The organism is Kitasatospora aureofaciens (genome assembly GCF_019192735.1).
Taxonomy (GTDB): domain Bacteria; phylum Actinomycetota; class Actinomycetes; order Streptomycetales; family Streptomycetaceae; genus Kitasatospora; species Kitasatospora aureofaciens_A.
Window position 1 is genome coordinate 114,037 of sequence record NZ_JAHTKP010000010.1, and the last position, 57,671, is coordinate 171,707.

At 72.4% G+C, this 57,671-nt stretch carries 38 protein-coding genes (2 of these 38 only partly in view); 11 read left to right on the forward strand and 27 right to left on the reverse strand.

Going from position 1 to position 57,671, the window contains the following annotated elements; all coding sequences use genetic code 11:
* Together KV557_RS13340 and KV557_RS13345 are read right to left on the reverse strand one after the other, a co-directional pair.
* On the reverse strand, nucleotides 1–9,901 hold the 5' portion of the coding sequence (locus KV557_RS13340; protein ID WP_308129883.1) for a non-ribosomal peptide synthetase. 1,820 nt of this gene lie to the left of the window's left edge; the window shows 9,901 of its 11,721 coding nt (coding positions 1–9,901); the start codon lies at nucleotides 9,899–9,901; its stop codon lies off the left edge, out of view.
* A 241-nt stretch (nucleotides 9,902–10,142) separates the two neighbouring features.
* The gene (locus KV557_RS13345) at nucleotides 10,143–21,128 is read right to left on the reverse strand and encodes a non-ribosomal peptide synthetase (protein ID WP_218200099.1); all 10,986 of its coding nucleotides are present in this window, start codon (nucleotides 21,126–21,128) and stop codon (nucleotides 10,143–10,145) included.
* Between the two features lie 285 nt (nucleotides 21,129–21,413).
* Between KV557_RS13345 and KV557_RS13350 the strand changes: the two genes are divergently transcribed.
* Together KV557_RS13350 and KV557_RS13355 are read left to right on the forward strand one after the other, a co-directional pair.
* A complete protein-coding gene (locus KV557_RS13350) occupies nucleotides 21,414–22,643 on the forward strand; it encodes a cytochrome P450 family protein (protein ID WP_218200100.1) in 1,230 nt (409 codons plus the stop codon).
* A gap of 155 nt (nucleotides 22,644–22,798) precedes the next feature.
* Complete coding sequence (locus KV557_RS13355) at nucleotides 22,799–23,869, forward strand: MupA/Atu3671 family FMN-dependent luciferase-like monooxygenase (protein WP_218200101.1); 1,071 nt, start codon at nucleotides 22,799–22,801, stop codon at nucleotides 23,867–23,869.
* Nucleotides 23,870–24,019: 150 nt separating this feature from the next.
* Here KV557_RS13355 and KV557_RS13360 read toward each other — a convergent pair whose 3' ends face one another.
* The 3 genes from KV557_RS13360 to KV557_RS13370 all read right to left on the reverse strand — a co-directional run bounded on the left by KV557_RS13360 (nucleotide 24,020) and on the right by KV557_RS13370 (nucleotide 27,115).
* On the reverse strand, nucleotides 24,020–24,817 hold the full coding sequence (locus tag KV557_RS13360; RefSeq protein WP_218200102.1) for an ABC transporter permease: 798 nt from the start codon (nucleotides 24,815–24,817) through the stop codon (nucleotides 24,020–24,022).
* Nucleotides 24,814–25,785 (reverse strand): ATP-binding cassette domain-containing protein, encoded by a 972-nt coding sequence (locus KV557_RS13365; RefSeq protein ID WP_218200103.1) that lies wholly within the window; start codon nucleotides 25,783–25,785, stop codon nucleotides 24,814–24,816. The genes KV557_RS13360 and KV557_RS13365 overlap by 4 nt, the downstream gene beginning before the upstream one ends.
* Before the next feature lie 103 nt (nucleotides 25,786–25,888).
* On the reverse strand, nucleotides 25,889–27,115 hold the full coding sequence (locus tag KV557_RS13370; RefSeq protein ID WP_218200104.1) for a cytochrome P450 family protein: 1,227 nt from the start codon (nucleotides 27,113–27,115) through the stop codon (nucleotides 25,889–25,891).
* Nucleotides 27,116–27,377: 262 nt separating this feature from the next.
* Between KV557_RS13370 and hppD the strand changes: the two genes are divergently transcribed.
* Nucleotides 27,378–28,424, forward strand: a complete 1,047-nt coding sequence (hppD, locus tag KV557_RS13375; protein WP_256177351.1) for a 4-hydroxyphenylpyruvate dioxygenase — start codon at nucleotides 27,378–27,380, stop codon at nucleotides 28,422–28,424.
* A gap of 68 nt (nucleotides 28,425–28,492) precedes the next feature.
* Here the strand turns inward: hppD and KV557_RS13380 are convergent, their stop codons facing one another.
* The 16 genes from KV557_RS13380 to KV557_RS13455 all read right to left on the reverse strand — a co-directional run bounded on the left by KV557_RS13380 (nucleotide 28,493) and on the right by KV557_RS13455 (nucleotide 42,560).
* Nucleotides 28,493–28,747 carry a LysR family transcriptional regulator gene (locus KV557_RS13380; protein WP_218200106.1) on the reverse strand — a complete coding sequence of 85 codons (255 nt, stop codon included), beginning with the start codon at nucleotides 28,745–28,747 and terminating at the stop codon, nucleotides 28,493–28,495.
* A gap of 154 nt (nucleotides 28,748–28,901) precedes the next feature.
* Nucleotides 28,902–30,938: an ABC1 kinase family protein gene (locus KV557_RS13385; protein WP_308129884.1), complete on the reverse strand. Its 2,037-nt coding sequence runs from the start codon at nucleotides 30,936–30,938 to the stop codon at nucleotides 28,902–28,904.
* Nucleotides 30,939–31,015: 77 nt separating this feature from the next.
* Complete coding sequence (locus KV557_RS13390; protein WP_218200108.1) at nucleotides 31,016–31,633, reverse strand: 2-hydroxychromene-2-carboxylate isomerase; 618 nt, start codon at nucleotides 31,631–31,633, stop codon at nucleotides 31,016–31,018.
* A 17-nt stretch (nucleotides 31,634–31,650) separates the two neighbouring features.
* On the reverse strand, nucleotides 31,651–32,397 hold the full coding sequence (fabG, locus tag KV557_RS13395) for a 3-oxoacyl-[acyl-carrier-protein] reductase (protein WP_218200109.1): 747 nt from the start codon (nucleotides 32,395–32,397) through the stop codon (nucleotides 31,651–31,653).
* A gap of 60 nt (nucleotides 32,398–32,457) precedes the next feature.
* Nucleotides 32,458–32,952 carry a 3-hydroxyacyl-ACP dehydratase FabZ family protein gene (locus KV557_RS13400; RefSeq protein WP_218200110.1) on the reverse strand — a complete coding sequence of 165 codons (495 nt, stop codon included), beginning with the start codon at nucleotides 32,950–32,952 and terminating at the stop codon, nucleotides 32,458–32,460.
* On the reverse strand, nucleotides 32,952–33,347 hold the full coding sequence (locus tag KV557_RS13405) for a 3-hydroxyacyl-ACP dehydratase FabZ family protein (protein WP_218200111.1): 396 nt from the start codon (nucleotides 33,345–33,347) through the stop codon (nucleotides 32,952–32,954). Before KV557_RS13405 ends, KV557_RS13400 begins: the two co-directional genes overlap by 1 nt.
* A complete protein-coding gene (locus tag KV557_RS13410) occupies nucleotides 33,344–33,613 on the reverse strand; it encodes an acyl carrier protein (protein ID WP_218200112.1) in 270 nt (89 codons plus the stop codon). The genes KV557_RS13405 and KV557_RS13410 overlap by 4 nt, the downstream gene beginning before the upstream one ends.
* 83 nt (nucleotides 33,614–33,696) lie before the next feature.
* Nucleotides 33,697–34,806, reverse strand: coding sequence for a beta-ketoacyl synthase N-terminal-like domain-containing protein (locus tag KV557_RS13415; protein WP_218200113.1), 1,110 nt, complete (start codon nucleotides 34,804–34,806; stop codon nucleotides 33,697–33,699).
* Between the two features lie 49 nt (nucleotides 34,807–34,855).
* Nucleotides 34,856–35,875 carry a hypothetical protein gene (locus tag KV557_RS13420; RefSeq protein ID WP_218200114.1) on the reverse strand — a complete coding sequence of 340 codons (1,020 nt, stop codon included), beginning with the start codon at nucleotides 35,873–35,875 and terminating at the stop codon, nucleotides 34,856–34,858.
* A 44-nt stretch (nucleotides 35,876–35,919) separates the two neighbouring features.
* Entirely contained in the window at nucleotides 35,920–36,768 is an 849-nt protein-coding gene (locus KV557_RS13425; RefSeq protein ID WP_218200115.1) for an alpha/beta fold hydrolase, read from the reverse strand.
* A complete protein-coding gene (locus tag KV557_RS13430; protein WP_218200116.1) occupies nucleotides 36,768–37,712 on the reverse strand; it encodes a beta-ketoacyl synthase N-terminal-like domain-containing protein in 945 nt (314 codons plus the stop codon). The genes KV557_RS13425 and KV557_RS13430 overlap by 1 nt, the downstream gene beginning before the upstream one ends.
* Nucleotides 37,709–38,848, reverse strand: a complete 1,140-nt coding sequence (locus KV557_RS13435) for a beta-ketoacyl-[acyl-carrier-protein] synthase family protein (RefSeq protein WP_218200117.1) — start codon at nucleotides 38,846–38,848, stop codon at nucleotides 37,709–37,711. Before KV557_RS13435 ends, KV557_RS13430 begins: the two co-directional genes overlap by 4 nt.
* A gap of 73 nt (nucleotides 38,849–38,921) precedes the next feature.
* A complete protein-coding gene (locus KV557_RS13440) occupies nucleotides 38,922–40,163 on the reverse strand; it encodes a beta-ketoacyl-[acyl-carrier-protein] synthase family protein (protein ID WP_374106620.1) in 1,242 nt (413 codons plus the stop codon).
* A 54-nt stretch (nucleotides 40,164–40,217) separates the two neighbouring features.
* The gene (locus tag KV557_RS13445; protein ID WP_218200118.1) at nucleotides 40,218–40,466 is read right to left on the reverse strand and encodes an acyl carrier protein; all 249 of its coding nucleotides are present in this window, start codon (nucleotides 40,464–40,466) and stop codon (nucleotides 40,218–40,220) included.
* A 154-nt stretch (nucleotides 40,467–40,620) separates the two neighbouring features.
* Nucleotides 40,621–41,889 carry an MFS transporter gene (locus tag KV557_RS13450; RefSeq protein ID WP_308129885.1) on the reverse strand — a complete coding sequence of 423 codons (1,269 nt, stop codon included), beginning with the start codon at nucleotides 41,887–41,889 and terminating at the stop codon, nucleotides 40,621–40,623.
* A gap of 86 nt (nucleotides 41,890–41,975) precedes the next feature.
* Nucleotides 41,976–42,560 carry a winged helix-turn-helix domain-containing protein gene (locus tag KV557_RS13455; RefSeq protein WP_218200119.1) on the reverse strand — a complete coding sequence of 195 codons (585 nt, stop codon included), beginning with the start codon at nucleotides 42,558–42,560 and terminating at the stop codon, nucleotides 41,976–41,978.
* A gap of 153 nt (nucleotides 42,561–42,713) precedes the next feature.
* Here KV557_RS13455 and KV557_RS13460 point away from each other — a divergent pair, with 153 nt between their 5' ends.
* Both KV557_RS13460 and KV557_RS13465 read left to right on the forward strand, forming a co-directional pair.
* A complete protein-coding gene (locus tag KV557_RS13460; RefSeq protein WP_374106621.1) occupies nucleotides 42,714–42,995 on the forward strand; it encodes a DUF6158 family protein in 282 nt (93 codons plus the stop codon).
* Nucleotides 42,996–43,168: 173 nt separating this feature from the next.
* Nucleotides 43,169–44,557, forward strand: a complete 1,389-nt coding sequence (locus KV557_RS13465; RefSeq protein ID WP_218200120.1) for an NADP-dependent succinic semialdehyde dehydrogenase — start codon at nucleotides 43,169–43,171, stop codon at nucleotides 44,555–44,557.
* Between the two features lie 40 nt (nucleotides 44,558–44,597).
* Here the strand turns inward: KV557_RS13465 and KV557_RS13470 are convergent, their stop codons facing one another.
* Together KV557_RS13470 and ku are read right to left on the reverse strand one after the other, a co-directional pair.
* Nucleotides 44,598–44,879: a hypothetical protein gene (locus tag KV557_RS13470; protein WP_218200121.1), complete on the reverse strand. Its 282-nt coding sequence runs from the start codon at nucleotides 44,877–44,879 to the stop codon at nucleotides 44,598–44,600.
* 71 nt (nucleotides 44,880–44,950) lie between these two features.
* Complete coding sequence (gene ku, locus KV557_RS13475) at nucleotides 44,951–45,886, reverse strand: non-homologous end joining protein Ku (RefSeq protein WP_218200122.1); 936 nt, start codon at nucleotides 45,884–45,886, stop codon at nucleotides 44,951–44,953.
* Between the two features lie 112 nt (nucleotides 45,887–45,998).
* Here ku and KV557_RS13480 point away from each other — a divergent pair, with 112 nt between their 5' ends.
* The 3 genes from KV557_RS13480 to KV557_RS13490 all read left to right on the forward strand — a co-directional run bounded on the left by KV557_RS13480 (nucleotide 45,999) and on the right by KV557_RS13490 (nucleotide 49,240).
* The gene (locus KV557_RS13480; protein WP_218200123.1) at nucleotides 45,999–46,220 is read left to right on the forward strand and encodes a hypothetical protein; all 222 of its coding nucleotides are present in this window, start codon (nucleotides 45,999–46,001) and stop codon (nucleotides 46,218–46,220) included.
* Nucleotides 46,221–46,458: 238 nt separating this feature from the next.
* A complete protein-coding gene (locus tag KV557_RS13485) occupies nucleotides 46,459–47,910 on the forward strand; it encodes an amino acid permease (protein ID WP_218200124.1) in 1,452 nt (483 codons plus the stop codon).
* A 184-nt stretch (nucleotides 47,911–48,094) separates the two neighbouring features.
* Nucleotides 48,095–49,240, forward strand: coding sequence for a helix-turn-helix domain-containing protein (locus KV557_RS13490; protein WP_218200125.1), 1,146 nt, complete (start codon nucleotides 48,095–48,097; stop codon nucleotides 49,238–49,240).
* A gap of 51 nt (nucleotides 49,241–49,291) precedes the next feature.
* On the opposite strand, the gene KV557_RS13495 is transcribed toward KV557_RS13490, so the two are convergent.
* Both KV557_RS13495 and KV557_RS13500 read right to left on the reverse strand, forming a co-directional pair.
* Nucleotides 49,292–50,110, reverse strand: a complete 819-nt coding sequence (locus KV557_RS13495; RefSeq protein ID WP_218200126.1) for a hypothetical protein — start codon at nucleotides 50,108–50,110, stop codon at nucleotides 49,292–49,294.
* A 219-nt stretch (nucleotides 50,111–50,329) separates the two neighbouring features.
* The gene (locus tag KV557_RS13500) at nucleotides 50,330–51,118 is read right to left on the reverse strand and encodes a serine protease (protein WP_218200127.1); all 789 of its coding nucleotides are present in this window, start codon (nucleotides 51,116–51,118) and stop codon (nucleotides 50,330–50,332) included.
* Nucleotides 51,119–51,943: 825 nt separating this feature from the next.
* On the opposite strand from KV557_RS13500, the gene KV557_RS13505 reads away from it, so the two are divergent.
* From KV557_RS13505 to KV557_RS13515, 3 genes are all read left to right on the forward strand, one after another.
* A complete protein-coding gene (locus KV557_RS13505) occupies nucleotides 51,944–52,612 on the forward strand; it encodes a transglycosylase SLT domain-containing protein (RefSeq protein WP_218200128.1) in 669 nt (222 codons plus the stop codon).
* A 232-nt stretch (nucleotides 52,613–52,844) separates the two neighbouring features.
* Complete coding sequence (locus KV557_RS13510; protein ID WP_218200129.1) at nucleotides 52,845–53,861, forward strand: glycosyltransferase family 2 protein; 1,017 nt, start codon at nucleotides 52,845–52,847, stop codon at nucleotides 53,859–53,861.
* A gap of 123 nt (nucleotides 53,862–53,984) precedes the next feature.
* Complete coding sequence (locus KV557_RS13515; RefSeq protein WP_218200130.1) at nucleotides 53,985–56,924, forward strand: FAD-binding and (Fe-S)-binding domain-containing protein; 2,940 nt, start codon at nucleotides 53,985–53,987, stop codon at nucleotides 56,922–56,924.
* A 184-nt stretch (nucleotides 56,925–57,108) separates the two neighbouring features.
* On the opposite strand, the gene KV557_RS13520 is transcribed toward KV557_RS13515, so the two are convergent.
* Together KV557_RS13520 and KV557_RS13525 are read right to left on the reverse strand one after the other, a co-directional pair.
* Entirely contained in the window at nucleotides 57,109–57,552 is a 444-nt protein-coding gene (locus KV557_RS13520) for a CBS domain-containing protein (RefSeq protein WP_218200131.1), read from the reverse strand.
* A 77-nt stretch (nucleotides 57,553–57,629) separates the two neighbouring features.
* Nucleotides 57,630–57,671: the 3' portion of an SPFH domain-containing protein gene (locus KV557_RS13525; RefSeq protein WP_374106624.1), read on the reverse strand. It continues 885 nt past the right edge of the window; only the last 42 of its 927 coding nucleotides appear in the window; its start codon lies beyond the right edge, outside the window; it ends in the stop codon at nucleotides 57,630–57,632.

Genomic DNA, 57,671 nt, shown 5'->3' on the forward strand with positions numbered 1-57,671 from the left:
CCAGGTGCGACGGGGTCACCTTGAGGAAGGCCGGCTGCCGCCGGTCGCCCTCGGCCTGTTCCAGCTCCGCCACGTGCACGCACCCGCCGGTCACCAGCGGGGCGAACAGCGAGGTCACCGCCATGTCGAAGGAGACGGGCGAGTGCAGCAGGGCCCGCTCCCGCGCCGAGGGGTAGGCCTCGGCCGCGTAGTCGATGTACTGGGCGAACGAACCGTGTTGCACCACCACGCCCTTCGGACGGCCGGTGGACCCTGATGTGTAGATCACGTAGGCCGGCGCCTGGGCACGCCATCGCTGGCCGTCGGCCGTCCGCGTCGCCGGTTCGCCGGTGCCGGCCGGGCGCGGCCGGTCGAGCAGCCGAACCGGGGCATCCGTGCTCGGCAGGCCGGGGGCGCTGTCCGAGCGGGTCAGCACCAGGACCGGCCGGGCGTCGGCCAGGACGTACGCCAGGCGGTCCGCCGGGTCACCCGGGTCGACCGGCAGGTAGCCGCCCCCCGCCTTGAGCACCGCGAGCGCGGCGATCACCAGGTCCGCCGAGCGGGGCAGCGCCAGCGCCACCAGCCGCTCCGGTCCGACGCCGGCCTCGACGAGTTCCGCGGCCAGGTCGTCGGCGGCCGCGTTCAGCTCGGCGTAGCTCAGCGCGCTGCCGTCCGCGAGTAGCACGGCCGGCGCCTCGGGGGTCCGCGTGACCTGGGCCTCGAAGCGCTCCGGCACCAGGGCCGGCGCGGGCCGCGCGGTGTCGTCGAACTCGCCCAGCAGGGTGCGGCGTTCGTCCTCGGCCAGCAGGTCGGCTCGGTCCACCTGCTGCACCGGGTCGGCGATCATGCTGTCGATCGCCCGAACCAGTCGGGCGCCGACCGCCTCGACGGCCGCGCGGTCCAGCGCGTCCGGCCGGTAGCCGAGGCGCAGCCGCAGCCGGCGGCCGGGCATCGCGACCAGGCTCACCGGGTAGTGGTTGCCGTCCGTCCCGTAGCCCCCGACGATGCGCAGACCCTCCTCGGCACCCGGGTCGGCGTCCCCCTCGAGCGGGAAGTTCTCGGTGACGACGATGGTGTCGAAGAGCTTGTCGGAGTCGACCAGTCGCAGGATGTCCTGCAGTCCGAGGTGGTGGTAGTCCATCACCGAGGTCTGCTGACGCTGTACGGCCTCCAGCAGGCTCGCCCAGGTCCGGTCGGCGGAGAGCCCGACGCGCACCGGCACGGTGTTGATGAACAGCCCGACCATCGTCTCGACACCCGGCAGTTCCGCGGGCCGCCCGGAGACGGTACTGCCGAACACCACGTCGTCACGGCCGGTCAGCCGCGCCAGCACGACGCCCCAGGCCGCCTGGACGACCGTGTTCAGGGTGACCCCGTGGCGACGGGCCAGCGCGGTCACCTCCGCCGTCGCGGTCTCGTCCAGCTCGACCAGGACATCGCCCGGCACGGCGGCCGCGACGTCGTCGGCCTCCGGCGCGATCAGCGTCGCTCCGTCCACCCCGGCGAGCACCTCGCCCCACGCGGCCAGCGCCGCCTGCCGGTCCTGCCGGCCCAGCCAGGCCAGGTAGTCCCGGTACGGGGTGACCTCGGGCAGCACGGACTCGTCCCCGCCCGACTCGTAGAGGGCGAACAGCTCGCGCACCAGGAGCGGGCCCGACCAGCCGTCCAGCAGGAGGTGGTGGTTGGTCATCAGGAACCGGGCCAGACAATCACCCATGCGGATCAGGGTGAAGCGCAGCAGCGGCGGCCGCTCGGGGTCGAACCGGCGGAGCCGGTCCTCGTCCATCAGCGCGTCCAGCCTGGCGGCCCGCTCCCCCTCCGGAACGCTGGTGAAGTCCAGCTCTGTCCAGGGCAGTTCGAGATCCCCCAGGACGACCTGCACCGGCCGGCTCAGCCCCTGGTGGCGGAAGCCCGCCCGCAGGTTCGGGTGCCGGCGCAGCAACGCGGCGGCCGCGTTGCGCAGCCGGTCCGCGTCCAGCTCCCCGGCGAGGTCGATGCCGAGCTGGATCGTGTAGATGTCCGGCCCGTCCTCGTCCAGCTGCGCGTGGAAGAGCAGACCCTCCTGCATCGGGGTCAGCGGCAGGACGTCCTCCAGCCGTTCCCGCCCGGCCGACTCCACCGCGTCGATCTCGTCCTGGGTCAGCGGCACCAGGGTCAGGTCGGACGGGCTGTAGCCGCCGGCCTCGGACCGCTCGACGTGCCTGACCAACGCCGTCAGCGCGCTCAGCCAGTTCTCGCCCAGCTCTCGGGCGTCGTCCTCGCCCAACAGCTCGCCCGCCCAGGCGAGGTCGACGCCCAGGCGCGGTCCGTCGGGCAGGTCCCGGGTCATGGCGTTGATGTCAACGACGTGGGCGAGCGGCCGGTCGGGGTCGCTGCCGCCGCTGGCGGCGAAGCCCTCGGGCGCGGTTCCCCACTCGACCAGTGCCGCGTCGTCCTCGGCACCGGCGCCGGCGAAGCGGCCCAGGTAGTTGAAGCTGATCTGCGGTTCCGGCAGCCGCGACAGCACCGGGGCGGTCTGCGGGTTGAGGTAGCGCAGCAGACCGTAGCCGATGCCGTTCTCCGGCACGGCGCGCAGCTGCTCCTTGATCCGCTTGAGCACCCGGCCGGCCGAAGCGCCGCCCGCGCTGAAGTCCGCCCACTCGTACGTACCGGGGTCCAGGCGCACCGGGAAGAGGCTGGTGAACCACCCGACCGTGCGCGAGAGTTCGGCCTGCTCGACGATCTCCTCGCGGCCGTGCCCCTCCAGGTTGACCAGGACCGGGCCCTCGCCGCGGTCGCGGCCGCGCCGCCACTCGGCGACAGCGACGGCGAAGGCGCTCAGCAGCACGTCGTTCACCCGGGCGTGGAAGGCCGCGGGCACGGTGGTCAGCAGCGCCGCAGTCTCCCCGGCGGGCAGCTCCAGGACCATTCGGCGCGCGGTGGAGGTGATGTCCCTCCTCGCGTTCAGCGGCCGGTCGGCCAGCGCCGGCTCCGGGTCGGCGAGGGTGTCCAGCCAGTGCTGGAGCTCCTCGATCCGCGCGGGCTGCTGAGCCGCGTCGGTGAGGATCTGCGCCCACTCGCGGAACGACGTGCCGACCGGGTCGAGCTCGGCGGGCGTGCCGGCGGCCGCGGCCGTCCAGGCCTGCGCCAGGTCCGGCAGCAGCACCCGCCAGGAGACGCCGTCGACGGCGAGGTGATGGATGGTCAGCAGCAGACGGCCGGGGGTGTGCGGGCCCGCGTCGAACCAGACGGCCTGGAGCATCGCCCCGGCCTCCGGGTCGAGCCGGTCCCAGGCGGCCTCGGCCTCCTCGCCGATCCGGGCCTGGGCCTGCTCGGCGTCCAGCCCGGCGATGTCGACCCTGCGCAGGCAGTCCGCGGCCCGGCGGGTGCGACGCTCGGGAACCTCCAGGTTCCACACCACGCCGCCGGTCCGGCGCAGCCGCATCCGCAGCACGTCGTGGTGGTCGAGCAGGCTCTGCAACGCCGCCTCCAGGCGCTGCTCCCCGAGGTCCGCCGGGACGACGAGCAGGTTCGTCTGGTTGAAGCGGTCGGGGCGACCGCCACGTTCGCGCATCCAGTGGATGATCGGCGTCAGCGGCACAGGACCCACGCCCGCGCCGGCGGGAGCAGACGCAGCCGCCGGGCCGGCCTCCTCGGCCGGCGCCGCGGCCGCGATCGTCCGGGCGAGCGCCGCCACCGTCTTGTGCTCGAACACGTCGCGGGGGCTCAGCTTGAGGCCGGCGTTGCGGGCCTTGCGGACCAGCTGAATCGACATGATGCTGTCGCCGCCGGTGTCGAAGAAGCTGTCGTGCACCCCGATCGACTCGACCCCGAGGATCTCGGCGAACAGCGAGGCGAGCAGTTCCTCCTCGGGCGTGCGGGCCGCGGCGGCGTCCTTCGCCGGCGCGAAGTCCGGTGCCGGCAGGGCCTTGCGGTCGGTCTTGCCGTTCGGGGTGAGCGGCAGGGCGTCGAGTACCACGACGGCCGCGGGCACCATGTACTCGGGCAGCTCGGCGGCGACGGCGGTGCGCAGCTCGGCGCCGGCGAGCGGCCGCGCGCCCACCTCCGCGACAGCGTAGGCCACCAGGCGCTGCTCGCCCGGCCGGTCCTCGCGGACCAGGACCTCGGCCTGGGCCACCCCGGCCCGCCGCAGCAACGCCGAGCGGATCTCGCCCAGTTCGATCCGGAAGCCGTGCAGCTTCACCTGCTCGTCGACGCGACCGAGGAACATCAGGACGCCGTCCCGGGTCCACTTGGCGAGGTCGCCGGTGCGGTACATCCGGCTGCCGGCCGGGCCGAACGGGTCGGCCACGAAGCGCTCGGCGCTCTGGCCGGGGCGGCCGAGGTAGCCGCGGGCGAGGCCGGCGCCGGCGATGTAGAGCTCGCCCGGGACGCCCGGCGGGACCTGCCGCAGCGAGCGGTCCAGCACGTGCACCCGGGTGTTCGGGACGGGCGTGCCGATCGGCGGCTCGACCGCGCCCGCCAGCGGCGCGCTGATGGTGGCGCAGACCGTGGTCTCGGTGGGGCCGTAGGCGTTGACCATCCGGCGGCCGGCGGACCAGCGCCCCGCCAGCTCTGGTGGCGTCGCCTCACCGGCGACCAGCAGGGTGAGGCCGGCCGGGATCTCGTCGTCGGTCATCACACCGAGCGCGGCCGGCGGGATGGTCGCCTGGGTGACCCGCTGCTCCGTCAGCAGCCCGGCCAGCGGCGTGCCGGGGTCCAGCCGCGAGGGCGGCGCCAGGACGAGCGTGGAGCCGGACAGCAGCGCCTTGCACAGCTCGGCGAAGGCGGCGTCGAAGCTCGGCGAGGCGAACTGAAGCACCCGGCTGCCGGGGCCGAGGCCGAGCGCCTCGACGTAGGCGGCCAACAGGCTGGCGAAGCCCGCGTGCGAGACCACCACGCCCTTGGGCCGGCCGGTGGAGCCGGAGGTGTAGATGACGTACGCCGGGTGCTGGACCGTCAGCCGGGCCTCGGGAGCGGTGTCCGGGGCCTGGTCGACGCGGGCGGCGGTGGCCTCGTCGTCGAGCAGGAGCACAGTGGTGCCGTCGGCCAGCGGCAGGCTCGCCGCGATCTCCCTGGTAGTGACGACCACACCCGGCCGGGCGTCGGCGAGCATGTAGGCGAGGCGATCGGTCGGGTAGGCCAGGTCGAGCGGCACGTACGCCGCACCGGCCTTGTGCACCGCCAGCACCGCGGCCGGCCAGTCGAGCGATCGGGGCAGCGCCAGCCCGACGAAGGTCTCCGGCCCGGCGCCCTCGGCACGCAGCACCTGGGCCAACTTGTTGGCTCGGCGGTCGAGTTCGGCGAACGACAGCACCGCGCCCTCGAAGGCCACCGCGATGTCGTCGGGCGCCGCCGCGACCCGGCGGGCGTACAGCTCGGGGAAGGTGGCCGGCGCGATGTCCCGCGCGGTGTCGTTGGCGGCCGCGAGCAGCGCCTGCTCGGCCCCGGTGAGCAGCGGGAGGTCGTCGACGCGCAGATCCGGGTTGACCGCGACCCGCTCCAGCAGGCGCACCAGGCGGCGGAACAGGTCCTCCACCGTGGCGCGGTCGAACAGGTCGAGCCGGAAGTCGATCAGCGCCTGCATGCCGGCCGGGGAGCCGTCCGGGGCGGTGCTCTCGTTGAAGGTGAACGCGAGGTCGAACTGGGTGGCGTTGACCGGCACCGGGTACGCGGCCGCGTCGACGCCGGGCAGGCCCACCGGCGAGGTGTTGGCCCCGTCCAGGTTCTGGACGTTCAGCCAGGTTTGGAAGAGCGGATGCCAGGCGAGCGAGCGCTCCGGGTTGAGCAGCTCGACCAGGCGCTCGAAGGGCACCTCCTGGTTGGCGTACGCGGCGAGGTCGTACTCGCGGACCCGGCCGAGCAGTTCCCGGAAGGTGGGGGTGCCGGAGGTGTCGGTGCGCAGGACGAGCGTGTTGACGAAGAAGCCGATCATCCCCTCCAGCGCCTTGTCGTTGCGCCCGGCGATCGGCGAGCCCATGGGGATGTCGGTGCCCGCGCCGAGAGAGGTGAACAGCGAGGCGAGGCCGGCCTGGAGCACCATGAACAGGCTGGTCTCGGTCTTGCGCGCGACAGCGGCCAGGGCACGGTGCAGCTCCGGCGAGACCTCGGCCTCGACCGTCTCGGCGGTGTAGTCGGCCTCCACCGGGCGGGGTCGGTCGGTCGGCAGCGCCAGGACGTCCGGCGCGCCGTCGAGCCGGCGCCGCCAGAAGTCGAGCTGCTTGGAGACCAGGCTCTCCGGGTCGCCCTCCTCACCGAGGACCTCGTAGTTCCAGATCGCGTAGTCGGCGTACTGGACGGGCAGCGGCTCCCACCGCGGCACCTGCCCGCCGGCCCGGGCCAGGTAGGCCCCGGTGAGATCGACGGCGAAGGGGCCGACCGACCAGCCGTCACCGGCGATGTGATGCAGGAGGATCAGCAGGGCGTGCTCCTGCGGCGCCGTGCGGAACAGCGTGGCCCGCAGCGGGGTCTCGGTGGCCAGGTCGAAGTCGCGGGCGGCCTGCTCGGCGATCGCCGCGTCCAGCGCCGATTCCTCGATGTCGATCACGACGAGCTCCGCCGCGCCCTGCTCCGGGGAGAGGATCAGCTGGTGGGCGGCACCGTCGGTCTCCGGGAAGATCGTCCGCAGCACCTCGTGACGGGTCGTGACGTCCCGGAGCGCCGCCCGCAGGGCCTCGTGGTCGAGTTCGCCGGTCAGCCGCAGGCCGACGCTGATGTTGTGCGCGGCGGCACCGTTCTCGAAGCGGTTGAGGAACCAGAGCCGGCGCTGCGCGTACGACAGCGGGATGCGCTCCGGGCGCTCGACCGGCACCACCGGCGGGCGGGCGTCGTCGGCCTCGACCAGCTTGGCCGCGAGTTCGGCCACGGTGGGCGCCTCCCACAGCACGCGCAGCGGCAGTTCGACCGAGAAGGCGGTGCGGGCGCGGCTGACCACGCGGGTGGCGTGCAGCGAATGGCCGCCCAGCTCGAAGAAGTTGTCGTGGATGCCGACCGACGGCAGGCGCAGCGTCTCCATGAAGAGGCCGCAGAGGATCTCCTCCTGCGGTGTCCGCGGCGCGGCCGCGGCCGACGCGGCGGCGAAGTCAGGTGCGGGCAGCGCCTTGCGGTCGATCTTGCCGTTGGGGGTCAGCGGCAGCGCGTCGAGCCGGACGAACGCCGACGGCACCATGTACTCGGGCAGCCGCCCGGCCAGGCCCTCGCGCAGCGCGGGGACGGCCAGGGCGGCGCCGGGGATGGCGACGACATAGGCGGCCAGCCGCTTCTCGCCCGATGCGTCCTCGTGCGCCACGACGGCGGCCTGGGCGACCTCGGGCAGCGCGCAGAGCGCCGTCTCGATCTCACCGAGCTCGATCCGGAAGCCGCGGACCTTGACCTGGTCGTCGGTGCGGCCGGCGAACTCCAGGTCGCCGTCGGCCGTCCACCGGGCGACGTCGCCGGTGCGGTACATCCGGGTGCCGGGCGCGCCGTACGGGCAGGCGACGAACCGCTCGGCGGTCAGGTCCGGGCGGCCGAGGTAGCCGCGCACCACGCCGGCGCCGGCGATGTAGAGGTCACCGGGGACGCCGGGCGGCACCAGCGCCAGACCGGCGTCCAGGACGTAGACCTGGGTGTTGGCGATCGGCTTGCCGATCACGGGGGTACCGCCCGACGCGTCGAGCGAGGCGGCGGTCGACCACACGGTGGTCTCGGTGGGCCCGTAGAGGTTGGTCACGCCGGCCGACAGGTCGGCCAGCCGGGCGGCCAGGCCCGCGGGCAGCGCCTCGCCGCCGACCAGCACACGCAACCCGGCGACCGCACCGGGGTGTTGCGACACGAGCGCCTGCCAGAGGGTGGGGGTGGCCTGCATGGCCGAGACACCCGAGTCCGCCAGGAGCCCGGCCAGCCGCTCGACGTCGCGGACCTCGTCGCGACCGGCCAGCACCACTGTCGCCCCGGAGACCAGCGGGACGTACAGTTCCAGTCCGGCGATGTCGAAGGAGATCGTGGTCACCGCGGCCAGCCGGTCGCCGGGCCGCAGGGCGAAGCGGTCGCGCATGTCGATCACGAAGTTGGCGAGGTTGTCGCGGGTGACGACAACACCCTTCGGACGGCCGGTGGAACCGGACGTGTAGATGGCGTACGCGGGGTTGGCACCGGCCACAGGTGCGGCATCGGGCGCGTCGCCGGGCAGGGCGGCGAGGCGCTCGCGGGTCTCCGGGTCGTCCAGCAGCACACGTTCGGTCCCCGGCAGAGGGGGCACCGATGCCACCGAGGAGTCGGTGACCACGACCGCGGGCGCGGCATCGCGCACGATGTACTCGATCCGCTCGGCCGGGTACTCCGGATCCAGCGGAATGTAGAGACCGCCGGTCTTCTGGACGGCGAGCAGGGTGGCCACCAGGTCCGTACCTCGCGGCAGCGCCACCGCGACCGGCGTCTCCGGGCCGACCCCGAGGCCGGCCAGCAGCCGGGCGATCCGGTTGGCCCGCGCGTCCAGCTCCCCGTACGACATCTCGGTGCCGTCGGCGACCACCGCCACGGCCGACGGATCGGCGGCCACCGCGGTCTCGAACAGCTCCTGCACCGACGCCGTGATCGGGCGGCCGTCGAGCCGGTTCCACTCCTCCAGCACCCGGCGGCGTTCCTGTGCGCTGAGCACCTCGGCTCGGCCGACCGGAAGCGACGGGTCGGACTCGATCTGCTCCAGGAGGCGGATGAATCCGTCCAGCACGCCCTGGGCCCGGCCGCCGTCGTACAGGTCGGGCCGGTATCCCAGCCGCAGGCGCAGGGTGGGCCCGGGCGTGGGGAACAGCGACAGCGGGTAGTGGGTCGCGTCCTGGCCGGTGAGGTCGGTGATCCGGGGCCCCGCGGCCGGTGCCGGCGCCTTGTCGTTGTTCAGCGGGTAGTTCTCGAAGACGACGAGGGTGTCGAAGAGCTCGCCGGTCACCGGCGTCAACGCCTGGATGGCCGAGAGCGGCAGGTGATGGTGGTCCATCAGCGCCGTCTGCTGCCGCTGGACGTCGGTCAGCAGCTCCGTCCAGGACCCGGCGTGGTCGATCTCCACCCGCACGGGCAGCGTGTTGATGAACAGGCCGACCATCGACTCCACACCGGGCAGGCCGGCGGGGCGACCGGAGACGGTCGCCCCGAAGGTGACGTCGGTGCGACCGGTCAGGCGGCCCAGCAGGACGGCCCAGGCGCTCTGCATCACCGTGTTGAGCGTGACGCCGGTGCGCCGGGCCAGGTCGGCCAGCCGGCGGGTGAGGTCCTCGGACAGCTCGCCGACCAGGTCCTCGGGCGACACCGACGTGCGGCGGTCACCGTCCGGGACCAGCAGGGTCGGCGAGTCGACACCGGCCAGCGCGCCACGCCAGGCCTCCTCGGCCGCGTCCTTGTCCTGCTTGGCGAGCCAGGCCAGGTAGTTGCGATACGGCGTGACCGGAGGGAGGGTCAGGTCCTGGCCGCCCGCGCAGTAGTGCTGGAACAGCTCCTGGACGACCAGTGGGGAGGACCACCCGTCCAGGAGGATGTGGTGCGAGGTGAGGACGAGCCAGAAGGCCTCGTCCGCCACCCGGATCATGTGCAGTCGCAGCAGCGGGGGGCGCTCCATGTCGAAGCCACGGGAGCGGTCCTCGGCCGCGAAGGCGGTCACCCGGGCCGACTGCTCCGCCTCCGGTACGTCCCGGAAGTCCACGACGTTCAGGGGGAGTTCGACGTCACGCTGGATCACCTGAATCGGGTCGCCGTTCTTGCGGCGACGGAAGGAGGCCCGCAGTCCGGCGTGGCGGCGCAGCAGGGCGTTCCCGGCCGCGCGCATGGCCTCGATGTCGACCGGTCCGGCTATGCGGACCGCCAGTTGCGACAGGTAGACGTCCAGGGCGTCGTCGGCGAATTGCGCGTGGAACAGCAGCCCCTCCTGAAGCGGCGACAAAGGCAGAAGGTCCTCAATGCGTGACTGCTTCACGACACGTGCTCCCTGGCGTCTTCGTGGTTCAAGAAAGAAATGAGGTCCGTCGTCGGCGGACGGGAATTGAGGAACTGCGACGTGGCTCTCGACGGTACCCGCAGGACACCGCCACGCCGGATGTGCATCAACAACTCGGATATGGCCGGGTGGCCGGGCCCGGGCGCCAAAGCCACGGACGGACCCCGTGTGGGCCCGCCCGGGCTCCGGCGGCCGCCGGCTGCGTTTCGGACGGAGCCGATCAGTCGTCCAACTCGGCGAGGAGGTCGTCCAGTTCGTCCTGGCTGACGTCGACGAGATCCATGTCCGAGGGCGTGTGACGCACCGTCACTCCGCTGTCGGCGTGCTGCGCCAGCACCTGCAGGGCCCTGGTCCAGGAGTCGGCGAGGTCTTCGACCAGCGCCTGGTCGAGCAGTGCCGACGGCCACTGCCAGACGACCGCCAACTCCGTTCCGCCGGGGCGGTCCTGGGCGGAGGCGGTGACCTCCAGCGCGTGGGCGACCGGCATCCGCGGGTCCTCGCCGCCGATCGCGCCCGCCTCCGGGGCGAGCGCCCAGTCGGCGGCCTCCGGAGCGGCCGTCGTGTTGAAGCGGCCGAGGTAGTTGAAACCGATCTGCGGCTCGGCCAGGCCACGCAGCGAGGGCGCGGTGTCCTGGTTGAGGTACCGCAGCAGGCCGTAGCCGATCCCGCGGTCGGGAATCGCCCGCAGCTGCTCCTTGGTCCGGGCGAGGAGGTCGCCCAGCGCCGCTCCGCCGGCCCAGACGTCGGCCCAGTCCACTCGGCCCGGGTCGAGCACGACCGGATACATGCTGGTGAACCAGCCGACCGTGCGCGACAGTTCGGCGTGCTCCACGATCTCCTCCCGGCCGTGCCCCTCCAGTGCCACCAGGAGGCCCTGGGTGGAACCGCCGAAGCGCCGGCGGCGCCAGTCGGCGACGGCGAGGGTCATGCCCGTGAGCAGCACGTCGTTCACCGACGCGTTGAACAGCGCGGGCAGGCGCGTGAGCAGGACCTCCGTGGTGTCGGCCGGAAGCGACCGGGTGACCGTACGCGCGGTGCCTGTGAGGTCCCGAGCCGGATCCACGGTCAGCTCGGCCAGCGGGGCCGGAGCGCCGGAGAGCCGGTGCCGCCAGCCGGAGAGCTCGGCGAGGCGTTCCGCCCGCGCCGCCTCCTCGACCAGCGCCCGCGACCAGTGGCGCAGCGAGGTGCCGACCGGCTGGAGTTCCGGCGTGCGCCCGGCGCTCACCGCCGCCCAGGCCTGTACCAGATCCGGCAGCAGGATCCGCCACGAGACGCCGTCGACGACGAGGTGGTGCGCCGCGAACAGCAGTCGGCCGCGCTCCTGGGGGCCGGCGTCGAACCAGACGAACTGGAGCATGACGCCGTCCTCCGGGGCGAGTCGGTCCAGGGCCGACTCCCCGTGCTCGGTGAGGGCCGCCACCCGGCCGGCTTCGTCCAGCCCGGCGATGTCGACGCACTGGATCAGGCCGTCGGCCCGGACCGTACCGGGCCGCGTCACCTCCAGCGTCCACTCCGACTCGGTCCTCCTCAGCCGCGCGCGCAGGGCGTCGTGGTGGTCCAGCAGCGCCTGCAGGGTTTCGGCGAGCCGGTCCCGGTCGAGCCCGGCCGGGGTCTGGAGCACCATCGACTGGTGGAACCGGTCGACGGGGCCGCCCCGCTCGCGCAGCCAGCTCATGATCGGGGTGGCCGGCAGCTCGCCGACGCCGTCGTCCTGGACCACAGGGGCGGCCTGCGCGTCGTCGGCGACCGCCGCGAGCGCGGCGACGGTCTGGTGCTGGAACACGTCGCGCGGCCTGAGGACCAGCCCGGCCTTGTGCGCCTTGCTGACGAGTTGGATGGAGACGATGCTGTCACCGCCGATGTGGAAGAAGTTGTCGTCCACCCCGACCTCCGGCAGACCGAGCACCTCGGCGAACAGCCCGGCCAGCAGACGCTCCGCCTCGGTACGCGGTTTGCGGCCCGCGACGACCTCGCCGAAGTCCGGTGCGGGCAGCGCCCGCTCGTCGAGCTTGCTGTTGACGGTCATCGGCAGCGCCCGGAGCGGCACGAAGGCCGCCGGAACCATGTGCTCCGGGAGGGACTGTCCCGCGTGCTTGCGCAGCGCCTCGGGGTCGACCTCGCCACCTGCGGCCGACACCACGTACGCCACCAGCCGGCGTCGGCCGGGCTGGTCCTCCCGGACCCGGACGACGGCCTGGCCGACCTCGGGGCCGGCCAGCAGGCAGGCCTCGATTTCGCCGAGCTCGATCCGGAAGCCGCGGATCTTCACCTGGGCGTCCGCGCGGCCGTCGTAGCGCAGTTCGCCGTCAGCGTCCCAGTGGGCGAGGTCGCCGGTGCGGTAGAGCCGGGAGCCGGCCGGGCCGATCGGGTCGGCCACGAAGCGCTCGGCGGTAAGGCCGGGCCGGTTCAGGTAGCCGCGGGCAACACCCGCACCGCCGACGTACAACTCACCGACGACGCCGGCCGGTACCGGCCGCAACGCCCGGTCCAGGACGTACACGCGGGCGTTGGCGACCGGGCGGCCGATCGGCGGCGCCTCGCCGTCCGCGGTCAGCGGCCGGCTCATGGTCGCGGCGACCGTGATCTCGGTCGGCCCGTAGGCGTTGACCATCCGCCGGCCGGGCGCGAACCGGGCCACCAGGTCCGGCGAGGTCGCCTCGCCGCCGACGATCAGGGTCATGCCGGCCGGGATCCCGTCGTCGGGCAGCGCGGCCACCGCCACCGGCGGGATCAGCGCGTGGGTGATCTGCTCCCGCGCCAGCAGCTCGACCAGGTCGGGGCCGGGCGCCAGCCGCTCGGCCGGTGCGAGCACCAGGGTGGCGCCGGACAGCAGAGCCATGGCGAGGTCCCAGAAGGCGGCGTCGAAACTGGAGGACGCGAACTGCAGCACCCGGCTCCCGGGCCGGACGTCGCACCGCTCGGTCTGGGTCGCCAGCAGGCCGGCCACGCCACGGTGGGTGACCACGACGCCCTTCGGTCGGCCCGTCGAGCCGGACGTGTAGATGACGTAGGCGGGGTGGTCCAGCAACGGCGCGGCGAACGGACGTGTCCGCGCCTCGTCGAGCTGGTCGACGGAGTCGAGCAGCAGCTGCGGCACATCAGCGGCCGGCAACCGCCCGGCGACCTCGGCGGCCGTCAGCAGCAGGGCCGGCGCACTATCGCTCAGCAGGTAGGAGATGCGCTCGGCCGGGTAATCCGGGTCGACGGGCACATAGGCGGCGCCCACGCGCATCACCGCGAGCAGGGCCACCACCAGTTCCGGCGAGCGGGGCAGCGACACGGCGACGATCGTCTCGGCGCCGATGCCCCGGGCAGCCAGCAGCCCCGCCAGCCGCTCGGCCCGTTCGTCCAGCTCCGCGTAGGACAGCTCCCGGCCCTCGAACCGCAGCGCCGGCGCGTCCGGTGTCCGCGCCACCCACTGGGCGAACAACTCCGGCACGGTCGCCACGGGCGCTGTCCGCGCCGCGTCGTTCCAGTCCTCCAGCAGGCGTTCGCGCTCGCCGGGGAGCAGGACGTCCAGCCGGTCGACCAGCACCTCCGGGTCGGCGACGACCGCGCCGAGCAACCGTGCGAAGCGGTCGACGAACCGCTCGACGGTGGGGCGGTCGAAGATGTCGGTGTTGTAGAGAACCGTACCGCCGATTCCCGCCGGGGCCCCGTCGGTGCCGTGGTCCTCGGTGAGGTCGAAGGACAGGTCGACCCGAGCAGCGTTGATCGCGAACGACGGGTTGCTGGTGGTCAGGCCGGGGAGGTCCAGGACCGCCCGGTCGTTGTTCAGCAGGTTGAGAGCGACCTGGAACAGCGGGTTGTGGGCCAGTGAACGCTCCGGATTGATCAGCTCCACCAGCCGCTCGAATGGCAGGTCCTGGTGCGCGTACGCGGCCAGGTCACCCTCCCGGACCCGGTCCAGCAGTTGCCGGAAGCTCGGCGAACCGGAAACGTCCGTCCGCAGAACCAGCGTGTTGACGAAGTAGCCGACGAGTTCCTCCAGCGCGTGGTCGGTGCGCCCGGCGACAGCGGTGCCGATCGGGATGTCGGTTCCCGCGCCGAGCCCGGACAGCAGGGCGGCCAGACCCGCCTGCACGGTCATGAAGAGGCTCGCGCGGCTGGTGCGGGCAAGGTCGAGCAGGCCGCGGTGCACGTCGGGGTCGAGGCGGAAGGCCAGTACGCCACCGCGGTTGCTCGGGGTCGGAGGCCGGCGGCGGTCTGCGGGAAGGACCAGCTCCTTGGGCGCGCCGTCCAGCGTCCGGCGCCAGAACTCGGCCTGCCGCGTGATGACGCTGTCCGGGTCGTCCTCACTGCCCAGCACCTCGTGCTGCCAGAGCGTGTAGTCGACGTACTGCACCGGCAGCGCCGCGAACTCGGGCGCCCTGCCCGCCCGCCTCGCCGCGTACGCGAGCGAGAGGTCCCGGCTGAGCGGTGCCATCGACCAACCGTCACCGGCGATGTGGTGCACCACCACGAGCAGCACGTGGTCCTCCTCGCCGAGGGCGAAGAGCCGGGCCCGGATCGGGATCTCGGTGCCGAGGTCGAAGCCCTCGGCGGCGGCCTCGCTGAGCGCCGCCTCCAGCCCCTCCTCGGCGACGTCGACGACGGGCAGCTCGGGAACCACGTCGAGTACCAGCTGGCGGGGGCGGCCCAGGACTTCGGGGAAGACGGTCCGCAGGCTCTCGTGCCGTGCGACCAGGTCGGCGAAGGCCGCCGCCATCGCGGCGCGGTCCAGCGGCCCGGCCAGCCGGACCGCGACCGGCAGGTTGTAGATGGAGCTGGGCCCCTGCAGCCGCTCAAGGAACCACTGCCGACGCTGGGCGAAGGAGAGCGGCACCTCCTCCGGCCGCTCGTGCACGGTGACCGCGCGCCGGGCCCGCTCCGCGGCGCCGGCCAAGGCGGCCAGGCCGGCCGCCGTCGGCGACTCGAAGAGGTCACGCACGCTCAGCTCGACGGCGAGGACCGTACGGATCCGGCTCACCAGCTTGGTGGCAAGCAGCGAGTGGCCGCCGAGCTCGAAGAAGTTGTCGTCGACGCCGGCCTCGGGCAGGCCGAGCACCTCGGCGAACAGTCGGCAGAGCGCCGCCTCCTGCGGGGTGGACGGGGCCCGCCGTCCCGCGTCCGGCTCCGGAGCGGGCAGCGCCCGGCGGTCGAGCTTGCCGTTCGGCGTCAGCGGCAGCGCGTCCAGCGCGACGACCGCCGAGGGCACCATGTACTCCGGCAGCGTGGCGGCGACGTGCCTGCGCAGCTCGGCCGCGTCCGGGGCGGTACCGCCGGTTCCCGCGACGACGTAGGCGACGAGCTGCTGCGCCCCAGGACGGTCCTGCCGGGCGAGGACAGCCGCCGCCGTGATGCCGGGGTGGGCGAGCAGCGCCGACTCGATCTCGCCCAGTTCGATCCGGAAGCCGCGGATCTTGACCTGATGGTCGATTCGGCCGACGTACTCGATCTGGCCGTCCCAGGCCCGCCGCACCAGGTCGCCGGTGCGGTAGAGGCGGGAGCCGGCCGGGCCGTACGGGTCGGCGACGAACCGCTCGGCCGACAGCCCCGGCCGGTTCAGGTAGCCGCGGGCCAGGCCCGCGCCGGCCAGGTACAGCTCACCGACCACGCCCTGCGGGACCGGGGAGAGCAGCTCGTCCAGGATGTACACCCGGTCGTTCCACACCGGCCGGCCGATCGGCGCGGTGCCCGGCCACTTCCGGGGGTCGGCGGGTAGGGCCGTGCCGGTGACGACATGGCTCTCGGTGGGGCCGTAGTGGTTGTGCAGCCGCACGTGCGGCCGGTCGGCGCAGAACGCCCGCAGCCGCGGGGTGAGCACGAGCGCCTCGCCGGCCTGCGCGATCGTCCGCAGCCCGGCCAGCGCGACACCGCTCTCCTGGGCGGCTTCGGCCACGGCGTCGACCACCAGGTTCGGGGCGTACAGCTCGTTGATCCGCTGCTCGTCCAGCCACCGGGCGAAGGCAGCGGCGTCGCGGCGCACGTCCTCGTCCGGTACGACCAGGGTCTTGCCGGTGAGCAGCGTGGTGAGGATCTCCTGCGCCGAGACGTCGAAGCTGATCGCGGTGAACTGCGCGACGCGGTCTCCGGCGGAGCCGCCGACCTCGGCGTGGTGCCAGGCCGTCAGGTTGGCCATCGCCGCGGCCGGCATGACGACGCCCTTGGGGCGGCCGGTTGAGCCCGAGGTGTAGATGACGTACACCGGGTGGTCCGGCCGCAGCGCGGCGGTGCGGTCCGCGTCGACGAGGTCGGTTTCCGCCTGCCCGGCGAGTGCGGCGGCGGTGGCCGGTGCGTCGAGTTCCAGGAGCGGCGCCTGCTGCTCGCCGGGCAGGACGCCGCTGTTCGTCAGCACCACCGCGGGGGACGCGTCGGCGAGCATGAAGGAGATCCGCTCGGCCGGGTAGCCGGGGTCCAGGGGCAGGTAGGCGGCGCCGGCCTTGAGCACGGCGACCACGGCGACGATCAGGTCGAGCGACCGCGGCAGGGCGATGCCGACCGTGGACTCGGGACCGATGCCCCGGGCGGTGAGGAGCCGGGCGAGCCGGTTCGCCCGCGCGTTCAGCTCCGGGTAGGACAGTTCGGTGCCGCCGTGGATGACCGCCGGGGCCTGCGGCAGGGCGCGCACCTGGCGCTCGAACAGCTCCGGCAGGGACGCGGCATCGATCTCCCGCGCGGTCCGGTTGTCCCCGCTCAGCAGTTGGTGGCGCTCGATCGGGTCGAGCACGTCGAACGATCCGATCGGCAGCTTCGGGTCTTCGACCGCCGCCGCCAGGACGCGGGTGAACCGGTCGGCGAGGGCCTGCGCCGTCTCCCGGTCGAACAGGTCGGTGCTGTACTCGATCCAGCCCGCGAGGCCGTCCGCCGAACCGTCCGCAGCGCGCTGCTCCGTCAGCCCGACGAACAGGTCGAACTTGGCGGTGCCGGTGACGTGGTCGTACGGTGCCACCCGCAGCCCGGGCAGGGCGAGTTCGGCGGGCCGGTTGTTCTGGACCGTGAACATCACCTGGAACAGCGGGTGCCGGGCCAGCGAGCGCTCGGGGTTGAGCAGCTCGACCAGGCGCTCGAACGGCACGTCCTGGTTGGCGTACGCGGCCAGGTCGGTCTCCCGCACCTGCTGGACCAGTTCACGGAACGTCGGGTTCCCGGACGTGTCCGTCCGCAGGACCAGGGTGTTGAGGAAGAACCCGACCAGCGCGTCGACGGCGTCGTCGTTGCGGCCGGCGATGGGGGTGCCGATCGGGAGGTCGGTGCCCGCGCCGGAGCGGGACAGCGTCACGGCCAGGGCGGCCTGCGCCACCATGAAGAGGCTGGCCTGCGAGGTGCGCGCAAGGCCGAGCAGCTTGCGGTGCAGGTCCTCGTCCAGATGGAACTTGACGGTGTCGCCCGCATAGCTGGCGACGGCCGGACGCGGCCGGTCCACCGGCAGGTTCAGCTCGTCCGGCATGCCGTCCAGGGTCGCGGACCAGAAGGCCAGCTGCTGTGCGGCGGAGCTGTTCTCGTCCTGTTCGTCGCCGAGCACCCGCTGCTGCCAGAGGGTGTAGTCCGCGTACTGCACCGGCAGCGGGTTCCACCGCGGCGCGGCGCCCTCCAGCCTCGCCGCGTACGCGGTCGAGAGGTCGTGTCCGAACACGCCGAGCGACCAGGCGTCGCCGACGATGTGGTGCATCACCACCAGCAGCACGAAGGACTGCGGCCCGGTCCGGAACACCCGGACCCGCAGCGGGATCTCCTCGGAGAGCCGGAAGCCGACCGCGGACGCCTCGCCCACCGCGGCGGTCAGCTGCTCGGGCGAGGCACCGGTGAGGTCGACGAGTTCGAGGTCGAGCGCGACCTGCTCCGGCGCGAGCACGTGCTGGTACGGGTCCCCCGCCAGGTCGGGGTAGACGGTGCGCAGGCTCTCGTGCCGGCCCAGGACGTCGTGGAACGCCTGGCGCAGGGCGTCCAGGTCGAGCTCTCCGGTGAGCCGGACGGTGAGCGGCACGTTGTAGATCGACTTGGTGCCCTCGAACCGGTCCAGGAACCAGAGCCGGCGCTGGGCGAACGACAGCGGCACGCGCTCCGGGCGCGGCTCGGCCTCAAGGGCCTGGCGCCCGCGCACCGCCCCGCTCAGCCGGCGGGCGATGCCGGCGGGCGTCGGGGTCTCGAACACCTCGCGCATCGACAGGTCGGCGCCGAAGACGGCACGGACCCGGGTGACCAGGCGGGTGGCGAGCAGCGAGTGGCCGCCGAGGTCGAAGAAGACGTCGTCCACGCCGACGGCGGCCACGCCGAGCAGTTCGGCGAACAGCGCGCAGAGGATCTCCTCCTGCGGGGTGCGGGGGCCGCGGCCGGCCGGCTCGGCCAGGGTGTCGGGCTCGGGCAGGGCCTTGCGGTCCAGCTTGCCGTTGGGGGTGAGCGGGAGCTCGTCCAGCGCGACGAACGCCGAGGGCACCATGTAGTCGGGCAGGGCCGCGCTCGCGAACTCGCGCAGCACCGCCGGCTTGGGCACCTCGGCGCCGGCGACCGGGACGAGGTAGGCGACGAGTCGCTTGTCGCCGGGCACGGGCTCGCGCACCCGGACGACGGCCCGGTCGATCTTCTCGTGCGCGGCCAGGGCCGACTCGATCTCGCCGAGTTCGATGCGGAAGCCGCGGATCTTCACCTGGTCGTCGACCCGGCCGGCGAACTCCAGGACGGCGCCGTCGCCGTCGGTGTTCCAGCGGACCAGGTCGCCGGTGCGGTACATGCGCTGCCCGCTGCCCGCGAACGGGTCGGCGACGAAGCGCTCGGCGCTGAGGCCGGGCCGGTTCAGGTAGCCGCGCGCGACACAGGGACCGGAGACGTACAGCTCACCGGTGACCCCGGGCAGCACCGGGCGCAACGCGCCGTCGAGCACGCGCAGTTCGGCGGTGCCGATGGCGGTGCCGATCGAGGGCACGGCCGCGCCGGACAGCGGCTCGCTCATCGACGCGCAGACCGTGGTCTCGGTCGGCCCGTAGGCGTTGATCATCCTTCGGCCCGCGGACCACGCGGCGACGAGCTCCGCCGAGGACACCTCACCGGCGACGAGAAGCACGCGCACGCTCGGCAGGTCGCCGGCGCTCAGCACGGCGAGCGCGGCGGGCGGGATGGTGGCGTGCGTGACGCGCTGTTCGGCGACCAGGTCGACCAGGGCGCGGCCGGGCTGCAGCCGCTCCGCCGGGGCGAGCACCAGGGTGGCGCCGGTCAGCAGACTCGTATAGGTCTCCGCGACCGCGGCGTCGAAGCTCGGGGAGGCGAACTGCAGCACCCGGCAGCCCGGTCCGACGTCCAAGCGCTCCACGTGGGTGGCTGCCAGGCCGGCCAGGCCGGTGTGCGTCACCACCACGCCCTTGGGACGCCCGGTGGAGCCCGAGGTGTAGATCACGTAGGCCGGGTTGGCCGGCGACAGCGGGGCGGTCCGCTCCCCCGCCTCGATCTCGGTCGCGGGGCGGGCGGCGATCTCGCGCGCGGTCGCCGGATCGTCCAGCACGATCCGGTCCGCCGGGCAGGAGTCGGGAACCACCGCCGCCGACTCCTCGGTGGTCAGCACCAGCGCGGGCCCGGAGTCGGTGAGCAGGTAGGCAATCCGGTCCGCCGGATAGCCGACGTCCACCGGCAGGTAGGCGGCACCGGCCTTGAGCACCGCCAGCATGGCGACGACCAGCTCCGGGGAACGGGGCAGGGCGAGGGCCACGATCCGCTCCGGGCCGACCCCCCGCTCGATCAGCGTGCGGGCGAGCCGGTTCGCCCGCGCGTTCAGCTCCGGGTAGGACAGTTCGGTGCCCTCGTGGGCGAGCGCGACGGCCTCCGGGTGGCGGCCGACCTGCTCGGCGAACAGCGCGGGGATCGTCGCACCGGCGGCCAGCGGACGCGCGGGAGAGCCGAGGGCGAGCATCCGCTCGCGCTCGGCTCCGGACTGGACCCGCAACCGGCCGACCGCCTGGTCGGGGTCGTCGGCGAACGCCTCCAGCAGCAGCCGCAGGCGCTCCCCGATCGCCTCGATGTCCGAGCGCCGGAAGACCTCCTCGCGGTAGCCGAAGCTCAGCCGCAGCACATCCCCGGGCAGGGCCGCGATGCTCAAGGGGTAGTGGTTGGCGTCGGTTCCGCGGGCGCCGGCCAGCGTGAGGTTTCCGGGCAGCTCCGTCAGGTCCTCGCCACCCAGCGGGTAGTTCTCGGTGACCGTGATCGTGTCGAACAGGGTGGACAGGCCCGACGCGCGCTGGATGTCCGGCAGGCCGAGGTGGTGGTGCGCCATCATCCCGGACACCTGGCGCTGGACCGAGCTCAGCGCCGCCAGCAGGGATTCCTCGGGACGCACCCGCAGGCGCAGCGGCACCGTGTTGATGAACAGGCCCACCATGGTGTCCATACCGGGTAGCTCGGCCGGGCGGCCGGAGACGGTCGTGCCGAACACGACGTCGTCCCGGCCGGTCAGCTGGGCGAGCACGAGTCCCCAGCAGCCCTGGAACACGCTGTTGAGGGTCAGGTCGTTGCGGCGCGCGGTCTCCCGCACCCGCGCGGTCAGCTCCTCGGGCAGGGTGACGACGAGGGAGCCGGGGACGGCGGTCGCCCCGGTGTCGCCGGGCGCGATCAGGGTGGGCTCGTCGATGTCGCCGAGCTGCTCCCGCCAGGCGGCCTCGGCCGCCGGCCGGTCCCGCTCCGCCAGCCAGCCGAGGTAGTCGCGATACGGCGTCACGGCCGGCAGCCCGGAGGCGTCGCCGTGGCGCTCGTAAATGTCGAACAGCTCGTACAGGAGCCGGGCGGTGGACCAGCCGTCGAGCAGGATGTGGTGGGAGCTGAACATCAGTCGGTTGCTGCGCTCGCCCTTCTTGACGAGCGTGAAGCGCAGCAGCGGCCCGGAGGTCAGGTCGAACCGGTGGGCGGCGTTCTCGGCGGCGAGCCGGTCGAGCTCGCGCTCCTGCTCCTCGCCGGAGAGCCCGGTGAGGTCGAACTCCAGCCACGGCACCTCGACTTCACGCGGAATCACCTGGACCGGCCGGCTGAGCTTCTCGTACCGGAAACTGGCCCGCAGGTTAGCGTGCCGGCGCAGCAGGGCGGCGACCGAGTCGCGCATCGCCTCGGCGTTCAGCGCACCGTCGAGGTCGATGACGAGCTGGGCCACGTAGACGTCGAGATTCTGCCCGTCGTACAGGGCGTGGAACAGCATGCCCTCCTGCATTGGCGACAGTGGAAGGACATCGTCGATGGCTGCTCGCGTCATTGAGGAACTCTCCACTCGTCACTCCGGATTCGAACTGTCCAGGCCGGCGGGGCACCTGAGCCCACCACCAGTCGCGAGCGGCCAGTCTGCTTTCACGCCGGAAAGCCCGACAACGGCGCTGTAAAAACTTCGTTCTGCGCTTCGAGGGGGCCCGGATCGCGGCGTATCGAAGATTTCTCACTGGCGCTGCCGGGAGCCTGCGCCGCGTGTTCCCATCGGTGTCCCGTGCGTACCCGCCGAACGCCCACGGGGAGTTCTGTCGGCACATGGTGAAAGGGGAGCACGGTGACGGGCTCCGGACTGCTGACCCGCTATTGGATGTTCAGCGACGCATACACACAGGATCCCTATCCCTTCCTCGCCGAGCTGCGCAAGGAGCAGCCGGTGTGCAAGGTGGAAACCCCGGACGGCGTACGGGCCTGGGTGGTGAGCCGGTACGAGGACGTGCGCGCCGCGCTCTCCGACCCCCGGCTCGGCCGCGACATCGGCAAGCTCTACCGGGCGCTGGGCAAACAGCTCGGCCAGGAGATCAAGCCGGCCGATGAGATCAGCAACCACCTGGCCAACTCCGACCCGCCCCGGCACACTCCGCTACGCAAGGCGCTGACCTTCGCGTTCACGCCGAAGCGGGTGCGTGACCTGCGGGACGGCTGGGAGAAGGTGGTCGACGACCTGCTCGACGAGATGGTGCGCACCGGCAACCGCGACCTGATCTCCGGCCTGTCCGAGCCGCTGCCGATCATCACCATCGCACAGCTGATGGGCGTTCCGGACGCCGACTGGCCCCGGTTCCTGGTGTGGACGAACACCCTGCGCCGGGTGGACGCGGCCGATCCGACCGGCATCATCGCCGAGCACACCCGGCAGCTGTCGGACTACCTGAAGGAGCTCATCGCCCGCAGGCAGGAAACTCCCGAGGACGACCTGCTCTCCGCCCTGGTGCACGCCGACGAGGACAAGCGGCTGGACGCCAAGGAGGCGCTGTCCACCGCGTTCGCGTTGATGACCGGCGGCAACGACACCACCACCAGCCTGCTGAACGGCGCGTTCGCCGCACTGCTCACCCACCCCGACCAGGCGCGGAAGATCGCCGAGGACTTCGACCTGCTGCCGAATGCCGTCGAGGAACTGCTGCGCTACACCAGCCCGTTGATCAACTCCCTGCAGCGGGTGACTCTGGAGCCCATGGAGCTGTGCGGGGTGGAGATCCCGGCGGACGAGATCATCATCATCTCCCTGGCCGGGGCCAACCGCGATCCGCAAGCCTTCCCCGACCGCCCGGACGAGCTGGACGTCACCCGGGCGCGGCCGGCCCACGTCAGCTTCGGCCACGGCATCCACTACTGCCTCGGCAGTCACATGTCCAAGGCCCTCACCGAGCTCGCCATCCGGCGGGTGTACGAGCGCTTCCCGGACGTGCGACTGGCCGTCCACCCGTCCGAGGTGCGCTACCGGCCGGGCCTGATGGTCCGTCCGATGATCGACCTGCCGGTGGTGTTCCAGCCGACCGCGTGAGTCCGGCGCACCACCGGGGCCCGGGATTTGCCACGGCGAGTTCCGGGCCTTCCGGCTGGCCCCGCGATCACCCTTCCGGCGATCAGCGGGGATCCAGCCCGCCGGGTTCAGGCACGGCGACCCGGCGTCCTCCTTCACCCGACCCGGAGACCACGATGGATTTCAGTCTCTTCTACTTCGCCAACAACGACACCGAACAGCAGGACCGCTACCGGCTGCTGCTGGAGGGCGCGCGCTTTGCCGACGACAACGGCTTCACCGCGGTGTGGACCCCCGAGCGGCACTTCCACCCGTTCGGCGGGCTCTACCCCAATCCTTCGGTCACCGGCGCCGCCGTCGCCGCGGTGACCAAGCATGTGGCCGTGCGGGCCGGCAGCGTGGTGGCGCCGCTGCACCACCCGCTGCGGATCGCCGAGGAGTGGTCGGTCGTCGACAACCTCTCCAACGGGCGGGCGGGGGTGGCGATCGCCTCGGGGTGGCACGCCGCCGACTTCGCGCTGCGCCCGGAGAACTACGAGACCCGCAAGAGCGCGCTGATGGACTCGATCGACACGATCCGCCGACTGTGGCGGCGCGAGTCGGTCGAACTCGTCGACGGCGCGGGCGAGTCGGTGTCGCTGACGGTGTTCCCGCCGCCGGTTCAGCCCGAGCTGCCGGTGTGGCTGACCACCGGCGGCACCCCGGCGACCTTCGAACTGGCCGGGCGGCACGGCCTGGGCGTCCTCACCCACCTGCTCGGCCAGGAGGTCGGGACGCTGGCGCAGCGGATCGCCGAGTACCGTGCCGCCTACCGGGAGCACCACGGCGACGAGGGGCGCGCCCACGTGGCGCTGATGCTGCACACCTTCGTCGGCACCGACAGCGAGGCCGTACGGGAGACCGTGCGCGAGCCGTTCTCCCGCTACCTGGCCAGCTCCTTCGACCTGCTGGTCAAGGCGGCCGAGGCGGCCGGCGCCGACGGTGCCGCGATGTCGCGGGAGCTCCGGAGCATGAGCGAGGAGGACCGCCGCTTTCTGGTGGCCCAGGCCTTCGACCGGTACTTCGAGACCAGCGGCATGTTCGGAACCGTCGACGACTGCATGTCGATGCTCAAGCAGCTCGCCGACGCCGGCGTGGACGAGGTCGCGTGCCTGGTGGACTTCGGTGTGGCGACGGACCAGGTCGTCGACGCCTTCCAGCACCTCGCCCTCCTGCACGACACCTGGCGTGCGCACCAGGGCCGCTGACCGCGCTGTCCAACCGGTGACTCCGAATGCCGGCGGCTCGTGCCGCCGGCATTCACGAGCCGTTGCGGTGTCCGGACACGGCGAAGACCGGTGCCCGGAGCGACCGTTGAAGGTCCGCTCCGGGCACCGGCCGCCGTCGGCCGGGTGGTGTCAGCCCTTCCGCGCGGCGCGGTCGTAGGCCCTGGTGGTCAGCGGGATCACGACGACCAGCAGCGCGGACAGCATGAGGGCGGAGGAGAGAACGGGATAGCGCAGCGGAAGCGCCGGATCGGCACCGTTGCCGGTCGGGTTGCCCCACAGCTCCCGCAGGGCGGTGGCCACGGTCGTCATCGGGCTCCACTGGGCGATGGCCTGCAGCCAGTCCGGCAGATTGTTCAGCGGGTAGAAGGTCGAGGACAGGAACGTCGATGGCATGGTCACCATCATCGCGACCGCGTTGACCCCCTGGGGCTCACGGACGAGGAGGCCGATCATGCACCCGATCCAGGTCATGGTGAAACCGAGCAGCAGCACCAGCAGGAAGCCTTCGGTCGCCTTGATGACGTTGCTCTCGATGCGCCACCCGATCACGAGCCCGACGGACAGCATCAGCACGCAGGAGATCACGTTGAGCAGGACGTCGGAGAACGTCCTGCCGAGCAGCACCGACACCTGGGCCATCGGCAGCGAGCGGAAGCGGTCCACCAGGCCGTTCTTGAGGTCCGTCGCCACGCCCACGCCGGTGTTCACCACGCTCGCGAGCATGATCTGGATGAACACGCCGGCCATGATGTACGAGTGGTAGTCCCCGGAGGGCACCGTCATCGAACTGCCGAAGAGGTATCCGAAGAGGATGACGAACATGATCGGCATCAGCGTGACGTGCAGGATCCGCTGCGGCGCCCGCTTCAGGAGCGTCATGTGCCGGCCGAACAGGGCGAGGGAGTCGCCGAGGATGTAGGACTTCATCGGTTCGCGGTCTCCAGTTCGCCCTTGTGGTGGCCCGTGAGTTCCAGGAATACGTCGTCCAGCGAGGGGCGCCGGACGAGGAAGTCGACGACCTCGACCGAGGCCTGTTGCAGCTCCTGTGCCGCGGCGGAGACACCTGCGATGCCATTCTCCAGCGCCACCGACACCCGCAGCCCGTCCTCGTCGACGACCGGCGGGGCGCAGCCGACCGACGAGACCCTGGCCAGTGCCGCCTGCGCGGCCAGCGCCATCTCGGGCGCCCGCACGGTGATCTCCAGCCGCTCACCGCCGACCGTGCGCTTGAGGTCCGCCGGGGCTCCCTCGGCCGCGAGCCGGCCCTTGTCGATCACCGCGATCCGGTGGGCGAGCTGGTCGGCCTCCTCCAGGTACTGGGTCGTCAGCAGCACCGTCACCCCCTCCGCGACCTGTTTGCGCACCAGCTCCCAGAGGGCGATCCGGCTGACCGGGTCCAGACCCGTGGTGGGCTCGTCCAGGAAGATCACCGGCGGGTTCCCGGTCAGGCTCGCACCGAGGTCCAGCCTGCGGCGCATCCCGCCGGAATAGGTCCGCACCGGCCGGTCCGCGGCATGCGTGAGATCGAACATCTCCAGCACCTCGGCGGCGCGGGCACGCGCCCTCCGGCGGCCCAGGTGCATCAGGGTAGCGACCAGAACCAGGTTCTCCCGGCCGGTCAACCCGGCGTCCAGCGCGGCGTACTGCCCCGTCAGCCCGATGCTGCGCCGCACCTCCTGCGGCTGGCGCAGCACGTCGAACCCGGCGACCGTGGCCGTGCCGGCGTCCGGCTTGAGCAGTGTCGCCAGCGTTCGCACGATGGTCGTCTTGCCCGCGCCGTTGGGGCCGAGCAACCCGTAGACCGTGCCGGCCTCGACGGCGAGGTCGATGCCCTTGAGCACCTCGGTCTCGCCGTACTTCTTCCGCAGGCCGGCCACGGATATTGCGATATCCATCAGACTCCTCGTCACATGGTGACGAACCCGTCCGATCAGCGCCGACAGCATGTGTCGGGGCACCGGAAACCAGTCGAGTTCGACGTTTACGGTTGGCTGCCGATCAGCCGAGCCGGACGGGCAGCGACTCCAACCCACGGGTCAGGTTCATCTCGTACCGGAGTTCCTCCGGCGAGACGGCCAGTTCGATCCGGTCGAAGCGCTCGATCAGGGCGCCGACGGCGAGCTCGGTCTGCATCCGGGCCAACGGCGCCCCCATGCAGTGGTGGATCCCGTGGCCGAACGCCAGGTGCCCGCCGGGCTGCCGACGGATGTCGAAACGCTCCGGATCGTCGAAGCGCGCGGGGTCGTGGTTCGCCGAGCCGAGCGCCACGAGCACGAACTCGTCGGCGGGGATCAGCACGCCACCGATCTCGACGGGCTCCGCCGTGACCGAGAGGGTCGACAGGTGCAGCGAGTTGTCGTAGCGGCTGAACTCCTCGACCGCGCCGGCCAGCAGCGCGCGGTCGGCGCGCAGGGCGGCGAACTGGTCGGGGTGGCGGAGCAGGGCGAGGACGCCATTGCCGATGAGGTGCGCCGTCGTCTCGTAGCCCGCGACCAGGAGTTGGAACACCATCGACACCAACTCGTGCTCGCTGAGGCGGTCCTCCTCGTCCCGGGCCTGGATGAGACCGGTGATCAGGTCGTCCGCCGGGTTGCTCCGCTTCGACGCGATCAGGCCGGTGAGGTAGTCCGCCATCTCGTCGGCGATCCGCTGCATCTCCCCCGGCTGCATGGCAACGGTCAGCGCGTTCGACCACGCGCCGAAGACCGCCTGGTCGGCCTCGGGCACTCCGATCATCTCGGAGATGACGGTGAGCGGCAGCGGGAACGCGAAGGCCTTGAGCAGATCCACCTCGCCCTGGGGGGCGAGGTCGCCGAGCAGCCGCTCCACCGTGTGCTCGATCCGGGGCCTGAGCGCCTGGACCTGACGGGCCGTGAACGCCTTGGCGACCAGCTTGCGGAGCCGAGTGTGGTGCGGGGGGTTCGTGTTCAGCATGTGCTCCACGAGCATCCGCTGCCCGAGCGACCGCTCGACCGGCCTCTCGGCCTGCTCGACGCCGGTCCGCGCCGCAACGACCCGCGCGGCCCATTCCGGGCCCTTCACCAACTCGGGCTTGGTCAGCGCCGCGCGCGCCTCGGTGTAACCGAGGACCAGCCACATCGGCGTCCCGGCGAGCACCACGTGCGCGACCGGTCCCCGCTCGCGCAGTCTGGCGTAAACGGGGTACGGATCGCGCACGAACTCCTCGCCCAGCTGATCCAGTTCCTGCGCAGTGCCCTCGGACATGCTGTCGGTTCCTCCCGGTTCGGTCCGTCCCCGCCCAGCACGGACATGACGATGCCATTGGCAACTTGATATCAGGAGATCCGGCCGCGCCGATCCGCACTTCAGGAACTTCGATACGCCGCCCGGCGGACCTCATCCGTTTTCAACTATTTGACCCGGCGTATCGCCGCGGCCCCACCGCGGTGCATCCTCCATTTCATGGTTGGCAGTGGCCGGACCTTCACCGATGGCACCCCGCTGTGCCCGGCCAGGAAATCGTCGGATGGGGAACAAGAACGTGACCGCTCATGACGTCGAGTACATCGAGATCTACACCAACGACCAGCACCGGACCACCGATTACTTCGTGACCAAGTGGGGATTCCGCGAGCAGGCGAGGTCCCGGACGGACGAACTCGATTCGGTCCTGCTCCGCCGGAACGGCATCCGGCTCGTGGTCACGTCGGGGCCCGGTGCCGCGGAGCACCTGGCGGTGCACGGCGACGGGATAGCCGACATCGCCTTCTCCTGCCTGAACCCGGCCGCCGTCCTGGCCGGCGCACTCGCCGCCGGCGGCCGCGCCCTCACCGCGACCGGCTCCGACGTGCCCGTGGTCTCCGGCTTCGGAGCCGTCCGCCACACGCTGGTGCGCCGCTGCCCCGGCGAGGAGCACGAGTTCCCGGCCGGCCGGCCCTGGACCCCGGCGGTGGCGGAGCAGGGCCCGATCGACGACGCCCCGCAGCTGCGGCTGCTCGACCACATCGCGGTCTGCCTCGAAGCGGGGACCCTGCACGACACCGTCCGCTACTACATCGACGGCTTCGGCTTCGAGCGGTTCTTCAGCGAGTACGTCGCGGTCGGCGACCAGGCCATGGACTCGATCGTGGTGCGCAGCCCCTCCACCGGAATCACCTTCACCATCCTGGAGCCCGACCCGACCAAGAAGCCGGGCCAGATCGACGAGTACCTGCAGCGCAACGGCGGCGCCGGCGTGCAGCACCTGGCCTTCCTGGTCGACGAGATCGTCCCGGCCGTCCTGGAGTACGAGTCCCGTGGCATCGAGTTCCTGCAAACCCCCGGGACCTACTACGACGCGCTCGCCGAGCGGATCACCGACCTCGACGACACGATCCCCGACCTGCGCAAGACGAACGTCCTCGCGGACCGCGACGAGTGGGGCTTCCTGCTCCAGCTGTTCTCCCGCTCACCGTTCGAGCGCCGCACGCTCTTCTTCGAGCTGATCCAGCGGCACGGCGCCCAGAGCTTCGGCAGCTCCAACATCCGCGCGCTGTACGAGGCCGTCGAGCGCGCCCGGGAGGAGGTCGCCTGACCCCGCCGGCGCGGGGCGCGGAAGGGCTCCGGACCGGCCCTCGTCGGGTGGCTCCGGAGCCCTTCCGCTCACACCGAGCAGACGCCTTTCATACTGTCGATCAGAGTCAGCACCGCTTTTGCGGACGGCAGAATCATCCGGCCCTCCCGGGTGAGATGGGCCCCGGTCGAATCGCGGGTGAAGAGTTTGGTGCCCAGCATCTGCTCCAGGCATTTGATCTGGTAGCTGATGGCCGGCTGCGAATATCCCAGTTCTTTCGCCGCGTGGTCCATGCGGCCGATCTCGGCCACGGATACGAAGGCGCGGAACTCTCGTTCGTGCATGGCTTCCCCCTGTCTTTTCGGCGGCCCGGCCGACGTCCCGCACCGAAGCAGCGGCTCCCGGTGATTTCGACTCCATGACAGCTCATTTGAAGTAGCTCGGCAATGGCCCTTACAGGAAGCTGCAAACCCCGTCGAGCCGCGCCCGGACGGGGCGTTACGGCGTGGGCCGGCGGATCGCCGTGTACAGCGCCCGGAGCATGAGGATGCCGCTGACCGCGATCGCCTGGTAGCCCAGCAACGGGAACAGTTCCAGGTCCGCGGCGACGTGCGGTCCACGGCCGGTGCCGAACACCATCAGCAGCACCCCCATCAGCCCGGTGCAGGCGGCCAGCAGCGTGACCGTCATCTGGTGAATGAGGCCCGAGACGAACCGCCGCTCGCGTTCGTCCGCGAACACCCGTACCCGTACCGCGAGCCGCCCCTCCTCGATCGAGGCGCTGATCCGGTCGGCCCGCCGGGGCAGTCTGCGCAGCATCGGCAGGACGGACAACATCTCCTGCACCGCGCCGCGGGCCATCGACGAGAGCTCGGCGGCGAGCCCCTCCTCCCGGGCCGGGGCGCCGTGCGAGCGGAACCTCAGCTGGTCGGCGACCAGGCCGCTGGCGATCGCCCGGCCCTCCTCCACCATGTTGAAGTCCTCCGCGAGCCGTCCCAGCGTGCCCTCCAAGGTGGCCAGGGACCGGAAGACGGCGGCCACCTGCGGTGGCACGGAGAGCCCGAAGCTCGCCAGGATCTGGAGCAGCGCGGAGAACATCTCGGCGCCCGGGCGGGCGTCGACGCCCAGGTGGTGCGCCATGAACTGGGCCAGCTCGCGTTCCAGGACGAGGGTGTCGGGTATCAGGTCCTCGCTGCTGGTGGCCCGCGTGCCGAGCAGGGTGAGCAGGGCGTCGTGCATGGCCGACGGATCCCCGCGGTTGACGGCCAGCAGCAGCTCGCCCATGGCGAGCTGGGTCGCGGGGTCGAGCCGGCCGACCGATCCGAAGTCGAGCAGCCCGATCCGGCCGTCCTCCAGCAGCAGGATGTTGCCGGGGTGGGGATCCGCGTGGAACACGCCCGCGCGCAGGATCTGGTGGATCACCGCGGTGAAGGTGGTGCGGGCCAGCTCCGTACGGTCCAGCCCCTTCGCGTCGGCGACCGGGCCGGCCCGGTCCAGCGTGACGCCCGCCAACCGCTCCTGCACGAGGACCCGGGCGGACGTGAACTCCAAGTGCACCTCGGGGATGCGGACCGGGGCGTCGGCCTCCAGGCCGCCGCAGGAGGTCGCCACCGCGACCGCGTTGCGGGCCTCGATCCGGAAGTCCAGCTCCTCCCGCACCGACCTGGCGAACCCCTCGCCAAGGTCCTTCAGGCCGAGCGCGGGCCCGAACCGGGCCCGCGCCTGGAGGCTGCGGGTCACCGCGACGACGATGCCGAGGTCACGCTCGACCGCCTCCCGGACTCCGGGACGCTGCACCTTGACGACCACGACCGGGCCCTCGCGCAGCTTCGCCTCGTGCACCTGGGCGATGGACGCGGCGGCGAGCGGCACGGGCTCGATCCACTCGAACACCTCGTCGACCGGCCGGCCAAGCTCCGCCACCAGGACCGCCTCGATCTCCGGCCAGGGATCGGCGGGCACGGCACTCTGCAGCCAGCTCAACTCCTCGATGAAGTGCGGAGGCAGCAGGTCGCGCCGGGTGGACAGCACCTGCCCCAGTTTGATGAACGCCCCGCCGCACTCCTGCAGCGCCAGCCGCAGAGACCGCGCCGTGCGATCGCCGAACTCGCCGGGCTGAATGGCCTGTTCGAGCCGACCTCGGCCGCTGAGCAGGCGGCCGAGGCCGTGTCGGATGAAGATCCGGCTGATCTGCGAGTACCGGCGGGTGCGGCGGAGGCTGCCGCCGAGCGCCCGCCAGATCTGCAACGGAAGCGTCCAGCTGCCGTAGGGCAGGAACACCTCGGTGAGTACGAGAGTGGCCATCGCGGCGAGGACGGTGAGGGCGAGCTTGAGGCCGACGAACGCTCCGATGCTCCCGTGCTCCCGGGAGATCGGTTCGAGGGCGAGCATGCTGCCCAGTGGCACCAGCCCTGCGACCAGGGCACGCAACGGCCCCACCCGGATGCCGAGCAGCCGCCGGGAGATGGCCGACACGCCGAAGACGAGGACGGCGATGGAGAGCACCGCTAGCAGTACGACCGTCAGGGCTATCACCGTAAGAACGTTAGAGGCGGCCACGCGGGAACAACATGAGCGTGTCAGCTTCATGCCGCCCCGCGCGGCCGCCCCGGCTACACCGCCGCGCGGATGTCGGCCTGGAAACCGGCCAGCCGGTCCAAGCCCCAGTACCGGTCGGGCCCGTGGATGAAGAACGGCACCCCGAACACCCCGTCACGGCCGAGCGCGCGCAGCGCCTCGACGCCGCGGGCGAGGATCGCCGGGTCGTCGGCGGCGTTGCCGACGACGTCCGGGTCGAGGCCCATCTCCGCGCCGATCTCGGCGATCACAGCCCGGTCCGAGATGTCCAGGGCTCGCTCGAAGCGCGCCCGGTAGACGTGGCCGATGTACTCGCAGCCCCGGCCGGCGTCCTCGGCCACCAGCCAGCCGAGGTGGGCGACGTCCCAGTCCGGTGCGGTGTCGACGGGCCAGGCGACCGTCAGGCCCCGCTCGGCGGCGAGGCGTTTGACGTCCTGCAGGATGTAGAGGTGCTTCTCCTTCGACATCGGGACGTAGGGCAGCCGGACGTCCGTCCCGGCCAGGAGCCGGGCGGTCGCCCCGCCCGGCTCCCAGTACGGGCGCCATTCGATCCGTTCCGCCACGTCGGGGGCGTTCTCGGTCAGCTCCCGGTAGGCGAGCCACGAGTACGGGCTGCGGAGGGAGAAGTACCAGCGTGCCGGTTCGGCCGCCAACTCGGTCTCCTGGGGTCCTAGATGGTGATGCCGCCGTCGATCTGCAGGACGGCGCCGGTGATGTAGCCCGCGCGCGGCGAGACGAGGTAGGCGACCAGGTCGGCGACCTCGTCGGCGGTGCCGAGGCGGCCCAGCGGCACCGACTCCAGCGCCTTGTCCTTCACCTTGCCGGTGAGCACGGAGGTCATGTCGGTGTCGATGAAGCCGGGGGCGACCACGTTGGCGCGGATGCCGTAGCGGCCGACCTCCTTGGCCAGGGCCCGGGAGAAGCCGATGATCCCGGCCTTGGAGGCGGAGTAGTTGCTCTGGGTGGCGTTGCCGTAGACGCCCGCGACCGACGAGATGTTGACGATCGCGCCGCCCTTGCGCTTCATCATGCCGAAAACGACGGCGCGGCAGGCGTTGTACACCCCGTCCAGGTTGGTGTCGAGCACCTGGTGCCACTCCTCGTCCTTCATCAGGACGAGCGGGTTGTCCCGGGTGATGCCGGCGGCGGTCACGGCCGCGTCGACCGGGCCGAGTTCGCGCTCGGTCTCCTCGACGAACCCGCGCACCGACGCGAGGTCGCGCACGTCGACCTTGCGGCTCAGCACCCGGACACCGAGTTCCCGGACCTCCTTCTCCAGGACGCGGGCGGCCTCTTCGTTGGACTGGTAGCAGAAGGCGACGTCGAAGCCCTCCTGCGCGAGTCGCAGGACGGTGGCGCGGCCGATGCCGCGCGAGCCGCCGGTGACCAGCGCCACCCGGGTTTCGTTCTCTGCCATGGCTCTCTCCAAAGCGTCTGGTCCGGCTTGCGGGGCCGGCGGTTCTGATGCCCCGGGATATCAGGCGGGGACGGGCCGAAGTTCCTCGGCCGGGCGGAACGCCAGCACGGCGCTCCCGACGGTCAGCACGGGCTCGCCGTCCACCAGGCTCTCGCCGGCGATGATCAGGGTGTCGCCGAGCGTCCTCGTGATGGTCGCCCGATGTTCCAGGACGTCCCCGGGCAGCACCGGCCGGTGGTACTCAAGGCCGGTGACGGCGCCGAACAGCATGACCCGCCCGGCGAGCACATCCGGGTTGGGCGCCTCCCAGGTGGCCAGCAGGCCGGCCGCCTGGCACCAGGACTCCATCAGCAGCACCTGCGGATAGGCGAAGTCCTCGGTGTCCGCGGCCACCTCCCGGTACCACGGCTCGTTGCAGGTCACCGCCTTGACCGCGGTGATGCGCTCGCCCGGGAGGACGTCGAGCACACGGTCGACCAGGAGCATCGGGAACCGGTGCGGCAGGGCCCGCCGGATCACCGACTGCCCGATGAGGCCGGGCCGGTCTGTGCGCATCAGGATTCCTTCCCCGTGGTGAAGCGCAGCCGGGCCTGGGCCGCGACCGCACGGACGGTGGCCACCTTGGCCGTGCACTTCCAGCCCTCGGCGGCGGCGCTCCACGTCAGCTCCACCGTCAGTTCGTCGCCGGGGAAGACAGGGCTCAGGAACCGCGTCGACTCCACCTCGGCCAGCGCCAGGGACTCCGCCCCCGGTGGTGGAGCCGCCACCGCGCTGAGGCGGACGCACTCGATCACGCAGACCCCCGGGAAGATCGGGAACCCCGGGTAGTGCCCGGGCAGCACCGTCTCGTCCTCGCCGACGGTGACCGCGGTGGCCGCGCCCACCCGGCCCTTCCCATCGGCAGCCGGCGGGCGCACCACCTTCACCTGGGCGAGGACCGGGCTGATCACGCCTGCCCGAGCTTCCCGCGCAGCAGCGCGTACGCGCTGCCGAGCGAGGTGATCTGCGAGAAGTCGCGCTCCTCCAGCCGCAGGCCGTACTTCTTCTCCAGGACGACCACGACCTCAAGGGCCAGCAGCGAGTCGACCCCGAGGTCGGCGATGAAGGAGACGTCATCGGTCAGCTCGTCGACGTCCACGTCGAGGGCGTGCGCGACGGTCGCGCGCAGGTCCTCCTTGTCGAGCGCGGGGGCCGCCGCGGCCTCCTGAGTCGTCATGGTGGTGTCCTAATCCGTGTGTAGGGATTCCAGCTGGCCGAGGTTTCGGGCGGCTGGTCTTCCGTAAGCGTCAGAGGTCGGGGTCAGTGGAGGCGGAGCAGGGCGCAGCCGACCGCACCGTCGCGGTCGACCGAGGTGACCAGGGCGACCCGGCCGGCGGCCGACGGGTCGTCCTCGGCGTGCACCAGGACTCCGGCCACCTGGAAGGCGGCCGACGCGGCGACGGTGTCGCCGAGCAGGGCGGTCTGGGTGAGGTGGCGCGGCTTCGCGCCGACGGTGGCCGACTCGACCACGGCCTGTTCCTGCTCGCCGATCGGGCCGGGCGCCTCGCTGGTGGACACCGCCCACAGCTCCTCCGGCCGCACCTCGGCGCGGCGCAGCGCGCGCTCCACGCAGGAGGCCAGGGCGGTACGGACGTCACCGCCGAGCGCGATGCCCATCTGGACCGCGAGCAGCTCGGCCAGCACCGGCTGGTCCGGGTCGTCCGCGTCCGCACGCTCGATCAGCAGCAGGCCGCAGCCCTCCCCGGCCGGCAGCGCCGCGCCGTCGGTCTCCGGGGTGTGGCTGTGCTTGTCGAGCCAGGAACGGGCGTGCGAGAACTCCTCGACCGCGCCGCACAGCACCGTCCGCGCGCGGCCGAAGTTGAGCAGCCGGCGGGAGTAGTTGAGGGCGTACAGGCCGGCCGCGTGGCCGCCGGCGATGGTGGTGTTGGCGCCCTTGAGCTGGTGCCAGATCGCGCTCTGGCCGGCGGCGCAGTTCATCACGGCGTTCGGGAAGCGCGCCGGGTCCACGAAGTACGGCTTCTCACCGGTGAACGAGTCCCGGGTGAAGTCCATCTGGCTCTGCACACTGCCGGTGGTCGTGCCGAGCACGAGGGCGGAGTCCTCGCCGGTGGCGACCTGCCGGTTGCGCGGCGAGTCGTCGAGCAGCCGGCTCACCGTGGTGACGGCAAGGCCGGTGGCCCGGTCCATCGACCGGGTGCCCTTCTTGCCGAGCACCGCGCGGATGTCGAAGTCCGGTACCAGGCAGGCGGTTTCGGCCGCCGCCTGCCAGGGATCGCGCTCCAGGGGCGCCTCGGCAACGCGGCGTTCCCGCAGCCCCTCGGCGAAGGCCGCCCGGCCGATGCCGAACGGGGACACCGCCGACCAGGCGGTGATGACCGTACGATTCACAAGAGTTGAGGTCGCGCTCATATCTGCTCCGTTGCTCTCCGCGGTTTCGCCTGCCGGATCGGCACGGCCCTCAGGCCTCGCCCCGGAGCGCCTTGGCGACGCGCTCGTCGAAGGTGACCAGGTTCCATTCCCGCCGGTTGTCGACGACGGCGTAGCCGTGCGTGACCTTGCCGGTGGCGGTCTGTACGAGCCTGCCGTCGCGGACCACGTAGCAGTCCATCCGCGAGGTGTAGGTGAAGTCCTTGAAGATGTCCTCCACCGTGTAGACGGTGTAGAGCTCTTCCTCCATGAGCGCCTCGTCGACGATCTGGATCTTGGAGTGCGGGCAGGCTGGGATCCAGCGGCGCTCGTCCATCAGGGTCCGCACCGAGATGCCGCGGTCAGCCAGGAACAGGTCGACGACCTCCTCCATCTGCCGCAGGTAGCTGGACATCTGGAGGCGCTCGGAGAAGTGGCAGTACGGGTAGGGGATGCGCCACTTCCAGCCGAAGGAGTTGGTTCCGGCGGTGAGCAGGTCGAGCACCGGGTCGGGACCGGTGGTACCACGGCCGGCGGACAGCGACGTGGTGGCCGCGGTGAGGTCGAGGCCGGAGATGTCGGGCGGTGTCGGCAGGCCGGCCACCGGGGTGCTCAGGCGGTCCGTCACGAAGCGGGCGATCGGGGCCGGCGGCTCACCCGGCTCCTCGATGTAACCGTCGCGGCGCAGCACGGCCTTGGCCCGGGCGGCGACCAGCTTGGTCTCCGCACCCTCGCGCTCGCCGTTCAGGGTGACGGTGAAGGAGACGGCGGTGTCCTCGTCCCCGGCCTTGGGGACGATCCGCGCCTCGACCGTCTCGTCCATGAAGAGGGCACTCAGGATGCGGGTGTCGAGCTCGACGAGGTCCACGCCGAGTCCGTGCTCCGTGTAGAGCGTACGGGCGTCGAGGCCGGCCTCGGCGAAGTGGAGCAGGATGGCTTCCTCGACGAGGTAGTTGATGTGCTTGAAGCCGATCCAGGTGCAGATGTTGGCGCCCTCGAAGCGAGTGCGCAGCGAGGTCGTCGTCTCACTGGTGAGGAGCGCCTTGACTGCGCTTTCGGTCACGGTGGTCATCGATGGTGCTCCCCTGAAGGTGTGGGTCCGGGGCCGCCTGTCGGTCACGCGGCCGGCAAGGTGCTGACGAATCGATCGACCGCGGCGGCGAGTTCGCCCGCCTGCTCGATCATCAGGAAGTGCCCGCTGTCGGGCAGCAGGTGGAACCGTCCCTCCGGCAGGTCGGCCGCCAGCAGGCCGCCCTCCTCCGGGGGAGCGATGGAGTCGTGCTCGCCCGCGATCACGAGGCAGGGCACGGTGAACAGCTCGGTCCGCAGCCGCGGGGTGGCCAGGTAGGTCTCGAAGAACCGCATCCAGCCGTAGGCGCCGACCCGGTCCCGGACCCGGCCGCCGAGTTCCTCGACCAGGTCGTCCGGGACCCGGCCGCCGGCGTGCACCCGCACGCCCTCGGTCATGGTCCGGACGAAGTTCTGGACGGCCGTCTCCACGGACTGCCAGGTGAAGTCCTCCGCCGCACGGCGGTAGAACGGGGACACCAGGACGAGGGCGCGGATGCCGAACTCCGTGAACGGGTCGACGCCCCGCTCCAGCCGCCGGTGGAGGAACTCCAGCAGGGAGTTGGCCCCCATGGAGTGGCCGACCACCACGCCGGCGCCGCCGGGCACCGCGCGCAGCGCGTCGGCCACATGCGGCACGACGTCGCCCTCCGCGCTCCAGTGGGCCACACACTCACCGCGCCACGGGAGGTCGGCGGCCCAGATCTCGGGGCCGCCGTCCTGCCCGGCGTGTTCGAGGTAGGCGTCCCAGACGCTCGCGCTGTTGGCCAGTCCGTGGAGCAGCAGCATCCGGCCGGGGCCGCCGGCCGCGCGGCGGTGCACGACGACCGGCGGCAGTGGGGCGGGTTGGGCCGCCGGCGCCGCTCCGGCGGCGAGCAGGGTGCCGGGGCCGGACATCACGCCGCCGCCGGCCGGAGCAGGACGAGTCCGGCGCTGGCGTCGTCGGCGTCACCGCCCGCGCTGGCGTACACCGGCCCGGCGCCACCGCGGGCGAACCAGCCGGCGGCCGCGGCGCACTGGAGGATGCCGAGCGCGCCGGAGGCGAGGCCGAAACGGGCGCCGAGGTCCTGGCGGGGCACCCCGTCCAGCAGCCCCTCCGGCAGCGCGTCCGCCTCCGGCACCTGCCACAGGGCGGGGCGTTCGCCGGCCGCGTCGTCCAGCTTCGCTAGGGAGGCCGCCAGGCCGGCGCCACGCACGGCGCCGCCCAGGGCGGCCAACGCGGGTACGCCCCGGTCGGCCGCCGCTTCTTCGCTCTCCAGCACCACGGCCACCGCGCCGTCGACCGTGCGGGCGCCGCCGACGAAGGCACGCACCGCCTCGTTGTCCGGCTCCACGCCCAGGACCAGGGCCCGGGTGACGCGGCCGGCGCGGATCAGGTTCGCGCCCCAGCGGAGGGCGTCCAGCCCGGAGGTGGCGCCGTTGCACAGCATCAGGTTCGGGCCGCGCAGGCCGAAGCGGATGGCGACGGAGGAGGCGACGACGTTGCTGGAGGCGTTCGGCAGGTCCATCGGACTGCCCGCGGCCGCGGTCTCGCGGGTGATGGTGTCCATCGCCCGCGTGATGGTGTCGATGTTGCCGTAGTTGGAGCTGACCACCACCGCGACGCTGCCCGCGGCAACCGTCAAGCCGCCGTCGTCGTCCACCAGCGCGGCGTCGCGCAGGGCCGCCCGGGCCGCGCAGTACGCCAGCTGGGTCGCCCGGTCCTTGTAGCGCAGGCCCTTCCTGCCGATGAGGTCCTTCGGCTCGACCGGCGGGGCGTCGGCGGGCCCCGGCTCGATCAGTTCCACGGCCGAGGCCGCGCGCGACAGCACCACGCCGGTCCCGCTCACCACCACGTTCATCGGGCCGCCTCCACGATCGCCACGGCGTTCACGCCGCCGAAGCCGAATGCGTTCAACTGGGCCACGGCCAGGGGCGCCCGGGCGGCCTCGCCGGTGACGAGCCGGAAGCCGGCCGCCTCGTCCACCGGGTCCTCCAGGCCGACGGTCGGCGGCACCCGGCCCTCGGCCAGCGCGTTCAGCGTCACGACCAGGTTGAGCAGGCCGGAGGCTCCCGAGGTGTGGCCGGTCATGGACTTGATGGCCGTCATCAGAGGCTTGTCCGCGTCCTCGCCGAACGCGTCGGCGAGGGCGATGGCCTCGGCCTCGTCGTTGAGCAGGGTGCCCGTGCCGTGCACCATGACCAGGTCGATGTCCTTGGGCTTCAGCCCGACGCGGGACTGGGCCTCCCGAATGGCCTCGGCGATGCCGACCGGATCGGGCGCGGTCACGTGGAACGCGTCGCAGTTGACGGCGACGCTGCGCACCACCCCGTGCGCCTTCTGGCCGGCCGCAGGGGTGCGGGTCAGCACGACGGCCGCCGCGCCCTCGCCCATGAGAACGCCGGCGCGGTTGCGGTCGAACGGCCGCACCCGCTCCGGCGGAACCGGCTGGACCCGTTCCAGCAGCCCGTACATGGTCTCGGTGAGCACGTCCACGCCGGCGACGATCACCGTCTCGGCCGTGCCGGCCTCCAGCAGGTCGGTGGCCAGGGCGAGCGCGTACAGCCCCGCGGAGCAGGCGTTCGAGAAGGTGTGGGTGTCGTCGGCGTTGCACGCCTCCCGCAAAGCCGTACCGAAGTGCAGGTCCTGAGGGGGGAATTCGATGCCGTCGCGCTGCCACAGCTCGACCGAGCGCAGCTCCCGCAGGCCGGTGCCGATCAGGATCGGCACCCCGCTCAGGTCGCGCTCGTCGAGGCCCGCGTCGCGGGCGGCCTGGCCGATCGCGTCGATCAGCAGCGCGGTCGCCCGGCGCGGCACGTCGGCCCCGGTCTCGGGGCGGTCGTCCACCTCGTAGGCGAAGACGGCCTCGTGGCGGCTGAGGTCGAAACCCTTCAGCTTGCCGACACCGGAGACGCCGGCACACAGGTTGGCGAACAGCTCACCGGGGTTGCGGCCGACGCTGGCCACCGCGCCGGTACCGGTCACGGCCCAGCTCATGCGCCCACCTCGCTACGCTCGGCAGCCGCTTCGCACAACGCGCACCTTTCGATGATGAGCTCACTTCGCTCGCTCATGCCGCCACCTCGTCGTATTTCCCGAGCAGCACCACCGCGTTGTTCCCGCCGAATGCGAGCCCATTGTTCTGGACAATCCGCAGATCGGCCTCCACGGCGACGTTCGGAACACAGTCGACGTCGCACTCGGGGTCGGTGGTGGTGTGGTTGATGGTCGGCGGAATGAAATTGTTGGTGATGGCGAGGGCACAGCCGATCGCGGAAAGCGCACTCGCCGCGCCCATGGTGTGGCCGATCATCGACTTCATGGAGATGACCTTCGGCGGCTGCGTTCCGAAGACCTCGCGGATCGCGCGCGCCTCGGTGACGTCGTTGGCCTTGGTGCCGGTGCCGTGGGCGGAAATGAGATCCACCTGCTCGGGCTTGACCCCGGCGTTTTCCAGGGCTATTTCCATGCACCGGCCGACACTGTCCTGGTTGGGCGCGACCTGGTGGTAGGCGTCGCAGTTCAGGCCGTAGCCGAGCACCTCGGCGTAGATGCGCGCGCCGCGGGCGAGTGCGGAGTCCAGGCTCTCCAGCACCAGGATGCCGGCCCCCTCGCCGGTGAGGATGCCCTTGCGGTCCACATCGAAGGGCCGGCAGCGGTCGGGGGCGATGGTGCCCAGGCGGTAGAACCCGGAGAAGGTCTTGCGGCACATGGCGTCCGCGCCACCGCACAGGGCGAACTCGGCCTCGCCGGAGCGGACCGCGTCGAAGCCGTAGCCGATCGCGTAGTTGCCGGCGGCGCAGGCGGTCGGGATCGTCACCGCCTCGACGTCGGACAGCTCCAGTTCCTGGGCGATGGCCGCGGACAGCCGCCCGGCCGCAACGCGTCGGGCGGACTCCGGAGCCATGTACTCGGGTCCGAACCGGACTTCGGCCTCGACCATGTGGTCGAGGTCGCGGGACTCCCCGTCGGTGGTGCCGATCGTCACGACGCCGGGCCGCGACCGCCAGACCGACAGGTCCAGCCCGGCATCGTCGATCGCCATCCGGGCGGCGGCGACGGAGTACTGCGTCGCCCGGCCGAGATGCTCGACGGGCAGGTGCCGGATCCACCGCTCGGGCTCGAACCCGACCACCTCGCACCCGTTCGCGTGGTCGAATCCCTCGACGTCGAACACGGTGATCGGCTTGGCCCCGCTGCTTCCGCTGCGCAGGCCCTGCAGGAACTCACCGGCTCCCATACCGATACTGGAGACCACCCCCAGCCCGGTGATCACCACTCTGCGCGGGCCAGCCTGCCCCGACATTGCCATCCCGACCTCTCCGTCCCCTGCTCCGGCCATGCCCTGTCCGAACGATGTCGCCGACTACCAGCCGGCGGCCTGGGACACGACCTCGTAAACACCCTTGAGGTTCACCATGCGGGCCAGCTCGGACTGGTCGATGGTGATGCTGAATTCCTTCTCCAGATTCGCGAGGATCTCGATCGAACGCAGCGAGTCAGCGGCGTGGTCCTCCTTGAAGAGGCTGGTCTCGGTAACCTCGTCCTCCTCGATCTCAAGAATGTCGCAGACGATCTCCTTGATCTTCTGCACGTTCTCGTCGTACGAAGCCATAATGGGTACCCTTCCTTTTCGGGCGGCGCCTCGGGGCCACCGCCCGGTTTTCTGCCGGGGATCTTTCTATGGCACCTCAACGGGCCCCGGCAATGGAGGCTGCAGAAACCTGCCAAGTCCACCCGCTGGGAATGACAGGCGCGGTGACGCGCGGCTAGGCCCGAGGGCAACTCCCCGCAGGCCCGGTGGGCAGATCCCGGACGGTGCGCAGCGGGGACACCAGCGGGAGGGCGCCGCAGAGCGCCAGCAGGCCGGTCATCGCCCACATGGTGGCGCGCAGCCCGAGGACGGAGCCGAGCGTGCCGCCGGCCAGGGCGCCGAGCGGGATGGTGGCGTGGTTGGCGAACATCGAGGTCGCCACGACGCGGCTGAGCAGTGCGGGCGGGGTGTAGGACTGCCGGAAGCTGCCGAGCACGACGTTGCAGAGCACCACGCCCGCGACCATCACGAGCGAACCCACCGCGTAGAGCACGATCCCGAGGCCCGGCCGCGCGAGCGACAGCAGCAGCCCGAACGGCATGGCCGTCAGCAGGACGATCCGCACCCCGCGTGCCGTGCCGAGCCGCCGGCAGAGCGGCCGGGCCACCAGCGCACCGAGCACGCCCCCGAGCGCGCCGACCGACGCGAGCCCGCCGACCCAGCCCGGGGCGACCCCGGCGTCGCGGATCAGGAACAGCACGGCGATCGACTGGTACCCGGTGAGCGCGAAGTTCGCCGCCGCGCCGTAGAGCGTGAAGGACCGCAGGTACGGGTCCCGGAGGAGAAAGGCCAGACCCTCGCGGACCTGCGTGACCAGCCCCGCCCCGGCGGGCTCGGCCTCCGCCGGCCCGGGCTTGGGACGGATCAGCAGCAGGGTCGCGGTGGCGATCAGAAATGTCACGGCGTCGGCCAGCAGACCGGCCGCCGCGCCCAGCGTCTGGACGGTCAGCCCCGCCAGACCGGGTCCGGCGACCCGGGCGGCCGATGCGGTGCCCTGGAGCTTGGCGTTGCCCTCGACCAGGTCCTCGCGCCGCACGAGCTCGGGCAGGTACGCCTGGTACGCCGCGTCGAAGAACACCGAGGCGACACCGCTGAGGAAGGCCACCGCGAGCAGCTGCGCCAGCCCGAGGACCCCGAACCACCCCGCCACCGGCACGCTCGCGAACAGCGCGGCGGACGCGAGGTTGCAGCCGATCATCACCGCCCGCCGGGACACCCGCCCCACCCACACCCCGGCCGGCAGGCCGAGCAGCAGCCACGGCAGCCAGACCGCACCGGTCAGCAGGCCCGCCGCGAGCGGCCCGGCGTCCAGCGACACCACCGCGACCAGCGGCAGCGCGACGGAGGTGACGCTGCTGCCCAGCTTGCTGACGCTCTCGCCCGCCCACAACAGACGGAAGTCGCGGTGGGCGAACAGGCCCCGGCGCGTACGGACCTCCGGCACCTCTGCCGGAGCAATCGCAGCCGTCCCGACCTGATCCACCGTCCCGGCCGACCCCGCCGTCACAGCCGGACCCGCCGACCCTGCCGTCACGGCCGGGCCGGGACGCTGTGGGCGAAGGCGAAGACGGGCTCCCGCTCCCGCCCGTCCTCCGGCACCGGCCGGTCCGCCCACTTCTGCAGCACGGCGACCAGGTCCCCGGCCAGCTCGCGGGCCTCCTCGGGGGTGAGCCGCAGCCAGGTCTCGGTGGACACCGAGCAGCCCTCCTGCCACTGCGGGTCGTAGCCGTGCCGCCGCGCGGCCCAGTCCCGGACCAGACCGGCCTGGCGCTCCAGGAGCAGCGAGCCGGCCGCGTCCGCGACGGCCTCGGCGACCGGGTCGTGGTCGAAGTCGGCCCGCGCCCAGCTCAGTTCCGCGGCGGCGAGCCGCCACCACCGCTCCCGCCGGTCCCGGGCGAGTTCGGGCACCTCCTCGACCAGGCCGCTGCCGGCCAGCACCTTCACGTGGTGGCTGATGTTGCCGACCGCCTGCCCGGTGCGCTCGGCGAGCTGCCCGACGGTGGCCGGGCCGTCGACCTTGAGCAGGTCGAGCAGGCGGCGGCGCAGTGGATGGGTGAGCGCGGCGAGGACGCGGGAGTCGGAGATCTGCCGGGTGCCGTCAGGTGTGTCAGCCATGCGAGGAGGATATGGACAAGGATTCTTGTACGACAAGACTTGTACGAGAGCTCTTGTGTATCTCCGGTGCATCTGTCGCCCCACCCGAACGGGTGTACCGGTACAGCTCACCGGGCACCGGGTAGAAGGGGGCTGCGCCGAGGAGGTACAAACATGCGGCACGCCACCGCCCCGCAGATGAGGCCCGAGGGCATCTCCCCGCACGCCCTGGGCAACGACACCCTGCTGCACGAGCTGGAACAGCTGCACCGCACACGCCACGAGACGTTCCTGTACGGCTCCGAGGAGGCGCTCAAGCGCCACACCCTGCGCACCGGGCAACTGGAGGCCGAGTACCTGCACCGCTTCCCCAACCGGCAGGTGACGGCCGGCCGCACCCGGGCCGGCGCCCGCGCCCGTGAGGCGGCGGCCCGCGTGGAGTCCCTGCCGGAGTAATGGAGTCCCTGCCGGAGTAAGCGGAGTCCCTGCCCGAGTAACCCGTCGCGCGGGCGCCCCCGCACCCGGTCCTGGCGCCGCCCGGCGGGACACGCCGGGCGGCGGTGGCGTGCCCCGGGCCGGGCCGTCGGGGAGGGTAAGGAGCGAACCCCCGACCCCCTGGGAGCCCCCGCATGCCCATCGCAAGCGTCAACCCCGCAACCGGCGAGATCCTGCAGACCTTCGAACCCCTCGACGCGGCCGGCATCGACCGGCGCCTCGCCCTCGCCGAGACCGCCTTCCACGACTACCGCACCACCACCTTCGCGTCCCGCGCCGCCCTGATGCACCGGGCCGCCGACCTGCTGGACCAGGACCAGGAGGCCGTCGCCCGCACGATGACCGAGGAGATGGGCAAGCCGATCGCCGCCGCCCGCGCCGAGGCCGCCAAGTGCGCCAAGGCGATGCGCTGGTACGCCGACCACGCCGAGGCGCTGCTCGCCGACGAGCACCCGGCCCCGGCCGACGTCGCCGACGCCGGAGCCGCCCGCGCCTACGTCCGCTACCGGCCGCTCGGCGCGGTGCTGGCCGTGATGCCGTGGAACTTCCCGTTCTGGCAGGTGATCCGGTTCGCCGCGCCCGCGCTGATGGCGGGCAACGTCGGCCTGCTCAAGCACGCGTCCAACGTGCCCCGGACGGCGGTGGCGCTGGAGGAGCTGTTCCGCCGGGCGGGCTTCCCGGAGGGCTGCTTCCAGACCCTCCTGATCGGCTCGGGCGCCGTCGAGGGCGTCATCCGGGACCGCCGGGTCGCCGCCGTGACCCTCACCGGCAGCGAGCCGGCCGGGCGCGCGGTCGCCGCCACGGCGGCCGACGAGGTGAAGAAGGCCGTCCTGGAGCTGGGCGGCAGCGACCCGTTCGTGGTGATGCCGAGCGCCGACGTGGACGCGGCCGTGCGCACCGCCGTCAAGGCACGGGCGCAGAACAACGGCCAGTCCTGCATCGCCGCCAAGCGCTTCATCGTGCACACCGACGTCTACGACCGGTTCACCGCCGCCTTCAGCGAGGCCATGGGCTCACTGCGGGTCGGCGACCCGATGGACGAGGCCACCGACGTCGGCCCGCTGGCCAGCCGGCAGGGCCGGGACGACTTGGAGGAACTCGTCGAGGACGCCCGCACCCGCGGCGCCCGGGTGGAGTGCGGCGGCGGGCGCCCCACGGGCTGGGACACCGGGTACTTCTACGAGCCCACCGTGCTCACCGGCATCACCCCGGCCATGCGGATCCACCAGGAGGAGACCTTCGGCCCGGTCGCGACCGTCTACCGGGTCGCCGGCCTGGACGAGGCGGTGGCGCTCGCCAACGACACCCCGTTCGGGCTGAGTTCCAACGTCTGGACGACGGACGGGAGCGAGCAGGAGCGCTTCGTCCGCGACATCCAGGCCGGCGGGGTGTTCTTCAACGGCATGACGGCCTCCCACCCGGCGCTGCCGTTCGGCGGCGTCAAGCGCTCCGGGTTCGGGCGGGAGCTGTCGGGGCACGGGATCCGGGAGTTCTGCAACGTCACCACGGTGTGGATCGGCTGAGCAACCCCCGGACCTTGCTGCGACGGCTGCGACGGCCGGGTCAGGACGCCATCCGGTGCCTGCCCCGGCCGGGCGTCATCCAGCGGGCGACGACGCCCGCCATGGCGATGACCGTCAGGCCCCAGAAGGCCGCCATCAGGCCGAGCATCGGCTCCCAGCTCACCTGGGCGCCGACCATGCCGAGGCCGAGCGAGAGCGCGACCATGAACGTCACCACGGTGGGGCTGAGGCTGAGCAGCCAGTGCCAGGCCCGGTATCCCAGGCTCGGGTGCTCCGGGGCTTCGGGTCCGGTGTCGAGTTCCTTGTAGGCCAGCAGGTCCATCGGGATCGCCTCCGATCGTCGGGTTCGTCGGGGAGGTTCGGGGGGCCAGGGCTGGTTCCGCAGCGTGCGGGCTACGAAGCCTTGCGGGGGGCCGCAGCCTTGCGGGTCGTGGTCTTCTTCGCCGTCGCGGTCTTCGAAGCAGGGGCAGGCGCGGCCTTCTTCGCCGCGGCAGCCCGCTTGCGCGGCGCGGGCTTCTCGTCGGACGCCTCCGGCTCGGAGGCGCTCCCCCGCCCGCTCTTCGCCTGCTTGAGGCTGCTGCGCAGCGCCTCCATCAGGTCGATCACGTTGTCGGGCGCCTCGCCCGGCTCCTCCTCGTGCGGGAGCTCGACGCCCTCCAGCCGGGCGGTGATCACCTGCTGCAGGGCCTGCTGGTAGTCGTCGTGGAGCTGGGAGAGGTCGAAGTCCTCGGAGAGCGTGTCCATCAGCGACCGCGCCATCTTCAGCTCCTGCGGCCGGACGGTGACGTTCTCCTCCGGTGCGATGCCGGCCGCCGGGCGGACCTCGTCGGGCCAGATGCAGGTCTGGAGCACCAGCGTGCCCTCGTGCACCCGCAGCACCGCGGGCGACTCCCGGGTGCGCAGCGCGATCTTGGTGACGGCGATCCGGCCGGAGCCGGTGAGCGCGTCGCGCAGCAGAGCGTACGGTTTGGCGGCCGCCGTGTCGGCGACGCCCACGTAGTAGGCCTTGGAGAACATCAGCGGGTCGATCTCGCCGGCGTCGACGAAGGCCAGCACGTCGATGATCTTCTTGCTGGGCAGCGGGAGGTCGGCGAGGTCCTCGTCGGTGAGCGTGACGGTCCGGCCGTCGGGCGACTCGTAGCCCTTGGCGATCTCCGCGTACGGGACCTCTTTCTCCTCCTGCTCGCAGTACCGCTTCATCCGCACCCGCCCGCCGTCCTTCGCGTGCACCTGGTGCAGCGGGACGTCGTGCTCCTGCGTGGCGGAGTACAGGTGAACGGGGATGCTGACCAGCCCGAAGCTGATCGTCCCCTTCCAGGTGGTCTGCATGGGAGGCGTCCCTTCCGGAGACTTTCACTCTGCCCGGATTTGCCCGGTTCGGCCACACCGAACGGACAATGGGCCCGAGGAGGCCCAGGGAGGCCCGAGGAGGTGGGCGCGGATGGCCGGCAACGGGCGGGAGCGCAGCGCGCCGCCGCCGGAACGGACGACGTACCGGGTGGTGTACGCCGTACGCGGGGAGGCCGGGGTCCGGCGGGCGGAGGTCACGGTGGTGCCCGGGCACTCGCAGGAGAGCGACATCCCGCGGATCCTGGCCGCCCGCCTCGCCGGGCAGGCGGCAACCGGACACGAGATCGTCGTCCTGGAGCTGAACGAGGCGTGAACCCGTCCCGGAAACGCTCTGAACAACCTGGCGATGAGTCAGATTTGAGCTTTTCGCCGGACTTTTATACCCCCTCTGACCTGGGCTTTTGCGTCCGCTGAGCGGACGGATCCGGCGACCTTGTTCCGATACTCGTGCGTAGTAGTTAGGTTGCACCGCAATGCGCGGGTCCGTCCCCCACCCTCCGGCGCGACGAGCCGAGGGAATCGCCGCGCGAGGAAGGCACAGGGCACCCTTGATGAGTGCGGACACCACCAAGCCGGCGGTAGCTCCCGAGATCCCCCACCAGTCCGGCGCGCCCGGACACGGGCCCGGGCACGGCGGCGACGGCCACCTGAAGGCCGGGCTCAAGAACCGCCACCTGTCGATGATCGCGATCGGCGGCGTGATCGGCGCCGGCCTGTTCGTCGGCTCCGGCGCGGGCATCGCCGCGACCGGCCCCGGCATCCTGCTCTCGTACGCGCTGGCCGGCCTGCTGGTCGTGCTGGTGATGCGGATGCTCGGCGAGATGGCCGCGGCCGACCCGCAGAGCGGCTCGTTCTCGGCGTACGCGGACCGCGCGCTCGGCCGGTGGGCCGGGTTCAGCATCGGCTGGCTGTACTGGTTCTTCTGGGTCGTGGTACTCGCGGTCGAGGCCACCGCCGGCGCGAAGATCCTCAACCACTGGATGCCCGGCGTGCCGCAGTGGGCGTTCGCGCTCATCGTGATGGCGGTGCTCACTGCCACCAACCTGACCTCGGTCTCGTCCTACGGCGAGTTCGAGTTCTGGTTCGCCGGGATCAAGGTCGTCGCGATCGCCGCGTTCCTGGTGATCGGCATCCTCGCCGTGTTCGGCCTGCTGCCCGGCACGCACGCGGTCGGCACCACCAACCTCACCGGCCACGGCGGCTTCCTGCCGCACGGCGTCGGAGCGGTGTTCACCGGCATGCTCACCGTCGTGTTCGCATTCATGGGCAGCGAGATCGTCACGCTCGCCGCCGGCGAGTCCGAGGACCCGGAGAAGGCGGTCACCAAGGCCACCAACAGCGTGATCTGGCGCATCGGCGTCTTCTACCTGGGCTCGATCCTGCTCGTCGTGACCCTGCTGCCGTGGGACTCGGCCGAGGTCAAGGCCAGCCCGTACGTGGCCGTACTGAACCACGTGGGCATCCCGCACGCGGGCCAGGTGATGGATGTGATCGTGCTGACGGCAGTCCTGTCCTGCCTCAACTCCGGGATGTACACGGCCTCCCGGATGGCCTTCTCGCTCGGGCAGCGCGGCGACGCACCCAAGGCCTTCGCGAGCGTCACCAAGCGCGGCGTGCCGCGGGTCGCGATCCTGGCGTCGGTGGTGTTCGGGTTCATCGCCGTCTTCTTCAACTACGCCTACCCCGACACGGTGTTCGCGTTCCTGCTCAACTCCTCCGGCGCGGTCGCGCTCTTCGTCTGGCTGGTGATCTGCGGCACCCAGCTGCGGATGCGCAAGATCATCGAGCGGGAGATGCCCGAGCGGCTGACCGTCCGGATGTGGCTGTACCCGTACCTGACCTGGACCGCGATCGGCATGATCGGGTTCGTGATGGCGTACATGTTCACCGACGCCGACGGACGCAAGCAGATGTACCTGTCGCTGGTCGCCGCGGCGATCGTGCTCGCGGCCTCGGCCGTGGTGGGCCGACGGCGGCGGGCCGCGGTGGCGGCGGAGTCCTGACCCGTCCGCGCCGCGCCACAGTGCCGGGCCCGGGAGCCGTTGCGGAGGCTCCCGGGCCCGGTGCCGTTCCCGTTCGGCACCGCCGGTTGCCCGCCACTGTTTGACGCAGGCCTGTCAATGGGGATACCTCCGCGTAACGCTCCCCCTTCCCGACGAGCGCACCCCCACCGCCCCGGGAGGCCCCGTGCCGATCCTCCCTGCCCCCACGTCCGCCCGGCTCCGCTTCGGCCACCGGCTACGGGACTGGCGCGAGGCCCGCGGCCTCAGCCAGGCCGAACTCGGCCGCCGGCTCGGCTACGACGACTCGCTGATCAGCCGGGTCGAGAACGCCCGCCGCTGGCCGCCACCCGGACTGCCTGCCCGGGCCGACGAACTCCTGTGCACCGGAGGTGAGTTGACGGCCCTCTGGCAACCGGTGCGGCAGGAGCGCGAACACCTCGACGCACTCGGGCCGTCGGTTGCCTCCGCCACCACCCCCGATGCCGCCACCCTCGACGTACTGAGCCACCTGCTCACCGTCTACCGCACCGCCACCACCCACATCGGCGGCGAGGAACTGACCGCCGTCCTCGAACACCACGCCCGCACCCTGGCCGACTGGCAGTCCCGGGCACCGCGCGGAACGGCCGCCCGGATCCGCACCCTCGCCGCCCGGTACGCCGAACTCGCCGGCTGGGCCCACTTCGACGGCGACCGTCCCACCCGCGCCCTCGCCTGGTACGACTGCGGGCTCACCTGGGCCCGCGCGGCCGACGACCGGGCCGCCGTCGCCGACCTGCTCGCCCGCCAGAGCTCGGTGCACTGGTGGCGCGGCGACGCCCCGACCGCCCTCGCCCTCGCCGAGGCCGCCCGGGCCGCTGCGGGGCCTGCGCCCGGCGTCGAGGCGTGGGCCGCGATCGCGGAGGCCCACGCCCACGCCTCGTCCGGCGCGGCGTATCCGGCCTCGCAATCCCTCTCCGACGCCGAACGCCTGGCCGAGGCTGCGCTCCGCGCGGGCGAGCCCAGCCCGTGGCTCGCGCGCGCCCACCTGGTCCTCACCGTCGCCCACGGCACCTGCCATCGCGACCTCGCCCGCCACACCGGCGCCCGCACCCACGCCCGGGCGGCCGTCGCCCACCTGACCACCGCGCTCACCCAGCTCCCCCCGTCCACCCACCCCCACGACCACGCCCTCATCAGCGCCCGCCTGGCCGCCACCCACGCCCACACCGGCCACCCCGAGGCCGCCGCCACCCTCCTGGCCCACCTCCCGCCCACCCCCACCGGCCGTACAGCCCGGGAGCAGCAGCAGGCGCGGGAGCGGCTGGCCCACTGCCCGGCGGGAGGCTGAGCGCCCGGGTACGGCGGACCGCACCCGGGAGCCCGGCCCGGCCGCGCCGGCTCAGTTCACGCAGCCCGCCACCGCGCCGACCGGCCGGCAGTTGTTCGGGGTGTTCCCGCTGACGTTGCTGTAGAGGAGCGACACGTGGCCACCCGAGACGTAGACGCCACCGCCGTTGGTGCCCGCGGTGTTCCCGGTGACCTGGCTGCCGACGATGTTCGTCGTACCGGCCGCGTTGAGCACGCCACCGCCCTGGTCGGACGCCGTGTTTCCCCGCACGGTGGAGTAGGCGACGTTCAGCTGCCCGGCGTTCGCGAGACCGCCGCCCTTGGTGGCGGTGTTGCTGTTGATCGTGGCGCCGTCCAGTTCGACCGTGGAGCCGGCGTCGTTGTAGATGCCTCCGCCCACGGCCGCGTGGTTGCCCGAGACGGTCGCCCCGGCCACGGTGAGCGAACCGTGGTTGTAGGCGGCACCGCCGATGTCGCCCGAACTGCCCGGGTGGCCACCGGTCAGGTTCACCTGGTCCAGGGTGAGCTTGCCGCCCGGCGCCACGAAGAACAACCGGAAGTCGGGCGTCCCCGGGGCGCCCGACCGCGCGATGGTGGCGCCGTTGGAAGCGATCCGGATGGCTCCGGTGATCGCGGGCAGCCCGTTGTTCCCGTTGTCGACGTCGACCACCGTGTACGTGCAGCCCGACTGCAGCGCGATGTCACCGCTGCCGGCCGCGTTGAAGGCGTTGATCGCGTTCCGCAGGCCGGTGACGTCCCCGCAGGAGACGAAGGTCGAGGCGGCGTGGGCCTGGACGGCGGGGACGAGGGCGAGGCCCGTGCCGAGAGCGAGGGAGCCGGCGAGACCGCCCAGGCGCAGGGTCGCTTTCATGAAGGATCTCCTTGTGGCGAGCGTGACAGCTGAGAGTGGTCGCGCCGCGGACCAGCAGGCCACAGGGTGACCGTTCGGCTACGGACCGCATTCGACGCGCGCCATCCCAGACAACCCCCCCAGCGCCCGCCACACGAAGTGCGCCGAGCGGCACGCACGTCGAAGGCCCGGCCACCGCCGGTGCGGTGGCCGGGCCGTTCGTGGGTACGCGGTACGCGGTCAGAGGGTGGCCGCAGCCGCCGCGATGTCGGCGGCGTAGGTGCTCACCTTGGTGTAGACGCCGGGGTAGCCGGGGCGGGCGCAGCCGTTGCCCCAGCTGACGATGCCGACCTGGATCCAGCGGCCGGCCGCGTCCTGGCGGAACATCGGGCCGCCGGAGTCGCCCTGGCAGGTGTCGACGCCGCCCTGGTCGACGTAGCCCGCGCACAGCGAGGCCGACGTGACCAGGCCCGGGTAGGCGTTGGCGCAGGTGGCGTCGTCGACGTACGGCACGGTGGCCTTGAGGAGGTACTGCTGCTGGTCGCCGCCCTCGGTCGCGGCGCCCCAGCCGGCGATGGTGAACGTGCCGTTGTCGTAGGCGGTCGAGGTGGTGATCGGCAGGGTCGCGACCAGATCGCTGCTCACCGGCGACGCCAGCTTGATCAGCGCCCAGTCGTTGCCGTTCTCCGCGCCGCTGAAGGCAGGCGACTGGTACACGTACGTGGACTGCGCCGTGATCGCGCTCGCGCTGTTGAGGTCGACGACGCCCAGCGTCGCCGTGATGGAGGTGTCGGCGCCGGTGCCGGAGACGCAGTGGGCGGCCGTGAGCACGATCTGCGGGGTGTAGAGCGCGCCGCCGCACCCCATCGAGAGCCGCACCATGAACGGGAACTCGCCCTGCGCCGCCTGCGTACCACCCACCACCGTCGGCGACGGCACGGGAGCAGCGGCAGCCGGCAGGACCAGCGCGCCTGCACCGAAGACGAGGCCGGCCAACAACGCCATGAATCTTCCGAATTGACGCTTCATCGTTCCTCCTGGACAGATCGGGAGGAACGAGCGTGGCGCGCCCGCACAGCACCGCAGGAGGGGTCGGGCCCTGCCAACCGCATCTGGCAGGAACACGGCAATGAGGGGTTCCGTCCGACGAGGCCCTGAGGTGATCGACCGCGCGAGATCTTGCGGCGGGGATGAAGTGCCTGATCGAGGGCCAGAAGTGGGTGGGCCGGCGGGGCGCGCTTGCCGTGATCGTCTTCGGCGGCGGCCCGCCGATCTCGCCGTCGGAGCTGCCGGAGCTGGCGGCGCCGCCCGCCCTCTTCATGGAGCAGCCGCGCCCCGCACCCGGAAACCCCCACGCGTTCCCCCTGAGCCCGCAATCGACCCATCACGCTGCGTCGAACTCCGGCCGCCAAACATGTGAGGCCGCCCACACGGGGTTCCGCACCTACGACCCTTCATAGTGGACGGTCGACCCACCTCGCCCCCTCGGCCACCCGCACCGGGCCCGCCCCCTCCCCCGCACCGCCCGAACCCGCCCGAAGAACGCAGGCCACCACCCCGTTCCCCTGTCGATCAACTGAGACCGCGACCCTTCGGCCCGCAATAGCGCAAATCGGTCAAATCACGCAAAACGCCCGGACCCACCCCGCCGAACCCGCCCCAAACCCACTACTCGCCGTAGTAGCAGACGCCTTTGCCACCCGTCCGCGGCCCTGCCAAGAATGGCCCGTCGCCAGGCAGCGCCGACGGCCCGTCCGCCGCGCAGCCCACCCGCCCCGCCGGTTCCGCCGGGGCGCCACGACCGTCCCGGACGGCCGTGTGATGCCGCCCCGACGGAAAAGGATCGTCCGCTCCATGCCGCTCAGCCATGCCCGCCGCAACTCCCTGATCACCGGTGTCACGACGCTCGTCGTGGCGAGCGCCGCCACCGCCGCCCTCGCGATCCCGCAGAGCGGCAGCACCGCCGTGGCCGCGGTCCCCGTGGCCGCCGTGTCGGTGGACGGCAAGCCGGTCACCGCCCAGGGCCAGGCCGACAGCGCTGCCGCCGCCCAGGCGGCCGAGGCTCAGGCCGCTCAGGCGCAGGCCGCCCAGGCCCAGGCGGACGCCGCCGCTGCCGCCCAGGCGCAGGCCCAGGCCGAGGCGAAGGCCCAGGCGGACGCCAAGGCCCAGGCCGACGCGCAGGCCGCCGCCTCCCGCTCCCAGCAGCGCCAGGACCTCAACACCGCCCCGGTCCTCTCCGGCAGCCCGCAGCAGATCGCCGCCCAGGTCGTCCCGGCCGGCCAGCTGCAGTGCTTCAGCAACATCGTGTTCCGCGAGAGCAGCTGGAACCCGCTCGCCGTCAACGCCTCCTCCGGCGCCTACGGCCTGGTCCAGGCCCTGCCCGGCTCCAAGATGGCCTCCGCCGGCTCCGACTGGCGCACCAACCCGGCCACCCAGATCAAGTGGGGCCTCGACTACATGAACTCCCGCTACGGCAGCCCCTGCGCCGCCTGGTCCTTCTGGCAGGCCCACCACTGGTACTAAGCCGACCCCTTACCAAGCCGACCGGTCGGCCGGTACTGAACCCCCCGGGCCCGCGACGCACAGCGCGTCGCGGGCCCGCGCCGTTCGGATACGGCCAGGTTTCTGGCGTGGACGCGTCCGGCAGGCGGCGTGAAGATATGGCGTACGGTCGTACGATTTGCCAGGGATTGAACGGAATTACGCGCCGTCAGGGCTTTGCCACGGTTCGCGCGCCCTTTTACGCTCCGGCGTCATGCCCTCACCCCTGATCAGTGTCGTGCTCCCCGCTTACGACCAGCAGAAACAGCTGGCGGACTGTCTGGACTCGCTGCTCGGCCAGTCCTTCCGGGACGTCGAGGTGATCGTGGTCGCCGACCGCTCCCCCGAGACCCCGCAGGACCTGGTGGACGCGTTCGCGGCGCGCCACCCGCAGGTGTCGGTGCTGCACCTGGACGCGGCGGTCGGGGTCGGGGTGGCCCGGAACGCGGGGGCGGCGCGGGCGACCGGCGAGTACCTGCTGTTCCTGGACGCCGACCACGTGCTGCCGCCGGACGGGCTCCAGGCGCTCGTCGATCGGCTCGGCGAGACCGGGCCGGTGGACGTGCTGCAGTTCGGGCACACCCGGCGGCACAACGGCCGCGACTGGCCCGGCGGGGCCGAGAAGCAGCTGGACGGGGCCGGACCCGAGGTGGCCGGGCCGTTCGACCGGCCGGAGCTGCTGGGCGCGCCGCCGCTGATCTGGGACCGCCTGGTGCGCCGCGGCCACTGGGAGGAGCTGAAGCTCGCCTTCCCCGACGGCCGGTACGAGGAGATCCCGGCCGTGCACGCGGCGATGCTCGGCGCCCAGCGGGTGGCCGTCCTGCCGCGCGAGTGCGTGCAGCTGCGGCGCCGGGAGACGGTGCACCCGACCGGCTCGCCGGGCAGCAGCGTGTTCGACATATTCGAGCAGTACGAGCGCAGCTTCGCGCTGCTGGAGGACCAGCCGCACCTGTACGCCGTCCGCGACGCACTGTTCGTCCGGATGATCCGGCACTACCTGTTCGTCTTCGACCTCGCCGGGTGCGTGACGCGCGCCGAGCGGCCGCAGTTCTTCCACCGGGCCGCCGAGCACCACCGCCGCTTCCAGCCGCCGGGCCACCGGAAGCCGGGCGGCCGCGAGGGGGTCAAGTTCTCACTGCTGGCCGGCGGCGCGTACCCGGCGTTCGAGGTGGCCAAGCTGTCCCACATCGCCCGCGGCACGCTCACCGGCGCCAACCGGCGGACGGGCTGATCCTCGCGGAGCGGGCCGGACACCACCCCGTCGGCGGAACCCCCGGAGTGGCCGACTCCCGGACGGTCCGTCGAGCTGCCATGATCGGCCGGACCCGTCGCCGCACTGCCCCGGAGGTCCCCGGTGAGCCGTCCGTCCGCCGTCCCCGGGGCCGAGCTGGCCCGCGAGCTGGCCGCCGACCTGCGCGGCGAGGTCCGCTTCGGCACCGCCGAGCGCACCGTCTACGGCCATGACGCGTCCAACTACCGCCACCTGCCGCTCGGCGTGGTCAAGCCCGCCGACCTGGACGACGTCCGCACCGCGCTCGCGCTGTGCCGGCAGTACCGGGTGCCGGTGGTGCCGCGCGGAGCGGGCACGAGCATCGGCGGGCAGGCGATCGGTCCTGGCGCGGTCGTGCTGGACTTCCGGCGGCACCTGGGCGAGGTACTGGACGTCGACCCGGAGGCCCGCACCGCCCGGGTCGAGCCCGGCGTCGTCCTGGACGACCTCCAGCGCGCCGCCCGGCCGTACGGACTGCGGTTCGGGCCGGACCCGTCCACGCACAGCCGCTGCACGATCGGCGGCATGATCGGCAACGACTCCTGCGGCGCGCGCTCGCTCGCCTGGGGGCGCACCTCGGACAACGTGGAGCGGCTGGAGCTGCTGCTCGCGGACGGCACCGAGCTGACGGTCGGCGGCCGGCTCACCCCCGAGGAGCGCGCCGCGCTGCGCACCCTGCCCGGACGGGCGGGCCAACTCCACGGACAGCTCCAGGAGTTCACCGACCACCACCTCGCCACCATCCGCCAGGGCATGCCCGACCTGCCGCGCCGCACCTCCGGCTACCCGCTGGACGCGCTGCTGCCCGAGCGCGGCCACGACCTGGCCCGCGCCCTCACCGGCACCGAGGGCACCTGCGCGCTGCTGCTCGGCGCCACCGTCCGGCTGGTCGAGGAGCCGCCCGCACGCGCCCTGGTGGTGGCCGGCTACCCGGACGAGGGCGCCGCCGCCGACGCCGTGCCCGCCCTGCTGCCGCTGCGCCCGCTGACCGCCGAGGGCATGGCCGCCGACCTGATCGAGGCCCTGCTCGCCGCCGGCCCCCGCCCGCCCGCACTGGACCGGCTGCCCGCCGGCGCCTGCTGGCTGTTCCTGGAGACCGCCGGCGCCACCCCCACCGAGGCCTACCAGGCCGCCCGCCGCCTCGCCGACGCGGTGCGCCGCGAGCGCTCGGCCGCCGTCGCCCTCGTCACCGACCCCGCCGAGCAGCGGCAGCTGTGGGCCGTCCGGGAGGCGGGCGCCGGGATCGTCACCCGGCTGCCCGGGGGCGGCCAGGCCTGGCCGGGCTGGGAGGACTCCGCCGTCCCGCCCGAGCGGCTCGGCGACTACCTGCGGGACCTGCGCGCCCTGCTGCGCCGGCACAGCCTGCGCGGCGTGCCGTACGGGCACTTCGGCGAGGGCTGCGTGCACCTGCGGATCGACTTCCCGCTGGACGAGCCCCAAGGGGTGCTGGTCTTCCGGGAGTTCCTGGAGCAGGCGGCCGATCTGGCGGTCTCGTACGGCGGTTCGCTCTCCGGCGAGCACGGCGACGGGCAGGCCCGCGCGGAGCTGCTGCCACGCATGTACGCACCCGAAGTCATCGCCCTGTTCGGCGAGTTCAAGCGGATCTGGGACCCGGAGAACCTGCTCAACCCGGGCGCCCTGGTCGACCCGCGCCCGCTCGACGCCGACCTGCGCTTCGTCACCGCCCCGCGCCGCACCCTGCCGCTCGCCCTCCCGTACGAGCAGGACGGCGGCAGCCTCGTGCAGGCGGTGCACCGCTGCGTCGGCGTCGCCAAATGCGTGGACCCCACCACCGGGGTGATGTGCCCGAGCTACATGGCCACGAGCGAGGAGCGGCACTCCACCCGCGGCCGGGCCCGGCTGCTCGCCGAGATGCTGCGCGGCGAAGCGATCCCGGACGGCTGGCGCTCGGAGGAGGTCCGGGAGGCGCTGGACCTCTGCCTGAGCTGCAAGGGCTGCGCGAGTGACTGCCCGGTCCATGTCGACATGGCGACTTACAAGGCGGAGTTCCTGTACCAGCACTACCGGCACCGCCCGCGCCCGCTCTCCCACTACTCGATGGGCTGGCTGCCGCTCTGGCTGCGCGCCGCCGCCCTCGCGCCCGCCACCGCCAACACGATCGCCCGCTCGCCGGCCGCCGGGCTGCTGAAGCGGCTCGCCGGGATCGACCGGCGCCGCGTGCTGCCCGTCCTCCCACCGGAGACCTTCACCCGCTGGTACCGCCGGCACCGCGCCGCACACCCGGCCCCGGCGGGCGCGCAGCCCGTCCTGCTCTGGCCGGACACCTTCTCCGACCACCTCCAGCCGAACGTGCTGCGCTCCGCCGTCGAGGTGCTGGAGCACCTCGGCTTCGACGTCCGCCTGCCGTCCGGCCCGGTCTGCTGCGGCCTCACCTGGTACTCCACCGGCCAGCTCGACACCGCCCGCCGGGTGCTGCGGCGCAGCCTGCGCGTCCTCGCCACTGACGATCTCCCTGCCGACACCCCCGTGATCGGCATGGACCCCAGCTGCACCGCCACCCTGCGCGAGGACGTCCCCCGCCTCCTCGGCCCGGACGGCCGCCCGCTCGCCGGCCGAACCCGTACCTTCGCCGAGTTCCTCGACGAGCACGCCCCCGACGCCCCGCTCCCCCGCATCCCCCGGGACGCCGTCACCCAGACCCACTGCCACCAGCACGCCGTCCTCGGCACCGCGGCCGACCGCCGGGTGGAGGCCCGACTCGGCCTGCACAACCGGGTCCTGGACTCCGGCTGCTGCGGCCTGGCCGGCAACTTCGGCTTCGAGCAAGGCCACTTCGAGGTCTCCGAGGCCATCGCCGAACGCGTCCTGCTCCCGGAGCTACGGGCGGCCGCCCCCGACACGGTGGTCCTGGCCGACGGCTTCAGCTGCCGCACCCAGATCACCCAACTCGCCGAGCGAAGAAACGCGTTGCACCTCGCGGAGCTGATCGCTCAAGCCCTGCGCGACGGATTCGAGTCCCGCCGCTCGGGCGCGAACGGCGCGCCGGAGGACAGCACGCGGTAGCCGACGGACAGGGCCTCGCCGCGCGCCCGTCGGCCGACCGCTGACGCAGCGGCTCCGCCCGCGCCACAGTGGCGGGATGACCTCCCTCACCACCGCCGAGGCGGACAAGAGGCGAAAGGAACCGGCCGCGCACGCCACCACGGTGTACGCGCTGGGTCAGGACTCTTCCGTCACGACTCTTCCGTCACGCCTCCGCCTTCGGGGCCTCCTCCGCGCAGACCGCCGACACGAACTCCGCCACCCGGGCCTGCGGCAGCCCGCGCGCGATGTCCGCCTCGCTGATCATCCCGACCACCTTGTGCTCGGGGTGGTTGATCACCGGCAGCCGGCGCACCCGGTACTGCTCCATCACCCGCAGCACCTGCTCGGTGTCCTCGTCCGCCTCCACCGTCATCGGCCGGCCCTGGGCCAGCTCGCCCGCCGTCACCTGGGCCGGGTCCCGGCCCTCGGCGATGCACTTGAGCACGATGTCGCGGTCGGTCACGATGCCCAGCAGCTTGTCGTTCTCACCGCAGATGGGCAGCGCGCCGACGTCCCGGTCCCGCATGATCCGGGCGGCGGCGGCGAGCGTCTCCTGCTCGCGGATGCACTCCGCGCCCTGGTGCATGATGTCACTGGCTCTGGTCATGATCCGCCTCCTGACGTGCCTGCCGCCCCCGTTGTCCATCGTCGTCCGAGCGCGGAACGGCCGCCACCGGGCGGCCCTCACGCCGCCTTGCCGTGCTCCGCGCGATCGTCCGGCACATC

Coding starts and splice junctions, on each gene's coding strand:
- KV557_RS13420 (WP_218200114.1), bottom strand. CDS start 35,875: ATGACCACCGTGACCGAAAGCGCAGTCAAGGCGCTCCTCACCAGTGAG.
- KV557_RS13480 (WP_218200123.1), top strand. CDS start 45,999: ATGGCCGGCAACGGGCGGGAGCGCAGCGCGCCGCCGCCGGAACGGACG.
- KV557_RS13400 (WP_218200110.1), bottom strand. CDS start 32,952: ATGCGCACAGACCGGCCCGGCCTCATCGGGCAGTCGGTGATCCGGCGG.
- KV557_RS13505 (WP_218200128.1), top strand. CDS start 51,944: ATGCCGCTCAGCCATGCCCGCCGCAACTCCCTGATCACCGGTGTCACG.
- KV557_RS13465 (WP_218200120.1), top strand. CDS start 43,169: ATGCCCATCGCAAGCGTCAACCCCGCAACCGGCGAGATCCTGCAGACC.
- KV557_RS13410 (WP_218200112.1), bottom strand. CDS start 33,613: ATGACGACTCAGGAGGCCGCGGCGGCCCCCGCGCTCGACAAGGAGGAC.
- KV557_RS13415 (WP_218200113.1), bottom strand. CDS start 34,806: ATGAGCGCGACCTCAACTCTTGTGAATCGTACGGTCATCACCGCCTGG.
- KV557_RS13470 (WP_218200121.1), bottom strand. CDS start 44,879: ATGGACCTGCTGGCCTACAAGGAACTCGACACCGGACCCGAAGCCCCG.
- KV557_RS13425 (WP_218200115.1), bottom strand. CDS start 36,768: ATGTCCGGCCCCGGCACCCTGCTCGCCGCCGGAGCGGCGCCGGCGGCC.
- KV557_RS13365 (WP_218200103.1), bottom strand. CDS start 25,785: ATGGATATCGCAATATCCGTGGCCGGCCTGCGGAAGAAGTACGGCGAG.
- KV557_RS13440 (WP_374106620.1), bottom strand. CDS start 40,163: ATGGCAATGTCGGGGCAGGCTGGCCCGCGCAGAGTGGTGATCACCGGG.
- KV557_RS13460 (WP_374106621.1), top strand. CDS start 42,714: ATGCGGCACGCCACCGCCCCGCAGATGAGGCCCGAGGGCATCTCCCCG.
- KV557_RS13485 (WP_218200124.1), top strand. CDS start 46,459: ATGAGTGCGGACACCACCAAGCCGGCGGTAGCTCCCGAGATCCCCCAC.
- KV557_RS13370 (WP_218200104.1), bottom strand. CDS start 27,115: ATGTCCGAGGGCACTGCGCAGGAACTGGATCAGCTGGGCGAGGAGTTC.
- KV557_RS13430 (WP_218200116.1), bottom strand. CDS start 37,712: ATGAACGTGGTGGTGAGCGGGACCGGCGTGGTGCTGTCGCGCGCGGCC.
- KV557_RS13435 (WP_218200117.1), bottom strand. CDS start 38,848: ATGAGCTGGGCCGTGACCGGTACCGGCGCGGTGGCCAGCGTCGGCCGC.
- KV557_RS13500 (WP_218200127.1), bottom strand. CDS start 51,118: ATGAAGCGTCAATTCGGAAGATTCATGGCGTTGTTGGCCGGCCTCGTC.
- ku (WP_218200122.1), bottom strand. CDS start 45,886: ATGCAGACCACCTGGAAGGGGACGATCAGCTTCGGGCTGGTCAGCATC.
- KV557_RS13360 (WP_218200102.1), bottom strand. CDS start 24,817: ATGAAGTCCTACATCCTCGGCGACTCCCTCGCCCTGTTCGGCCGGCAC.
- KV557_RS13495 (WP_218200126.1), bottom strand. CDS start 50,110: ATGAAAGCGACCCTGCGCCTGGGCGGTCTCGCCGGCTCCCTCGCTCTC.
- KV557_RS13445 (WP_218200118.1), bottom strand. CDS start 40,466: ATGGCTTCGTACGACGAGAACGTGCAGAAGATCAAGGAGATCGTCTGC.
- KV557_RS13355 (WP_218200101.1), top strand. CDS start 22,799: ATGGATTTCAGTCTCTTCTACTTCGCCAACAACGACACCGAACAGCAG.
- fabG (WP_218200109.1), bottom strand. CDS start 32,397: ATGGCAGAGAACGAAACCCGGGTGGCGCTGGTCACCGGCGGCTCGCGC.
- KV557_RS13380 (WP_218200106.1), bottom strand. CDS start 28,747: ATGCACGAACGAGAGTTCCGCGCCTTCGTATCCGTGGCCGAGATCGGC.
- KV557_RS13455 (WP_218200119.1), bottom strand. CDS start 42,560: ATGGCTGACACACCTGACGGCACCCGGCAGATCTCCGACTCCCGCGTC.
- KV557_RS13520 (WP_218200131.1), bottom strand. CDS start 57,552: ATGACCAGAGCCAGTGACATCATGCACCAGGGCGCGGAGTGCATCCGC.
- KV557_RS13510 (WP_218200129.1), top strand. CDS start 52,845: ATGCCCTCACCCCTGATCAGTGTCGTGCTCCCCGCTTACGACCAGCAG.
- hppD (WP_256177351.1), top strand. CDS start 27,378: ATGGGGAACAAGAACGTGACCGCTCATGACGTCGAGTACATCGAGATC.
- KV557_RS13345 (WP_218200099.1), bottom strand. CDS start 21,128: ATGACGCGAGCAGCCATCGACGATGTCCTTCCACTGTCGCCAATGCAG.